Origin of the sequence: Ensifer sp. LC11 (genome assembly GCF_001695835.1) — a bacterium.
In the GTDB taxonomy this organism is placed as follows: domain Bacteria; phylum Pseudomonadota; class Alphaproteobacteria; order Rhizobiales; family Rhizobiaceae; genus Ensifer.
This window is the reverse complement of sequence record NZ_MBSO01000011.1, coordinates 54,689-112,359: the sequence shown is the minus strand read 5'-3', so window position 1 is coordinate 112,359 and position 57,671 is coordinate 54,689. Positions and strand designations below refer to the sequence as shown.

Below are 57,671 nucleotides of genomic sequence, written 5' to 3'. Positions count from 1 at the left end.
CTCGGCGCCAAGCGCGAGAACATCTGGGTGCACGACCTCGAGGGCCTCGTCTACAAGGGCCGCGAAGTGTTGATGGACGAGTGGAAATCCGTCTACGCCCAGGAGAGCGACAACCGCGTTCTCGCCGACAGCATCGGCGGCGCCGACGTCTTCCTCGGCCTGTCGGCAGCGGGCGTCCTGAAGCCCGAACTTTTGGCGCAGATGGCCGAGAAGCCGCTGATCATGGCGCTCGCCAATCCGACGCCGGAAATCATGCCGGAAGAAGCCCGCGCCGCTCGCCCGGATGCGATGATCTGCACTGGCCGCTCGGACTTCCCGAACCAGGTCAACAACGTTCTCTGCTTCCCGCACATCTTCCGCGGCGCGCTCGACTGCGGCGCAAGCACGATCAACGAAGAAATGAAGATGGCCGCCGTGCGCGCCATCGCCGGCCTTGCCCGCGAAGAGCCGTCCGACGTCGCCGCCCGCGCCTATTCCGGCGAGACCCCGGTCTTCGGCCCCGATTACCTGATCCCCTCGCCCTTCGATCAGCGCCTGATCCTGCGCATCGCGCCGGCCGTAGCGAAGGCCGCGGAGGAAAGCGGTGTCGCCACCCGCCCGATCCAGGACTATGACGCCTATCTCGACAAGCTGAACCGCTTCGTCTTCCGCTCCGGCTTCATCATGAAGCCGGTGTTTGCCGCAGCCAAGAACGCCCAGAAGAACCGCGTGATCTTTGCCGAAGGCGAAGACGAGCGCGTGCTGCGCGCGGCCCAGGTGCTGCTGGAGGAAGGCACGGCCCGGCCGATCCTGATCGGCCGTCCGCAGATCATCGAGACGCGCCTGCGCCGTTACGGCCTGCGCATCCGTCCCGATGTCGATTTCGAAGTGGTCAACCCGGAAGGCGATCCGCGCTATCGCGATTATGTCGAGGATTATTTCGCCCTCGTCGGCCGCCTCGGAGTCATTCCTGAAGCTGCCCGCACCATCGTGCGCACCAATACCACGGTTATCGGCGCGCTTGCCGTCAAGCGCGGCGAAGCCGATGCGCTGATCTGCGGCGTCGAAGGCCGCTACTCCAGGCACATGCGCGACGTTTCGCAGATCATCGGCAAGCGTGAAGGCGTACTCGACTTCTCGGCTCTCAGCCTGCTGATCTCGCAGCGCGGCGCCACCTTCTTCACCGACACCTATGTCAGCTACTGCCCGAGCGCGGAAGAAATCGCCCAGACGACGGTCATGGCGGCGCAGGAAATCCGCCGCTTCGGCATCACGCCGCGCGCTGCCCTGGTTTCGCATTCGAACTTCGGCTCGCGCGAATCGGAGAGCGCCACCAAGATGCGCAAGGCACTTCAGCTCGTGCGGGAACTTGCTCCCGACCTCGAAGTCGACGGCGAAATGCACGGCGATGCGGCGATTTCGGAAGTGTTGCGCCAACGCGTCATGCCGGACAGCAGTCTCTCGGGCGAAGCCAACCTCTTGGTCTTCCCCAATCTCGATGCCGCCAACATCACGCTCGGCGTCGTCAAGACCATGACCGACAGCCTGCACGTCGGCCCGATTCTCCTCGGTTCGGCGCTGCCGGCTCATATCCTGTCGCCGTCCGTCACCTCGCGCGGCGTCGTCAACATGGCGGCACTCGCAGTCGTCGAAGCCAGCCATCCGGGCTGAGATGAAAGCGCGAAGATCGCCACCGATCTTCGCTGCAATCGGGCGCCGCACCGGCGCCCCCGAAGCCATATCCGAGCGTCGCGCCTGCCTCAGGCGCGACGGTCCGTGGTTTGAGGATCATTTTCAGTTCCGCTGCCGCGGTGCCGTCCCGCGCGGACCTCACCCGTGGATGCAATCAGGATTTGCAGAATTGGTATTACACACCAATCGGGAAAGTTTGCGCTGGACAAAAGGTGAACCTCTAACCATGCTGAAGCCTCGGACGAGATTCGGTGTTGTGGCATGACTGAGCAGCAGGCTGTCCTCGACATGCTGGAAATCCTGGAATGCGGGGGCTGTGTCGAGCCCGCTCATTTCTTTACCTTGATGCGCCGGACCTTCCGTATTGCCCATCTGCTCTACCTGGAGGCAGAGCCCTACGCGGACGAGCTCAAGGTCTGCCGGCTGCATCACACCTTCGGCGCCTATGCCGCCGAAATCTACCGGGTCCGCAGCCTTCACCGGATCGATCCCATCCTGAAACTCGCCCTTGGCGGCGTGCGCCCGGTGGAGTGGACGATGGCGCGACATCGCTTCCCGGAATGCGAGCCCTTGTTCGAGGCCGCACAGGAGATCGGCATTTCCACCGAGGGCGTTGCCCTGCCACTGCCGTCGCCCGCCGGTCGCATGGCGCTTTTGGCAATCAACGTCAACATGCCGGCCAACGAGTGGTCGAGCTATCGCCGCCATCACCTGCGCGACTTCCAGCTGGCCGCCAACCTCTTCCATGCCGCCATGCTCGAACACGGCGCGATGGCCGGTGGCCTCTCGGCGGCACGCGACATGCGGCTGACAGGGCGGGAGACGGAAGTTCTGACCTGGGCGGCTGCCGGCAAGAGTTATTGGGAGATCGCCACGATCCTCGGCATTTCCGAGCGCACGGTGCGTTTCTTCATGACCAATGCGAGGCGCAAGCTGAATGTCGTCTCCAACACCCAGGCCGTGGCGCAGGCCGTGCGGCACGCACTGATCCCTACCGTCTGATCGACTGACAAGACGAACCCTCCATCCAAAACCCCTCGAAATCTAGTGGCAAATACATCGCATTTGAACTGTCACTACCGACAGTTACGCGACCACCGAGAGCCTGACAGCATCCGCCCATCCCCAAACAAGGATGGAGAAGACGATGATCAGGATCCTGAACGGAAAGACCCGCGCACAGCACCCTCAGGCCGTCGATGACATGTTCCGGCTGCGCAAGCGCGTCTTTCATGATTTCCTGAAGTGGGACGTGCAAACGGACGGTGAATGGGAAATCGACAACTACGACAAGGCCAACCCGCTCTACGTGCTGTCCTACGCTCCCGACGGCCGGCTGCGCGGCTCGCTGAGGCTGCTGCCGACGCTCGGCCCCAACATGCTCGACGATACATTCCCGATCCTGCTCGGCGACAACCCGGAAATCCGAAGCGCTTCCATCTGGGAATCCAGCCGCTTCTGCATCGAGCCCGAGATTTCGCAGGACCGCGCCTCTAACCAGGTGACGGTCGCGGCCGCCGAACTGATGTGCGGCGTCGGAGAACTGGGGCTGGCGTCCGGCATCAGCCATATCGTCACGGTCACCGACGTGTTTCTGGAGCGCATGTTCCGGCGCATGGGATGCCCCGGCGAACGCATCGCAGAACCGCATCGCATCGGCTCGGTCTTCGCGGTTGCCGTCGCCTGGGAAGTGACCCCGAACCTGCTTGAGCGGATGAAAGCGGTCGCCGCCATCGAAGGCACCGTGCTCGATCGCCCGATGTCGCTTGAAACGGCCCGCGCCGCTTGAGCGCCTGCGTCGTTTCGCACCGTTAACGCAAACCGTGGCTTGTCGTTGCGCGATCACCGACAAGCTCTATGATGGAGATGAAACAGGACATGCCGCTGGCAGCCGCCCGCAACAGAAGGTTGGCGCCAACCTGGCAACAGGAAGAGACTTTCGCCCGTGTTCGCGCGCTTGAAACACGTCGCTGCGGCCCTCGTGCCTCTGGCTCTGATCGGTACCGATCCGGCCATGGCATCGGCCGTATGCGACCGGCTGAACACCCGGCTGGCGCAACTGCCCGATCTCATCGCGACCAACGCCGACGCCCGTGACTATGCGAGTGCGATCTCGCGCCAAAACATCGAACTGCGCCGGGCGAAGAACGACCGGCGCCGTGCGGGTTGCAACGGCGGCGACGTCATCGTCTTCGATGGCGGCGACGCCGACAGCTGTGGCGCACTCAACAGCCTCATCGCCGAGATGGAAGACAATCTCAGCATGCTCAAGTCGCAGCGCGAGCAGATCGTTGCCGGGGGTAACGAAAGCACGCGTCGCCGGATCCTGGCTTCGCTCGAGATCAACGGCTGCTACGGCGACCGTGAAGAGTTCGCAAGCGTCGAACCGGAAGAGCCGGAAACGCACCGCAACATCGTCGCGGACCTGCCTCCTGACGACGCCTACGGCCCGATGCTTGGAGCCGGTGAAGACGGTTACATGCCGCAGGATGGCTACTACAGGGGCACGCTGCGCACCATGTGCGTGCGCACCTGCGACGGCGCGTTCTTCCCGATCTCTTCGGACGCGACGCCGGCCGACTTCCCGCGTGACGAACAGGCTTGCAGGGCGCGCTGCCCGGGTGCTGAAACGGAACTCTATTTCCACGATCTCAACACGGAAGAAAGCGACCAGATGGTATCGGCCATGACTGGGCGGCCCTATACCGAAATGCCCAATGCGTTTGCCTACCGCACCCGCGGCGTCAGCAAGCCCGGCATGTGCGGCTGCCAGATGCCGCAGACCGCCGCAACCGACCCAAAGCCAAGCGGCACGATGAAGGGTAGCGATCAGTCGTCGATCGTGGTGATCGAGACCAAGAAGCCGGAAGCTGAGACAAATGCCGTTAAGGTGCCGGCCGAAGAGCGTCCCTATGATCCGGCAAAGAGCAAGGTCCGCATCGTCGGCCCGACCTACCTGCCACAGCAGGAAACCTCGATCGACCTCAAGCACCCGAAGGGGCCGGCCTATCAACCGACCCAGAGCAACTGAGCGGCAGCAGCCAGATCCTTTCGTTGTTTCATCGCAACAATGAAATCATCTATCTCTTTGAAATGACGAAAGTCCGGACGGAATACCGTTTCACGGTTTTCCTGGGCGCGACGGCTTCTCGCAGCGGTTCCCCCACCCCTCCTCGAACACGAGATCTTCGAGCGGCAGGCGCTGGCGCCATCCCTTTACCGCCAGCTCGGGCTGCTGATAGAGCCGGTCGACGAAGCCCAGGCAGAGCCAGGCGACGATCTCGATATGGTCGGGAATACCGAGGATCGCCTTGATCTCGGCCTCGTGGAAGATGCTGACCCAGCCGACGCCGACCCCTTCGGCGCGCGCCGCAAGCCAGAGGTTTTGCACGGCGCAAACAGTGGAATAGACATCCATTTGCGGATTGTGCGTGCGTCCGAGGACGACCGTGCCACCACGGGTTCGGTCGCAGGTGACGCAGATGTTGAGTGGCGCCTTGCGAATGCCTTCGAGCTTCAGGGAGCGATACTTGGACTGTTGCTCGCCATCGAACATCAGCGCGGCCTCGTCATTGGCGCGTTGAAACGCCTGCCACACGCGCCCGCGTGTCTGCGGCGCCCGCACCAGCACGAAGTTCCAGGGTTGCATGAAGCCGACGGACGGTGCGCTGTGGGCGGCGCCAAGCAACCGTTTCACAAGATCATCAGGCAAGCGCTCAGGGAGAAACTCATCGCGCACGTCGCGGCGCGTTTCGATGGCGCGGTAGACGGCCTCCCGCTCATCCGGCGAAAAGGCACCGGCGGCCGCAAGGCCACCCTTCGGTTCAGTCAGCATCGTTCGATCCCCAACAATGCGAAACCTTCCGCCGTCCGCGCGGGTTCGGTCTATCTCGCCAGGCCGGTCTTCTGACTCCGGTTCAACTGGCCGCCCCACCTTCCCGGATCGCTTTAAGATCCAGTGGCAACGCCTTGAAAGATAATTCAAGGCGATTTCGACGCGACCATCCCCGTCACAGCGTTGGGCACGTTCCGGAATGGCACCGGATTCCCGATTCTCCCGCTTTCGCGGGCACCTGACGGCCGCCATAAGGGCACAGCCGCCAGAGAAAGACAAGCGACGATCAGAGCGGTGCCACCGGATGCGGCGAACCGTCATAGCCGCCCCAAACCGACTGGTCGAAGCAGATCACGGATCCGGTCATCAATCCGGATTCCGCCGACGAAAGGTAAGCACAGGCGCGCGCCACTTCCGCCGGATCGACCAGTCGGCCGAAAGGCTGGCTGGCGGCGGCCTTGTCGAGCCAGTCTGCCGAAGCTCCGTGAAACTCGCGCTGGATCCGGTCTTCGCCTTCGGAAGCCATCCAGCCGATGTTGAGGCCGTTGACGCGGATGCGGTTGCGCAGCAGCGCATAGGCCGTGTTTTTGGTCAGGGTTTCGAGCGCCCCCTTCGATGAGCAATAGGCCGCAATGAACGGCTGTCCGGCCATCGCCGACATCGAACCGATATTGACGATGGTGCCCTCGGTTTTCTCCCGCCGCATCACCTTTATCGTCTCCTGCATGAGGAAGAACGGCGCGCGCACGTTGATGGCGAACATGCGATCGAAGAGTTCCGGAGTGGTGTCGAGGATCGTGCCGCGGTCGGTGATGGCTGCGGCATTGACCAGCGCGTCGATGCGACCAAACTCCGCATCGCAAGCGGCAACGACCCTGCGGGCATCCTCCACCCTTTCGAGATCGGCCTCGACATAGACCACTTTCGCACCGCTCGCCTTGCCGATTTGCTCGGCCTTGGCGCGTCCCTTGGCAGCGTTGCGGCCGCAAATGACGATGCCGGCCGCCCCGCGCTCGGCGAACAGGCCGGCAATCGTTGCACCCAGTCCCTGCGTTCCGCCCGTGACGATGGCGATCTTGCCGTTCAGTTGTTCGCTCATTGGATGTCCTCCCTTGGCCTTGGATCATGCAAAAACAAAAACTGCTCCCGACCGTATTCGCCGGGAGCCCACTTCGACAGTGTCGGGCCATCAGCTCAGCTTGCGCCGTGCCTGCTCCTTAAGTGCCGCATGTAAATCCACCGCACTCATACCTTTGGCGAGAGCCTCCCGCATCAACTGCGCTTGCGTCTTCGGTGCGAGCCCGCCGAGCGGCGGATCACGGTCGAGATTGGTCGGAAAGGAGTAGCCTTCGGCGCAGGACGCGATAGCGTTGGCGGCTTCCGCAGCCGTCAGCTTGCCGTCCGCCAGCAAGGTCTTCAAGGCCGGGTAAAGCGTCGCACTCATCGTCAGCCGGTCGACGGTCTCCATTGCCCGACCGAAGGCCGAAGATACCTGCAGGAGATTGGCCACGCGCCGGATATCGGCGGAGCGATTGGTACCGGCCGCATGAAAAAGCGCCGGATTGAAGAAGACGACATCGCCTTTTGCAAGCGGAAGCTGAACGTGATGTTCGTCGAAATAGGCGCGGAACTCCGGCCGGTTGAGCGCCAGATAACCGAGCACATAGGTCTGGCTATAGGGCAAGAACAGGGTTGGGCCGCTTTCGAGCGGCATGTCGCAATGAGCGACTGCCCCCTGCAGGGTGAGAACGGGCGAGAGCCTGTGCACATGAACGGGATATTGCTCGATCACCGCAGAGGTCTGGAAGCCGAGGTGGTAATCGCGATGCGCCGATTGCGCGGCCCCACCCGGATTGACGCGGTTGACCTGCGCCGTCATCTGGTAGTTCGGCCCGAGCCACGCCTCGCTGACGAGCGCGATGATGGCGTTGCCATAATAGGCGGCAAAATTCTCCGGTGCCTTCAGGCAATGCTTTTCCAGCGAATTCCAGATGCGATCATTGGCGCCGGGCTTGGCGAAATGGTCGCCACCGCCGCTGTTCGTGCGATGCTGTTCCTCGATGATCGCATCGAAAACGCCGCTCGCGACATCGATCGCCGTTCTGTCGGCAAAGGCCCCCTTGAAGACGGCCACACCCGGGCCGGTCGCAAGGACCTCGCAGATCTCCGCCAGAACAGCGCGCCGATCCTCGGCATCGCTGGACGCGGCAATCAGATCGGCGCTGTCGTAGATCAAGACATTTTTCTCACAGCCCTTGGCATAGGGATAGTCCGAAAGGTCTGTGCGGCGTTCGACCTCCGCCCGGAATGCCTCGATGTCGCATGCATCCTGCGTCAGCCAGACGCGCTCGATCCGCCGCCCGGCGCTGTTGTCGCCCTTCATCCCGTTTCCTCCCTGGAACATCTGATGGAAACGACTATAGGCGGCGGAAAATCATGATATAGGGCAGGAACCCATCAAAAAACCATCAGGAGCCGGCCGTTGGCGCATCCGTTTCTGGTCAAGGATATCGCCTTTCAGGCTGGCCTCAGCGCGGCGACCGTCGATCGTGTGCTGAACGAACGCCCCGGCGTTCGGCGACAGACCGTTGCACGCGTTCGCGCCGCCATCAAGGAACTGGAAAAGCAGCAGGCGGGTCTCGATGTTCAGGGCCGCAAGTTCGCGATCGATATCGTGATGGAGGCGCCCGAGCGTTTTACCGATGCGGTTCGCCACGCATTCGAAAGCGAGGCCCTCACCTTCGCGCCCACGATCTTCCGCTGCCGGTTCCATTTCGCCGAGACGATGCGCCCGCAGGACATCGTCCAACTGCTCGACCGCATCAGGCTGAGGGGAACCGACGGGGTCGTGTTGAAGGCTCCCGATGTGCCCGAGATCGTCGCAGCCGTGGCCCGCTTCGAGACATCAGGCATTCCCGTGGTCACGCTGGTGACCGATCTGCCCAATTCGCCGAGAACCGCCTATGCGGGCGCCGACAACCGCGCGGCCGGCGAAACCGCCGCCTACCTGATCGGCGAGCGCTTTTCGGACACCTTGGCGACTGTGCTGGTGACCCTCTCGAGTGGTCGTTTTCGCGGCGAGGAAGAGCGTGAAATCGGCTTTCGCCGACTGCTGCGCGAGCGTTATCCGGCAATCCGCATCGTCGAGATCAGCGAGGGGCACGGCCGCGATATCGAAACCGGCGCGCTGGCGGATGCAGCACTTGCGGCCAACCCCGACATCAATGCCGCCTACTCGATCGGCGGTGGCAACCGTTCGGTTCTGGCAGCCTTCGAGCGTCTCAACCGCCACTGCGCTCTCTACGTCGCCCATGATCTCGACGAGGACAACCTGGCCCTTCTGCGCGAGCGGCGCATCCACTTCGTGCTGCACCATGACCTCAAGACGGACGCGCGCACGGCCTTTCGCGCGATCATGCTGCATCGCCAGGCTCCGGCCGCCGGCTCTCAACTTTCTGCGGTGGTGGTCATTACGCCCTGCAATGTCCCCGAATAGGCGCGTCACTTGAACCAATCGCCTCCGCGACGGTCTCAGGCGGCCGATTGATCGCCGTTCTTTCCGCTCGGCAGTATCATGGCATCTGCCGTCTCGGCGCGATTGCGGCCACGCCGCTTGGCGAGATAGAGCGCCTCGTCGGCGGCCAGAAGCAGCTGGCGCGCCGTCTGCCCGTGCCGCGGAGCGAAGGCTATGCCGGCGCTGCCGCCGACGACGAGCATCTGGCCGTCAAAGGCGATTGGCGTCTGCGCGTCAGCAATCAGCCCAGCTGTGAGGCCACGGGCTTCGCTCTCGCTGCACTCGCCGAGAATAACCGCAAACTCGTCGCCCCCGAGCCGCGCGACAGTACCTTTTGGCCCCGCGCGATGGCGGAAGCGCTCGGCGATCGCGACGAGCACCGCATCGCCCGCTGCGTGTCCATAGCGGTCGTTGACCGCCTTGAACTCGTCGAGGTCGGCATAGACGAGCGCGAACGGGTACGTCCTTGCGTTCAAGAGCGCCGCCGCCAGCATATCGTCGAAACCGCTGCGGTTGAGCAGCCCGGTCAAGCGGTCGTGCTTGGCAAGATGCCGGTTCAGCGCCTCGCTCTGCTGCAAGGCGGCAAAGAGCGTCGAAAAGCGCAGCGCCACGAATGCCATCAGCAACGCCGCGACGATCGCCATGATGATGACGCTTGGCAACAGCTCGGCACGCACGAAGCCGCCAGGTGATTTCGGCAGCCACGCGGCCACAAGACAGGAAGCATCGGAACAGCGCCCGACCGATGCATAGACGCTGCTTTCCGGCAGCTCCTTGAGGGGGATGAAGCCGAGCCCCCGGACCCCCAGCCGCGCCGCAATCTCGCGCATCATCTTTGGCGTGACAGGCCGCACCGAGACCATGAGAACGGGCGCGCGACGCTCCGCCGGCACCACCAGGCTCTCCGGGATCACGGCCTGCACGACCGCCACGCTCATGTGTCCGTCGATCTCGCGCAGATCCACCGCGTGAATACCGGGAACCGCCGGCATCACCGATTGCGGATCGGGTGTCACGACATCCAGCTGGTAGTTGCCGTGGTTGTTTCTAAGGGCATTGTCGTAGCGGCGCTTGGCTTCCTCGATCAAATCGTCGATCTCTTCGAGTGGAACACGCGCCGCCTCGATCGACAAAACAGCGCCGTCCTTCAAGACCGTGGAAACGTTGCGTTCCGCGTCCGTCAGGATCAGCCAGGAAAAGCCGTAGTCTTCCCACAACCAGCCAGACAGCTCGTCTGCGATAAAAGCGTCGCTGACGCGCCCGCGTGCCAACTCCTCGTAGGTTTTGTCCCAGAAGGAGAGCTGTGCCTGAAATTGGACGACCGCGTCCATCTGGTGGCGCAGTTCATTGGTGACCAGCCTTCGCTCCGCAGAAAGTCCGAAGCGATCGGCTTCTGTCACCGACCGATCGAGCACATAGATGAGGCTTGCGATGATCAGCACGGCGACCAAGGTGCAGGCCGCATGGATCGTCCATACCGTCTTATCCCGCTTTGCCAGCCGCAACGTCTTTTCCACCACGCCAGTCCCCCCTCGTGCGTACCGGTCGCGTCAGGCATTTTTGCACTTCGGGAAGCGCGATGCTTGACGAGGGCAGCCGGTACTAGCGGCACCCTAGCGATCAAAATCGAAGTTTGGCTTAAATAAGCTGGTGTTGAAATACTTAACGATTTCAACCGGCTGAAATGACGGACAATCAGCAGTCGCATCAGCTCGCGAGGGGAGTGCAAGCGCTCCCCTCGGCGGTCGTTTTGATCGCCTATTGCACCACTGGCGCGCCGCGCAGCAGGCCGAGGATCTCTTCGTCCCCCTTGTCGCGCGCAAGATCGCGGATGGAAGGCCCGGCCGCTCCATCACGCAAGCCGGCATTCGCCCCCCTCTCGAGAAGCATCCGCACGGCATCCGCCTGGCCATTGATCACCGCAAAGGCAAGCGGCGTCATCCAGTCGTGCTGCGGCTCAGCTCGGCCACGCCCCCGGAAGTCGCCAAACGACGTCTCAAGAAGCGTCGGTTGCTGGTCAAGGAGTTCGCCGACGCGCCCGGCCAGGCCAAAGGACGCCGCTGCAAAAATATCCAGCGGCTGCTCCTTCAGGAAGCGCACCATGTCCGCCTTGCCGTTGTATTCGGCCCAGCCGATGGGTGGAGCATGGTGGTGGGGGTCTCGCGCCGTGGCGTTGGCGCCGTGATCGAGCAGCAGCTTCGCCATCTCCAGGTGCCCATGCAGGGCCGCCTCGTGCAGCGGCGTTCGTGAGGTCATGCGGTTGACGTCGAAGCAGAGGGAGAGCATCAGCGCAACCGCTGCCCGCCGGTCCTCACCGGCCGCCTCGTGCAGCAATGCGGGGTGCGCCGCCTGCGTACGCGCAGTCAGCGTCGGATCCGCATCAACGAGCGCCGTCGCCGCGTCTCCGTCGTCTTGCGAGATCGCACGCGCCAGACGGTCGACGTCGTCGAGCGGCGCCTCGGTAGCGCCGCGCGACACGAGGTACTGCGCCAGCGCCTGGTCACCGCCGAGTTCGGCCCACTGATAGGGCGTGCGCCCTTTGATCGCGCGATTGACGTCGGCACCGTGCTCGATGAGCAGGCGCACGCGATCGCCCATGCGCTTCTCCAGCGCCCAGGCCAGCTGGTAGTCGAAGACGCGCTCCCCGTTCTCGACCAGGCCGCCATCGTTGCGCACCAGCCAGTTGTTCCGGTCGTTGGCATTGAGACCATAGTCAAGAAGCAGCTTGAGGCAGGTATTGTCGGGCTCGAACATCCGATTGTAGAGCGCCTGGCTGTCATTGGCGCGGGCGCCGGCGGATAGCAGCAGCCGTGCGAAGGTCACGCAATCCGGGTGCGGCGGCTGTCGCTCGCGACCGGCCTCGCCTTCTCCGAAGACCCCGGTCAGCACCGTGAACCGATACTGGCCGTCATCGAGCCAGTAAGCGTTCGGGTCAGCCCCGCGCGCGATCAGGCGCTGGCCGGCCGGCAGGGAAGAGCGGCCGGGAACGCGGGCATAGGCGGCGTAGAGCAAAGGCTCCCAGTCATAGGGACCTCCGCGCTTGCCTGCGAGTTTCGGATCGTGATCGAGCCACCGGTCAATTGCCTCGGCGTCACCAAGTGCTGCGGCAACGTGGATGCTGTCCCCGGCGATTTCAGGATGTGCGTGCAGAAGCGCAAGCGCCTGGGTGAAACGGTCGGGATCAGCGGCTATGTCGCCGAAATAGGAAACCGTTGCCAGCGAGAGAAGGCGGCTTGCGAGCTGCTCTGTCGCCGGCGCATGGCTCCCGGATTTTTCGAGATGCCGCTTCAGCCGCGTCCAGCTCGAAAAGCCGAACTCGCGGGCAAGTACCAGCTGCGCATCCTGCAGCCCCATCGCAGTCGGTTCGGAAAAATAGGGAAGCGCCCTCTGTTTGGCACTGGCATCGCCAGCCTTCACAGCCTTGAGAAAAGCCTTGGCCTGCTTGCGAATAGTATCGAGGGTAAGGTTCGCGGGAAGATCGCGCGTGATCATGAAAGACCTCCTTTCATTCACGTCCGGTATCCGCGCCCACAGACTGAAAAGAGGTGTGGCAACCAAGTTCAGTGAGACAGGTGGGCCTTGCCCTTCCCGCGGATCGGATGCGCCCTGCGAACGACGTGATCGCTAGCATGCAACCGGTATTCTTGTCCAGTTCTGTCAGCTTTCCCGCTGGTAGCGGACGAAGGCGAAACGATCGCCCCTCGGCGACCAGTTGGGAACGTTGATCGTTCCCTGCCCGCCGAAGAGCTCGAACAGGACCCGTGCATTGCCGCCGTCCATGTCCATCAGCCGCAAGCGAACATCGAGATCCCTGGGGTGATCGAACACCTCACCGTCATAGGAGAGCACCAACAGGTTCTTTCCATCCGGCGACGGATGGGGAAACCAGTCGCCATAGGGGCTGTCGGTGATCCGCGTCACATCGCTGCCGTCAGGACGGACACGCCAGATCTGCATGCGCCCGGTGCGGCTCGAGTTGAAATAGATCCACTGACCATCGGCCGACCAGTCGGGTCCGTCATTGCGCCCTTCTCCGTGGGTCAGTCGCGTCTCCTCGCCACCATCGACTGAGATCGTGTAGATGTCGAAGACCTGGTCGCGAATGCCGCAATAGGTAAGCGTCTGCCCATCCGGCGACCATCCGTGCCAATAGGATGGCAGGTTGCGGGTGACGAGCCTTGGCGTGCCGCCTTCGGCCGGCAACAGGTAGATCGCCGATTTGCCGAATTCGCTTTTGTCGCTGATGGCGATCGTGCCGCCATCCGGCGAGATGCCGTGGTCGTTGTTGCAAAGACGCGCAAAGCCTGTGTCGATCTCGCTCGGCTCCGAACCGTCGAGACCGAGGCGGTAAAGGCGACCGTCGCCATTGATCACCAGATGCGATCCGTCCGGCGACCAGTTCGGCGCCTCGACCAGCCGATCCGTCTGCCAGACGACGCGCGTCTCGCCGGTAACGATGTCATAGGTTTCGATGGAACTACGCATGCCGTTCTCCCGTCGCAGCCAAGCAGCTATTGCTTGCGTTCTTCGCCCGCTCCCAGCATCGCCAAGACCTTGGCGCAGACCGACTGCATCAGAATAGAATTGCGTTGGTCCCGCCAGCTTGAGACGACGCCCCAGGCGAGCAGCAGCAGGATGCAGACGAAGGCAACGCCGACGATAACGAGATTGCCGGTCGCCAAGCCATAGATGCCGAACACCGCCGGCGTCGCGAAATAGGCAATCTGCGCCGAAAGCTGCCTGGCGGCAGAAACATCGCTCACCGACCACAGCCGAAGCAGCCGGATTTCCTCGTCCGTGAACGCAGGACGGCTATCCTTGCCGTCCCGCCCTTCGCCGAAGGCGCTCACACCCTACCCCCGGTCGCGGAAGCGGTTGGTGATCGGGTAGCGCCGGTCGCGGCCAAAATTCTTCTTGGTGATCTTGACGCCCGGTGCCGACTGCCGCCGCTTGTATTCGGCGATGTAAAGCAGGTGTTCGACCCGGTGCACCGTCGCCTCGTCGTGGCCGCGGGCCACGATCTCATCGGTGCCCATCTCCTTCTCGACCAGGCATTCGAGGATATCGTCGAGCACCGGATAGGGCGGCAGCGAATCCTGGTCCGTCTGATTGGGACGAAGCTCGGCCGACGGCGCCTTGTCGATTATGTTCACTGGAATGACCACGCCCGAAGGCCCGAGCGCACCCGGCGGTACCGTGGTGTTGCGCCAGCGCGAAATCGCATAGACCTCCATCTTGTAAAGGTCCTTGATCGGGTTGAAGCCGCCGTTCATGTCGCCGTAAAGGGTCGCATAGCCGACCGACATTTCCGATTTGTTGCCGGTCGTTACCACCATCGAGCCGAACTTGTTGGAGATCGCCATCAGGATCGTGCCGCGCGTGCGGCTCTGCAGGTTCTCCTCGCTGATGCCGGATTCTGTGCCCTCGAACGTATCGGAAAGCGCGCTCAGGAAGCCTTCGACCGGCTCGGAGATCGGCACGATGTCATAGCGGCACCCAAGCGCCGCGGCGCATTCCTTGGCATCCTTCAGCGATTCCTGTGAGGTATAGCGGTAGGGCAACATGATGGTGCGCACCCGCTCTTCGCCAAGTGCATCGACGGCGAGTGCCGCGCAGATCGCCGAATCGATACCGCCGGAGAGGCCGAGAATGACGTTCTTGAAGCCGTTTTTGTTGACGTAGTCGCGAAAGCCGAGCATGCAGGCGCGATAGTCCGCCTCCTCCGGCTCCGGCAGCCGCGACTTCAGCCCGCTCTCGCAGTGCCAGCCGGACTCGCCCCTCTTCCACTCGACGATGGCGATTGCCTCTTCGAACTGGCTCATCTGGAAAGCCAGCGACTTGTCGGTGTTGAAGGCAAAACTTGCGCCGTCAAAGACCAGCTCGTCCTGGCCGCCCAGCTGGTTGGCATAGATCATCGGCAGGCCGGTCTCGATCACCTGCTTCAGGACCACCTGATGGCGCACGTCCACCTTGCCGCGATAATAGGGCGAGCCGTTCGGCGACAGCAGGATTTCCGCGCCGCTTTCGGCCAGCGTCTCGCAGACGCCGAGATCGCCCCAGATGTCCTCGCAGATCGGGATGCCGATGCGCACGCCCCGGAAATTGACGGGCCCCGGCATCTCGCCCTGATCGAAGACGCGCTTTTCGTCGAACTCGCCGTAGTTCGGCAGATCGACCTTGTCGCGGATCGCGACCACCTTGCCGCCATCGAGCACCGCCACCGCATTGTGCCGGCCGGTCTTGGCCTGGCGCGGGAAGCCGATGATGACGCCCGGCCCGCCGTCGGCGGTCTCTTCCGCCAGCTTTTCGACCGCCAGAAGACAGGCCTTGAGAAAGGCCGGCTTCAAGACGAGATCCTCCGGCGGATAGCCGGAAATGAACAGCTCCGTCAGAAGCAGGAGGTCGGCGCCCTGGCGTGCTGCGTCGGCGCGCGCCTCGCGTGCCTTGGCCAGGTTTCCGGCGATGTCGCCGACCGTCGGATTGAGCTGGCCGACTGCGATGCGGAGGTGCGAGGGAGCGTTTTTGTGAGCGGTCATGAGCGGGCCTGTCGGTCTGTTCTGAACGATTGCGTCTGACATTTCGCAATGTTCTTTAGCGCAATCCGCGGGAAAATACCCACAGCCAATCGCAGCAACGCAAAAAAAACCGAAAAATTCTGTTTTTCCCGGTTCTTATGCAGCGCCGTTAGAGCGCCCTCACGCGACGAAAGGCGGCTCCCAATCTCCGTTAAGAAACCATTCATCCCCTGTTCAAAATGACGGGCGTATGACAGTTACACGACGCATTTATGAAATTGGAGAATATGTTGGCTAGTATCGATTCCGCTGTCGCGAGAGGCTCGCGCGTCTACGTCGATAGACCCGGCTTCACCACACGGCACGCCAAGACGCTCGCGTCCACGCGCAGCGCAGTGTTCTCCCTTTTCGTCGCAGCCACACTGGTCTTCCTCGTCGAGCTCGTCGTACGTCAGTCGCTGACCGATACGCTCGCCTACATTCTCGACCCCGCCCGTCCGGCCTTGACGACCATCGGCGTGTTCTTCCTCGTTCTCCTGGCTGTCGACGGCCTTTTCGGCCGCGAGCACAAGTCCGCCGTGGTGCTCGCGCCGCTCGCGATCCTGCCGGCCGTCATCTGCCAGCAGAAACAAGTGTTCCTCTCCGATCCGCTCTACCCGACCGACTTCCTGTTCGGCCGTCAGATCATGGAGCTGATGCCCGTCCTGGTGAAGGACCGCCCCTGGACCGCTGTCGCTATCGCTGTCGGCCTCGTTGCTGCGGTCGTCGCGATCGGTCTTCTCCTGCGTTTCGCCTGGCGGACCTTCCCCAAGCTGACGACGCGCGAGCGCGTGGCACGCCTTGCCTTCGCACTGCCGCTTATCGTCGCCTTCTGGAACATCATGGACTACAACCAGTTCTCCTGGATCCGCGACCGGCTGAAGGTCATTCCCATCATGTGGGACCAGACCGAGAACTACAAACACAACGGCTTTGCCCTCGCCTTTGCCATCAATCTGCCTATGGCCAATGTCAGCGCGCCTGCCGGCTACATGGTCGATGCCATCGACCGTATTCCGGTAAAGCCGCTTCCGGCCGGCACATCGCACCGCGGTAAGCCAGACGTCATCGTGCTGATGAGCGAATCCTTCTGGGATCCGACCCGTCTGCCGAACGTCAAGCTTTCGCCCGATCCGATGCCAACGATCCGCGAAATGCAGTCGGGCAACGTCTTCTCGCCGGAGTTCGGCGGCATGACCGCGAACGTCGAGTTCGAGGCGCTGACCGGCTTCTCCAACGCCTTCCTGCCCTATGGCAGCATCCCGTACCAGCAATACATCCGCAACCCGATCCCGTCGCTCGCCACCTTCTTCCGTGGCGAAGGCTATGTCTCGCGCGCCATCCATCCGTTCCAGAGCTGGTTCTGGAACCGCACCGCCGTCTACAAGGCCTTCGGATTCGACATGTTCAAGTCGGAAGAGAACATGCCGCCGATGCAGAAGCGCGGCATCTTCGCCTCGGACGAGTCGCTGACGCATGAGATCATCCGCCAGGCCGACGCCATGGACGATCCGTTCTTCTTCTTTGCCGTCACGCTGCAGGGCCACGGCCCCTATGAGGCAAACCGTTACCCCAAGAACACCATCAAGGTTGAAGGCGACTTGCCGGAGGCGGATCGCCAGGTGCTTGCCACCTACGCGCAAGGCATCAAGGAAGCCGACGACAGCCTGAAGATGCTGATGGACTGGGCCAAGAACCGCGATCGTGAAACGATCATCGTGCTCTTTGGCGACCATCTGCCGCCGCTCAACACGGTCTATACCAGCACCGGCTTCATGAAGGGCGTCACCGCGGAGCGCAAAGGTTCGAAGGACCAGATGAAGGCGCAGCACGAAACGCCGCTTGTCGTCTGGTCGAACAAGACAGGCCCGAAGAAGAATGTCGGCAGCATCAGCCCGGCCTTCCTCTCCTATCAGATCCTCAAGCAGTCGGGCTACGAGCATCCCTACTACACCGGGTTCCTCGGCAAGGTTCACGACCAGTATCGCGTCGTCGATCGCTACATGCTGATCCGCAAGAACGGCAAGGAAGTAGCCGAGTGGTCTCGCCAGCCGAAGGTGCCGGCTCTGCTGCGTGACTATCGCTTCCTGCAACACGACATGATGTTTGGTGACCGCTTCTCGACGGACCGGTTCTTCAAGTCCCATGCCGAGCTCTTCGCGAGCGTCCAGGCCCACTGATCGCAAGGACCGGAGCGGTGACATGCCGCTCCGGTCCTCACGCATTATCCGTTAGAGCGTGATTTCATTGGGACGCTGGCGCGCGACAGCGCCGCGCGTCTTATCAGACGCGCAGAGGTCGTCGCTGTAGCACTTTGATTTGCTGCATGTTTTTGTCCTTTGATCGGCTACGATTAAGGGAAACATGAAGTAGATTATCTCCGGCCAACTCCGGAGATCGCCATGCCGCACTTCAACGACATTTCAAAACAGCTTTTCGGCAGCCGCTCAACGAACTCGGAGAGATCGAGCGCCGCATTCTCTCCCACGCCCGCGACCGGCGCACGCTTGCGACCGATTCACACGCGGCCTTTACGGCCGGCCTCTCCTTCGGCGACAGGCTTGCGGACAACAGCGCCCGCATCGGCGGCTCCTGGACTTTCATCCTCGGCTTCTGCGGCTTTCTGGTCTGCTGGATCCTGGTGAACTCCGTTCTGCTCATCACCGGCGCGTTCGATCCCTACCCTTACATCTTCCTCAACCTGGTGCTCTCCATGCTCGCCGCCCTCCAGGCGCCAGTCATCATGATGTCCCAGAACCGCCAGGCCGAACGGGACCGCTTCGCCGCCTCCAAGGACTACGAGGTCAATCTCAAGTCGGAAGTCGAATTGATCGCACTGCATCACAAGGTCGATGATGTGCTGTTGCCCGAGATTTCGGAACTGCGCGCCGACCTCGCCACGCTTAACCGACAGCTCGCCCATTATCCTTCGGAACCAGGTCAGGACTGACCGAAACCGGGATCGCCGTAAACGGCCGCCAGGCGCGATGGCCTGAAACCGGCCGTCGCACCCGGTGGGTTGCTCGCCTTCGGCACACTTGCCGTCCGGCGCAGGTGACAGGGCAAAAACCAGCTCATTTTCCTAAACACTAATTCAACTGTGCATACACATTTTGCAACATTGAGGAAAAGCATTCCAATTCAACAACTTATCAGGGTATGAAAAAATTAACATTTCAGGCTCACCTTATGGATGCAGGGACATTCGAAAAAATACAGCAACGTGGGTACGCGGAGATGCTGCAATGTCCAACTTCAAGCGCCTGTTAGGCGGCCGAGACGGGGCCGCCGCAATCGAATTTGCAATTATAGCGCCGCTCTTTTTTCTTTGCGTGCTGACCGTGATTGCCTACGGCGTCTATCTGAGCGCCGCCCATTCCATTCAGCAAATTGCCGCCGATGCCGCCCGCACAGCCATTGCCGGTCTTTCTGAAACCGAGCGTGAACGGCTCGCGACCGACTACATCCAGCGCACGACGATGGACCAGGCTTTCATCAAGTCATCGCGCATGACCGTCACCGTCAAGGACGACGCCAACAACGCAAATCAGTTCACCGTCCGGATCAAGTACGACGCCGGCGATCTGCCGATCTTCAACCTGTTCACATTTGCGATGCCGAGCGAACAGATCGAGCGCTTCGCGACCATACGCATCGGGGGGGTCTGATATGCAATGGAAACCAACGCGCCTGCGTGCCCTGTCACGATCGCGCGACGCCAATATCGGCATCTCGGCCGCACTGGCCATGCCTCTCGTCATCACGTCCATGGCGCTTGGCATCGACTACGGCTACCTCACCATGCAAAAGCGTGAAATGCAGTCGACGGTCGACCTTGCGGCGATTGCCGCCGCGGCCAACATTTCCTCCGCCGAACAAGCTGTGCTCAAGCATTTCTCCAACAACGGGATGAACTACGGCGTAGCGACGCCGACCGGATTGATGACGATCGATGGCAAGGTCCTGCCGCTCGGCGACGTTAGCACCGGCAAGGTGAATGGCGTTGCGACCGTCACGCGCGGGCGATATGTCCCCGATCCATCCGTTAATGCCGGGCAGCGCTTCGTCAAGGATGCGACGCCCACGGATGCGGTGCAGGTCATGCTGGAGAAGAAGGGAGACATCTTCCTCGCCGCTATCTTCAGCGCACCGCCGCAGCTGAACGTCTATGGCACGGCCGCCAGTTCCAAGATCGCGGCATTCTCCGTCGGCTCTCGGCTTGCCAGCCTGAACGACGGGTTGCTTAATTCCATCCTCGGGCAAATGCTCGGCTCGACGATTTCGCTGAAGGTCATGGACTACGAGGCGCTCATCGACGCGGATATCGATGTCCAGCCGTTCCTGAAGATCATAGCGACGAGGCTGAACCTGACCGCGGCCTCCTACGAGGACGTGCTGAAGGCCAACCTGACGATGCCGCAGCTGCTCGCCTCGATGCGCCTCGTTCAAGGCTTGTCTGGTACCGTGACGAGCGCGCTGAAGAGCATCGAGCTTTCGACTGCGACCAGCAACCACACATTCACGCTGGCGCAAATCCTGAACCTCGACCCCAAGAAGAGCCTTCAGATCGATGCGGGCTCCGATTGGACGATGAAGGTGAGCGCGCTCCAGCTTGTCTCGGCCGCCGCGGCGATCGCCAATGGCGACAAGCAGATTGCCCTCAACGCGGTTGCAGGTCTTCCCGGCATCGCTTCCGCCAAGGTCAAGCTCGCCATCGGCGAGCCGCCGGTCGAAACGCCCAGCCATCGTCTCGGCACACCGGGCGCGGCCGTTCGCACGGCACAAACCCGCCTCGCCGTCGAAGTCAACGTCGATGGCCTGGCGGCCCTTGCCGGAATTCGAATTCGTTTACCGCTCTATGTCGAACTGGCCTATGCGGAGGCCAAGCTTGCCGACATTCGCTGCTATGGCGGCAAGCCGGACAATGCAGAGGTCAGCGTGGATGCGGTGCCCGGAGTTGCCGAAATCGCCATCGGTGACGTCGACCCGACGGTCCTGTCCAACTTCTCATCCGACGCCCGTGTGCAAAGAGCCAGGCTCGTCGATGCCCTGGTGGTCAAGATCGACGCTCTCGCCCATGTCGAAGCGCAGAACCTCCAGGCCTCGCGCCTGAGCTTCAGCCCATCCGATGTCGCGGCCCGAACGATCAAGACCGTCTCGACAAAGGATATCCTCACCTCGACGACCCAGACGCTTCTCAACGATCTCGACGTGAACATCCAGGTCCTGTTCCTGACGCTCGGCAGTCCGACCCTCGTGCAACAGGCCCTCGCCCAGACGCTGGGCGGCGTCACCAAGCCGGTCGATGACCTGCTCTACAACTTGCTTCTCCTCGTCGGCGTTCGGGTCGGCGAGGCCGACGTTCGGGTCACCGGCGTCAAGTGCCAGCCGCCTGTGCTTGTGCAATAGCGAGCGAGGGAAACACACTCTTGGGGCGTTTGACGGAAAACCGTCAGACGCCCCAATGAACAAAATCCGGTGTTCACACGTTATGGACAAGGTTGCCCTGCTATGAGGGGCACAGCTGAGTGGCTGCTGGCCAGCCGGATACCTTGTTCATTGCATGTCTTCTCCGTAAATCCTGTTCGATCCAAGGACAAAAACATGCAGAAGTTCAAGGCGATACAGCGATCTTTGCGCGTCTGATTATGGCGCGCGCTGTAGCATCCGGTGAGCCGGGCGAGCATCGGGGGTGTGCGCAGCAGATGCGTGTCGTGGCAGAGCAAGAGGGCGTCGCGCGAGATCAATCGCTGGCCTTCACCAAGGACGATTTTCTTCAGCACCGGAGCTTCCGCGCGATCCTCCAGGCGAGTGCCCGCGATCTCATGACGGCCTACGACAGCTTCCCGCGTGTCGCCCGCCTCGTCGCCTCCCACCAGAAGTGGACCCTCAGCCAGGCGATTTACGCCCTTCATCTCGAGCGCGAGCCCGGCAATCCCGACACCGGCATTACGACGGCGCGTCTCCTGAAGTTCGTGCATGAGACCGGCGGCGCAAGCCGCAATACCGCGGCCGCCTTCATCGCCGAACTGTTGACCTACAAGTTGCTGCGCGATGCCGAAGGCGGGAGAGCGAGGAAGAAGGTCCGCCCGCTGGAACCGACCGAGATCAGCGAGGGCGCCATGCTGCGCTGGTTCATGAGCCAGATGGGAACGCTTGACCGTTTTGACGGCAAGGGCCGCGTGCAGCGGGTCGAAGCGGACCCCTCCCTTTTCCAACGCGCGCAACCGATCGCGGCGCGTCTTCTCTTGTCTGACCGGCGGTGGAGCGAACCGCCGGATGGCGTCGCAACGTTTGTCTGGACGGAATGCGGCGGCCTGCTGCTGGATGACCTGATGTCACGACCGAATGGCCTCGATCCAGTCGAGGGCAAGGTCTGGGTCGAGGCCAACCTGAGCGATCTCGCAGCCCACTACATGTTATCGAACACACATATCAGGCGCATCTTTACCCGTGCCCAGGACGCCGGCTTGCTCGGCAGACCAGCGGAAGGTCCGCGTGGCATCTTCTGGCTGAGCGAACGCCTGATCGATGAGTACTGCTATTGGCAGGCCGTCAAGCTGGCCGGCCTTGCCAATGGTTTCGAGCAAGCGCAACGGCAAGCGACGGGCGAAGCTTAGGAACGGCTATTCAGACGCGTCCGGCCGCAAACTTCGGCAAGTCGTCGTTGATCTCGTAGAAGTCGCCCTGATCTTCGCAAAAGATATGGTAACCGGATTTGAGGTCGGTTGGCTTTTCGAAGGCACCGGCCATGATCGAGGTGTAGCCCAATCCGTCCGCCTTCCAGAACAGGGCCGAGCCGCAGGTCCGGCAGAAGCCACGCGCGGCGCTGTCGCTCGCCCGATACCAGGTCACGTTCTCCATTCCCTCGACGTCAAGGCCATCATCCTCGACATTCGTCGCGGCGTAGTAGAGCCCGGTCTGTTTGCGGCATTGGCTGCAATGGCAGTAGATCAGCTCGCGCAGTTGCCCGCGCGCCTTGAAACGCACTGCCCCGCAGAGGCAGTTTCCCTTGTGAACGTCCTGCATCGCTTCCCCCAAGCATCACATCTGATGTTTCATGATGTCAGAGCGCAGTGCGCCGCGCGGGATGACCTGCGCCGATTGCTGCTCCAGACACGAAAATGCCGGGCCAGCTTCGAGCGCTGACCCGGCATTGTCAAATTCAAAACGTCCAAGCGAAGTTCAGAAAAGCTGAACGACGCCAGCGGCTTAGATCAGCCGTTGACCACCATCTTCTTCTCGTCTCGGCCGCCCTTCATGCGTTCGGCCAAGAGGAAGGCAAGTTCCAGCGCCTGGTCTGCGTTGAGGCGCGGATCGCAGTGGGTGTGGTAACGGTCGGCGAGATCGTCGCCGGAGAGCGCGCGGGCACCGCCGGTGCATTCCGTCACGTCGTTGCCGGTCATCTCGATATGGATGCCGCCCGGGTGCGAGCCTTCCGCGCGGTGGATCTGGAAGAAGCTTTCGACTTCCGACAGGATCCGCTCGAACGGACGGGTCTTGTAGTTGTTGAGCGTGATCGTGTTGCCGTGCATCGGATCGCAGGACCAGACCACCTTCTTGCCTTCGCGCTCAACGGCGCGGATGAGGCGCGGCAGATGTTCGGCCACCTTGTCATGGCCAAAGCGGCAGATCAGCGTCAGCCGGCCGGCTTCGTTTGCCGGGTTCAGAAGGTCGATCAGTTCCAGAAGGCCATCGCCGGTCAGCGACGGGCCGCACTTGAGACCGAGCGGGTTCTTGATGCCACGGCAATATTCGATGTGCGCATGGTCGGGCTGGCGCGTACGGTCGCCGATCCAGATCATGTGACCGGAGGTGGCGTACCAGTCGCCCGACGTCGAATCGACACGCGTCAGCGCCTGCTCGTAGCCGAGCAGCAGCGCCTCATGGCTGGTGAAGAAATCGGTCTCGCGCAGGCTCGGATGGTTTTCCGAGGTGATACCGATCGCCTTCATGAAATCCATGGTCTCGGAAATGCGGTCGGCGAGCTTGCGGTAGCGCTCGGCCTGGGGGCTGTCCTTGACGAAGCCGAGCATCCACTGATGCACGTTGTCGAGGTTGGCATAGCCGCCCATGGCAAAGGCGCGCAAAAGGTTCAGCGTCGCGGCCGACTGGCGGTAAGCCATGATCTGCCGTTCCGGGTTCGGAATGCGCGCCTCTTCCGTAAATTCGATGCCGTTGATGATGTCGCCACGATAGGACGGCAGCGTCACGTCGCCCTGCTTTTCCACGCCCGACGAGCGGGGCTTGGCGAACTGGCCGGCGATACGGCCGACCTTCACCACCGGCTGCTGTGCGCCGAACGTCAGGACGACGGCCATCTGCAGGAACGCGCGGAAAAAGTCACGGATCGTATCGGCGCCATGCTCGGCAAAGCTCTCGGCGCAGTCGCCGCCCTGCAGCAGGAAGCCGCGGCCTTCGGCGACGTTGGCAAGTGCACTCTTCAGGCGGCGCGCTTCACCCGCAAACACCAGCGGCGGATACTTCGCGAGGCGTGCTTCGGTCGCCTCAAGCGCTGCCAGGTCCGGATAGTCCGGCACCTGCTGGATGGGTTTTTGCCGCCAGCTGTTTGGAGTCCAAGTCTGTGCCATTTCGATCACCTGTTGTCTGCCGCGGATCTACCCGCGCGGGTCGTACCCTGACAGCCGATGCGGCCGCCCGGTATTCGGAAATTTCACTCCACATCCGCGTGCGCTGCCCTCAACGCCCGGCCCAGCCCTGGTGCCGCCCATGTCGCAAACGCCGCGGAATGCGGGCTTATAGACGTTAAGGAAACGCTTGGAAAGCCATCCTACCAGAATTCATTGCTTTCAAGGGCGCATAAGGCGCAAGGATATATCCCGCCTGCGCACGATCCCAAAACCCGAAGGCGTCGCTTCGAAAGAATAGTGCGCAGTTTCAACGGGATAAATCACGCCTCCTACAGCGCCGCGCGCGTTGTCAGACGCGCATAGATCGCTGTAGCGCTTTGAATTGCCGCATGTCTTTGTCCGTAAATCCGCGTCGATTTATGGAGATATGCAGCAGCATCCGCCCGAGGCGTTCAGACCCGCTCGCCCTTGCGAATGCGGTAGGACGGCGAATACATCGTCACCAGTTCCTCGGCCGCCGTCGGATGCACCGCCATCGTCCGGTCGAAATCGTCCTTGGTGCAGCCAGCCTTCAACGAGATGCCGAGCAGCTGGGCCATCTCGCCAGCATCATGGCCAAGGATATGGGCACCGAGTACCTTGCGGTCAGCGGCGTTGACGATCAGCTTCATGATCGTCTTTTCCTTGCGGCCGGAAAGCGTCGCCTTCATCGGGCGGAATTCGGCGCGGTAGACCTCCAACTCGTCGAAACGGCGCGCCGCCTCTTCTTCGGTCAGGCCAACCGTGCCGATCTCCGGCTGCGAGAAGACGGCGGTGGCGATCAGGTCATGATCCGGCGACACCGGATTGTTCTTGTACTCGGTTTCGATGAAGCACATGGCTTCGTGGATCGCAACTGGCGTCAGTTGCACGCGGTCGGTGACATCGCCGAGCGCGTAGACGCCGGGCGCGCTGGTACGTGAGAACGCGTCAACCACAATCGCACCGCGCTCGTCGGTCTTGACGCCCGCCGCCTCGAGGCCGAGCCCCCGGGTGTTCGGCACTCGGCCAAGCGCCAGCATCACCTGGTCGGCAACGATCTCGCCGTGTTTTTTCGTCTGCGCCACGCGTCTCCCGTCAGCGTCAAGCGCGACAGACTGGATGATGTCTTCGCACAGGATACGGATGCCCTTTTCCTCCATGGCCACATGCAGCCCGCGGCGCAGGTCTTGATCGAAGCGCGAGAGTATTTCCTTGCCGCGATAGATCAGCGTCGTCTCGACGCCGAGGCCGTGGAAGATGTTGGCGAATTCGACGGCGATATAGCCACCGCCGGCAATCAGGATCGATTTCGGCAGTTCTGCGAGATCGAAGGCCTCATTGGAGGAAATGCAGTGCTCGTGTCCAGGCAGCGCATCGTGCGGCGTCGGGTGCCCGCCAACGGCGATGACGATGCGCTCGGCCGTGACCGTCCTGCCGCTGTCGATAAGGCGCACGGTGTTCGGACCGACAAGCTCGGCGCGGGTATGCAGGATCTCCGCGCCGGCATTGTCGAGGCCCTTCTGGTAGAGCCCTTCAAGGCGGGTGATCTCCTGCTCCTTGGCGGCGACCAGCTTCCTCCAGTCAAACCGGCTCTCGCCGACCGACCAGCCGAAGCCGGCCGCGTCCTCGAAATGTTCGGAAAACTGCGACGCATAGACGTAGAGCTTCTTCGGCACGCAGCCCCGGATGACGCAGGTGCCGCCATAGCGGAACTCTTCGGCGATCGCGACCTTCTTGCCGAGGCTCGCCGCAAGGCGCCCGCTCCTGACGCCACCGGACCCACCACCAATCACGAAGAGGTCATAGTCGAAAGCGGGCATGAGCAGTCTCCTGAAAGCAATCGCGCCGAATTGGCAAATGGAACGCGGATCGACCTATCTCACGGTCAACACGCAAGCGGGCGGAACAGAGGGGCCGCACCGAAGGTGCACATATAGTGGTGCCCCCCGGCAAAAGAAAAGCCCGGATCGCTCCGGGCTCATCGAAACGTGATCGTTCGGCGGTCGTCGATTACTGCGCCGGGGCCTGGACGGCGCCTTCGGCTGCCGGCTGCTTACCAACCTTGTCGTCGAGCGACTTGGTGGCTTCCTGGGTGAGGTCACGCGAGACGCCTGCGGCCCAGATGTCGGCAGCCTTCAGCAGTTCGCGCGAAGCGATCGGGCCATCGTTCAGGAGCTTCTTGCCGGCAGAAGAGTTGTAGAAGTCGGTGATCGCGGTCAGCTCTTCGAGCGAGAAGGTCTTGGCGTAGATCGTTGCGGCTTCACGCTCGAGGTCAGCGCGGCGCGCAGCAAGGGTGAGAGCCTTCTCGTCGACCGTCGCGGTGATCAGCTCCTGATGGTTCGGTGATGCCTGGATCAGCGTGTTCTTCAGCCGCTCAGCGAGGTTCGGCAGAATATTGTCGAAGCTGTTGGTGACGCCAAGCGCCGCGATCGTCGCGCGCGCTGCCTTGATCTGGTCTTCGGAGACGTCCTGGGCCTTAACCGCCGGAACGGATGCGGAAAGCAGAACCGCGGTGGCAGCGAATGTGCGGACAAGACCTGCGAGTTTGTTCATTGTTACCCTTGCTCCTGTGTTTGTCGCATGCAGCCCGGGCGATTGCCGCCGCCAGGCCGCATGTGTGGAAACCTGTCCTTGCCGCTCCCTGCTCCTCACGGAGCATCGGGAGCCGGCTCAGGACGCGGTCAGAATGCGTGCTTCTTCCGGCCCAGCAATGATCGCCAGCGACGCGATGTTGATGAAAAGCCCGTGCTCGACGACGCCGGGAATGGCATTCAGCTCTCCTGCGAGCGCATCTGCATCAGGAATACGGCCAAAAGATGCATCGAGAATGAGGTGTCCGCCGTCGGTCATGAAAGCCCCGTCATGGGACTGACGCACCGCGATTTCCCCCGAAAGACCAAGGCGGGAGGCCACCTTCTCGATCGCGATTCGCGTTGCCACCTGGCCGAAGGGATTGACCTCGATCGGCAGCTTGAAGGCGCCGAGAACGTCGACGACCTTCGATTCGTCGGCAATCACGATCATCCGCTTCGAAGCACTGGCGACTATCTTTTCGCGCAGCAGCGCGCCGCCGCCACCCTTGATCAGTCGCAGCCGATGATCGACCTCGTCGGCACCATCGATCGTCAGATCGAGCTCCGGCAGTTCGTCCAGCGATTTGAGCGGCACCCCGAGTTCGAGGCAAAGACGCGCGGTGCGTTCCGAGGTGGGAACGCCCTCGATGCGATAGCCTGCAGCAACCTTCTCGGCCAGCAAGCGAACGAATTCCTCAGCCGTCGAACCGGTGCCGATGCCAAGACGCATGCCGTCCTCGACATATTCCAGTGCCGCGGCTGCGGCTTTGATTTTCATTTCGCGGGCGTCCATGCGCCGGTCGCTCCCTTGTACTTCCCACGATCAACGTGATTCTGCCGGCCGACATCGCTGCAACAGCGTCGGCAGCCGCTTTTCCGCTGAGACACTTACACGCCCGACGACGCAAACAAAAGTCAAAATGAAATCACTGCCGAGGATTCCGCATGCATCCTGGCCTATACTTTCCATTGCATTCTTGGGTGACTTCGCCTACCCGGACTGCAACGGTTTGCGGTGTCATGAGGTATTTCGGTGTCTTCTCCCATTGTCGTCTTCGATCTTGACGGAACACTTGTCGATACAGCCCCGGACCTCGTCGCCAGCCTCAACCACGTGGTCGCGCAAGCAGGCCTCGAACCGGTCACCTATGGGGATCTCACCCATCTTGTCGGTCACGGCGCCCGCGCCATGATCGAGCGCACCTTCGCGCTCCGCCAGAGGCCGCTCGATGACGCGCTTCTGGATCGTCAACTGAAGGATTTCGTCGATTTCTACCACGGCACGATGCCGGGCGATTCGCTGCCCTATCCGGGCCTGGTTGCCGCGCTCGACCGACTTTCGGACGCCGGTTTCACGCTGGCGGTCTGCACCAACAAGCCGGAAGGCCTGGCGAGGCGCCTGCTCGAACGCCTCGGCCTCATCGACCGATTTGCCGCCATCTCCGGCGGCGATACCTTCGAAATCCGCAAGCCGAATGCCGATCACCTGCTGCGCACGATCGCCAATGCGGGCGGCGCAGCCGAGCGCTCGGTCATGGTCGGAGACAGCCTCAACGACATGCTTGTCGCCCGCAATGCCTCCGTGCCGTCGATCGCCGTCCCCTTCGGCTACTCCGACGTTCCGGTCGAGCGCCTGGAGCCGACCGTCATCATCCAGCACTTCGACGAACTGACGCCGACGTTGGTGACCGGCTTGTTCGAACCGAAATAGCAGACAGCAAAAAGGCCGCGCGAAGCGGCCTTTTCTCATCGCTCGGATCCTATCATCGTTTCATCGAAACCCTGAAATGATCCAACGCTTTAAAACCGCTTCTTCCCGGAATTGCCTTAGCCTTCCGCCCCGCGGGCGTTTCGCGTCGCCTCGAAAGCGCGGTTCACGTACATGTCACGTTCATAGACGTCGTTGAAATACTCAACCGCGCCGTCCTTGTTCGGCCAGGCGGTGAAATAGGCGACGTAGACCGGAACCTTGACCGGAACCTGAAGCGCCTTGTTGTGGCCGCCGGCGATCTCGTTACCGACGTCGTCGATGCTCGTTCCAAGCACGGCCGCCGCCATGCGCCGCGGATCGGCAAGGCGCACGCAACCGTGGCTCAGCGCCCGGTTGTCACGATTGAAGAAGCTCTTCGACGGCGTGTCGTGCATGTAGATCGCGTGGCTATTGGGGAAGAGGATCTTCAGTTCGCCAAGCGCATTGTCGCTGCTCGGCGGCTGGCGCACCGCGACCGATGCGGTCGAGCCGTACCAGTTGACCGACGAGGACGGGACCGCGCGGCCGCCGACCTCGACCTGATAACCCATCCGGTCGAGATAGTTCGGGTCGTTCCTGAGCTTCGGCAGCATCTCGTTGACGATGATCGATTGCGGTACGCCCCAATAGGGATTGACCTCGACCGTCTGGATCTCGTCCTGGAAGAAGTAGGTCTGGTTCGCCTTCGAGCCGACCACGACGCGCATCGAGAACTGCTCGGCGCCGTTGTCGGTATAGGTCGCAGTGAAGGCCGGCTGGTTGATGAAGACATAGCGATCGCCGAGACCATCCGGCAGCCAGCGCGATTGCTCCATGGCAATCTCAAGCTTGTTGATCTTGCTCGTCACCGTGTCGCCGCCGGTCAGGATGCGCAGCGACGCCTGGCCGACGACGCCGTCCGCCTTCAGACCGTTTTCCTTCTGGAACGCCTCGACCACCATCACCAGCTCCGGCGTATAGTCCGGCGTGCCCTGGTAGGCGGCAAGCACCGCAGCGTGTTCGGCCTTCAGGGCTTCGGAGCCCTTGAGGCGGATACCGGCGACGATGTTTGCGAGCTCGGGATTGCTCTGGCCCGGCTTCAGCAGGGTGCCTGGCGCGATTTCGACGCGCTGCTCCGTGCCCTGTTCCGACCGCAGCTTCTCCAGCTCGACGGAGAGCGCCGCGAACTGCGCGCTCTTCGGGTTCTGGTCGTTGAGCAGCGTGGCCACGTCGCCGCTCGCCGACATCTTGTCGAGAAGCGGGCCGAGTTCGACCGTCTTGCGCTTGAAATCGTGATAACCGGAGATCTTGTTCGGATCGATGCGACCGCGCACCGTGTCCTGGATGTAGCTGAGCGTTGCCGCGGAAAGCGAGATCTCGAACTGCAGCAGTTCTTTCTCGCGCGCGATCATGTCGCCCCGATCGAACGTATCCGCCGGCACGGTTACGGCATAATCCTGCGGGTCGAGACCGACCTTGGCGGCATCGGCAAGAACGGCAACGGCAGCCTTCGCCTTGGCGCTGACACCTTCGGCACCAATCCAGATGAAGTCCGTCCGGCCACCGTAGTGAGCCTCGACAGCCTTGGCGACATCGGCGGAAGCGCGAACGTTGATCTCAGGCAGGAACTGCCGCGCATCGGCAAGCGGCGGGCGCAGCATCGGCGGCAGGGCATCGTTGCGCACCGAACCGGTGACGACGGGGTCAAGCAGCTTGTCGGTCGAGATGCGACGCAGCGGCTCCGCCTTGTAGGTGTAATATTTCGGGCCCGTAACCTTTGGCAGCGGCTTGGCCGCGTTTTGCTGCGGGTCGACCATCGTTCCGACGCCCGGCAGCGCCTCATAGGCTGGGGCCCGCTGCGCGTCCGGCTTCTTCCTGCCTGCCCGGATGAAATCGCCTAGCGTGAAGGCCGAAGCTGGCCGCGCATCCATGGTCGCGATCGCACAGCCGCTCATGAGCGCCACGATCGCTGCCGTCTTAATAACTCTCATATGAAACTACGTCCCCGTATCGCGTTGTCGCCGAATTCGACTGAAGCCAAATTCTCGCCACGCCCTCGTGCAGCAAAAGTTATAGAAAAGGATGGTGAATGAAAAGGAAACGCGCTGACGCCAACCGCCTTCAACTCTCTCTCCAAATGCTCGGAAACACCTCATTTAGAAGACGTTCGAGCGACGATAAAAATTTGATCCATATGGATTTTATTGTGGCGGCAGCGGTGGAACGCACCCGGGCGCCTGATCGGTGCGTGAAAAGAAGGCGACGCCTGTGACCGAAACATCACAACGGCGAAGGCGGGTCGGCAACCTTCGAATCACGGCCGCCCGGCGCGCGCTTCCTTGCGCTGCAGCCTTTCAAACGATTGTAGCATGGCAAGCCTGACCACGCCCCTTTACAAGCTCAGGCAGGCGGGGCAGAGAGAGGCCCGACACGCTGGGGAGGTGCGCCATCCCGCCCCTCGCCCAGACTTCATGAACCGCATGATCAAGGCAGGTATCACGATGACATCGACGCGCACGGAAACAGATACGTTCGGCCCCATCGAAGTGGCAAACGACCGCTATTGGGGCGCCCAGGCCCAGCGTTCGCTCGGCAACTTCAAAATCGGTTGGGAAAAACAGCCGGCCTCGATCGTCCGGGCGCTTGGCATCGTCAAGCAGGCTGCCGCCCGCACCAACCAGGCGCTTGGCCGTCTGGATTCGACGGTCGCCGATGCCATCGTGAAGGCATCGCAGGAAGTGATCGACGGCAAGCTCAACGACCACTTCCCGCTCGTCGTCTGGCAGACCGGTTCGGGCACCCAGTCGAACATGAACGCCAACGAAGTGATCTCGAACCGTGCAATTGAACTGCTCGGCGGCGTCATGGGCTCGAAGAAGCCCGTGCATCCGAACGATCACGTCAACATGAGCCAGTCGTCGAACGACACCTACCCGACGGCTATGCACATCGCCTGCGCAGAGCGCGTGATCCATGACCTGCTGCCGGCGCTCAAGCACCTGCACAAGGCGCTCGAAGCCAAGGTCAAGGCGTTCGATCACATCATCAAGATCGGCCGTACCCACACGCAGGACGCAACGCCGCTGACGCTCGGCCAGGAATTCTCCGGCTATGCCGCTCAGGTCGCCTCGTCGATCAAGCGCATCGAGATGACGCTGCCGGGCCTTTGCGAACTCGCCCAGGGCGGCACGGCCGTCGGTACTGGCCTCAATGCGCCCATCGGCTTTGCCGAGAAGGTCGCCGAAGAGATCGCCAAGATCACCGGCATCGCCTTCACCTCGGCGCCGAACAAGTTCGAGGCGCTGGCCGCCCATGATTCCATGGTCTTCAGCCACGGCGCGATCAACGCGACCGCAGCTGCCCTCTTCAAGATCGCCAACGACATCCGCTTCCTCGGCTCCGGCCCGCGCTCGGGCCTCGGCGAACTGTCGCTGCCGGAAAACGAGCCCGGCTCGTCGATCATGCCCGGCAAGGTCAATCCGACCCAGTGCGAAGCGCTCACCCAGGTCTGCGTCCAGGTCTTCGGCAACCACGCGGCGCTGACCTTCGCCGGCAGCCAGGGCCATTTCGAGCTCAACGTCTTCAATCCACTGATGGCCTACAACTTCCTGCAGTCGGTGCAGCTGCTTTCCGACGCAGCCATCTCCTTCACCGACAATTGCGTCGTCGGCATCGAAGCGCGCGAGGACAACATCAAGGCAGCGCTCGACCGCTCGCTGATGCTGGTGACCGCACTCGCACCGAAGATCGGCTACGACAACGCAGCCAAGATCGCCAAGACCGCGCACAAGAACGGAACGACGCTGCGCGAAGAAGCGGTCGGCGGCGGCTACGTGACGAACGAGGAGTTCGACGCGGTCGTCCGCCCCGAGACGATGATCAGCCCGGCCTGACCCATTTTGACACGCCACGGCGCTTGAATGGCGCCGTGGTTTCAGCTCGCAAAGGCGCACCCGGTCAGTGGAAACAGCCGCAACCGGACAATGTGCGCCACGCGGCGGCGGCAAATATTAAGACTTCGCAAATCATTTGCCCCTAAAAATCACAACCAGTAAGCAGTGATTAATATTAGGGGGTTTGCAGATGCAAACGGCAAACTCGGGCAAATCTCAGACGCCCGATATCGCAGCGCAGGTGACCCATGCCATGCGCATGATGGGTGTGGCACCCATCCCCCGCAATTACGAGCTCTATTACGAAGCCTATCTTGGGTCCAACCCGCAGCTGTCAAAGGAGCTCGCGGCACTCGGGAGCCGGGCGACTCAGGAAGAGCTGGACGCGATCGGTGCGCAGTATTTCAGCCATATTCATCGCTCAACCGGGATTGAGCGCGCCCACACCACACTTGCGGCCAAACTTGCCGAACTCGTCACGCTGCTGAAAGACGAGCAATACGCACTCGAGAACTACAACAAGGTTCTCGACGAGGCCTATGTCAACATTGTCAGCAAGAGTGCGTCCAGCGCCGACATCCTGCGCCATGCCATCGGCATTCTGACGGATGCGACGGCCGAGACGATGAACCAGGGCAAGGAACGCGTCCAGACGGTCGTTCAGAAATCCTTCGAGATGGAAGTCATCCGGCAGGAGCTCGACGAATACAAGCGCATCGCCAACACGGATTCCTTGACGCGGCTCGCCAACCGCCGGGCCTTCGACGACAATCTCGCGGCGGTCTACAACAATGAGCACCTGAAGAATTTTACCGGCCTGCTGGTTGCCGATATCGACCACTTCAAGAAGGTCAACGACACCTTCGGCCATCCGGTCGGCGACAAGATCCTTGCGACCGTCGGCGGCGTGCTGCGCGCCAATTTGCGCCGCGAAGCCTTCGTGGCGCGCACCGGCGGCGAGGAGTTCGCCATCATCCTCGGCGACAGCAGCCAGGAAGAATGCCTGCAGATTGCCGACCGCATCCGCACCGTGCTTGCGGCAACGCCGTTCCGCAACTCGAAGACGGGGGTCAATTACGGCCCGATTACGCTTTCCGTTGGTGTCTGCATGGCAACGGCGGCAGAGGATCCCGTCGATCTCTACAACAAGGCGGATATCGCGCTCTATTCGGCCAAGAATGCCGGCCGCAACAAGACTGTTCTTTTCGAAGACGGCATGCGCAAGGAATCCGGCCGAAACTGGCTGATCTACCGGCGCTGACGCACGGCTCCTGATGCTGTCCTGCAACTGACAATGGGCGCCCCTTCCGGGCGCCTTTGACGTTTGAAAGCCGCGTTCCTTTGGAAACAGCCGCTTTTCGCCACAACCGCTAGAACGGTCCTCAACGGGGAACAACCGCTTGAGGACAGGCGCGGACGGTTCCCGCAACCGAGGGGAACCACCATGAAGACCATTCTCGCAGCCCTGATTGCCACCAGCTTCTTTACCGGTGTCGCCCCGTTGGCTAAGGCCACGGACGACGCGCCGATCACGGTCGCCTCGCTCGATAGCGCCGCTGCCAAGACGAGTACGCTTCAGCTTCTTTCAAAGGATGGCGCAAAATCGAAGACCGCGCGCCGGAACATCAGCCAGTCACCGATCCCGCGCGAACTGGTTGCCTTCAACGAAGCTGTCGCCCCAGGTACGATCATCGTCGACAATTCCGAGCGCCGCCTCTACCACATCCTCGGTGGCGGCGTTGCGGTCAAATATGCGGTCAGCGTCGGCCGCAGCGGCTTCCTGTGGACCGGCACCAACACGGTCAGCCGCAAGGCCGAATGGCCGACCTGGACGCCGCCGGAAAAAATGCGCGCGCGCGAGGCGAGGAAGGGCAAGATCCTGCCGATCAGCATGAAGGGCGGCGTCGACAACCCGCTCGGCGCGCGCGCCATGTATCTCGGCTCCACCATCTACCGCATCCACGGCACCAACCAGCCGTCGTCGATCGGCAAGGCGATGTCGTCGGGCTGCATCCGTATGGCTAACGAGGACGTCGAGCACCTCTATGCCAGCGTCGAGATCGGCGCCACGGTGATCGTTCGCAATTGAGCTTGTAACGAACCACCACCGGCTAGCGGCCGCAGGCGTTGGCTCCTGCGGCCCGGGCGATCGCAACCAGCTCTGGCCGGTACTCGAAATGCATCGTGTCGAAGTGATACCAGCGGCCGCCCCAGATGAAGCCGTGCCGCTCGAAGATCGCGACAATCTCCAGCGGATAGCGATTGCGAAAGGCACCACCACCTGCCTTGCCGGCCCAGCGCCAATAGTCGGCGAAGTCCGTGTTGAGATCGATCGCCGCACCGAAGCTGTGGACAGAAAGCGTTGAAGCACCGGCAATGGGTCGCCAGTTGAACGTACCGGCGCTTGGCACGAGATAGCGCCGGAGTTCCGTCCGCCGCGAAAGATCGGCTGCGACGGCTTTGAGCGCCTGCGCCGCGCCGTGCCTCTTCGTCACCCGCAGGCGTTCTCCGAACCAGCTGACGGTGACGAGATCGCGCCGGACCGAGGCGGCGTTGCCGCCATAGAGCCTTTTCAGCAGCGCTTCGCTGCGGATACGCCCCGGATCGAAATCGACGGCCGGAGGGCGCGCGCAGGTGCCCAGCGGATAGATCTGCGACAAGCTGTCTTCGATATCCGCCTTGGCCAGTTTCTCGACGTGGCTTTTCGTCCTCCCGTCATCGATAACGAGCGGCGCCCCGCCATCCCTGAGGATCAGGGCATTGCCGTCGACACGGTCTATGATGTCAGGATAGGCAGCAACCAAGGCGGACAGTTTTTCGGCGAGCGTCGGCTCCGAAGCCCACGCCTTGCCAGCCAAGACGGCGAGCAGGCAGAACGCGGCGGACACACTCGTCAGACCTTGCCGCCTCACCCTCGCCTCCAACCGCCAGCCCATCTAGACGGGCGACCGGCCCAGTCTGCCCGGACGGCAGCTTACCACATGGTCTTGGCAGCGCGCTCCGGCCATTCGCGGTCATAGGTCTCGCGATCGAAATCCGCCTTGGCGGCTTTGAGCAGCGTGCCGGGGGTCGGCAGCGATGCCGGATCGAGGAAGCGTTCGGGGTTCCACAGCTGCGCCCGCATGACGGCGCGGGCGCATTGGAAATAGACCTCGACGATCGTGACGACGATCACACTGCGCGGATGTTTGCCGTCAACCTCGAAGCTCCCGGTCAAGTCTGGATCGACGCTGAGGACCGCCGTGCCGTTGATGCGCATCGTCGTGTTCGAGCCGGGGATCAGGAACATCAGCGCCACACGCGGGTCACGCACGATGTTGGCCAGCGAATCAACGCGGTTGTTGCCGCGCCAGTCGGGCAGCAGTACCGTCCTGTCGTCGGCGATCCGGACAACGCAGGCGTCGTCGCCGCGCGGGGAACAGTCGAGCCCTTCCGGCCCGACGGTGGCAAGCGCGCAGAATGGCGAGGCTTCGATCATCTGCCGATACTCGGCCGTCAGCGCCTTGGTCACCTTGGCCACCGACGCTTCGCTGGCGCCGCCATAGAGCGCACTCAGTTCCTCGACCGAGGTGATCACCGACATGCCGTCCTCCAATGCTGCCTGGCTCCCCACGTGCCGCGCTCTCGCAGCCACGGGTTTCAATCGTCCCATCGACCGATAGCATGACAGCCTGATGACGACAGCAACGAAAAATGGTCAGGCGGCGGCTTTTTGATCTTCCGCGTGTATGAAGGCGTTGATCCGCGCGATCACCGGTGCAGCCGAAACAATCCGGCGGTGGCCGAGGCCGTTTGCCCAATGCATCTCGACATTCGGTCCGGCCGCTGCATAACGACGCGCATGATCGGCCGCGACCTCTTTGTCGTCCTCGGCATGAATGATCAGTGTCGGCACGGCCAGGACGCTGATCACCCTTGCGGCGTCGAAGTCCTCGAGACGACGGCCGGAGAGCCGTTCGACCACGGCTTCGAAGGCAGCCTGCGTTTTCGGAGCCAGGCGAAGAACCTTTCCGAACCCCTTGAATAGCCACGTCATCTCGCTGGGGGCACCGATCAGGACCAGCTTCCTTGCAACATGGCTGCGCACATCACAGACGATGCCGCCGGCCGAGCATGCAAGACTTGCGCCGCCGAAGGAATGGCCGACGCAGACGTCGAAATTGCCGAAATGCCGCCAGGCGGCGTCGATGGCGCGCACCGCGTCCGGCATGGTCAGCGTTCGTCCAGGCGAGCCGCCGTGACCTGGCCAGTCGAGCGTCACCACCTCCGCGCCGCCGTTGACAAGACCGTCGATCATTGCGGCCAGATAATCGCTGCGCGATCCCCAGCCATGGACCAGCAGGATGCGCTTGGCATTCGCCGCACCGCGCGGCGCCGCGAACTGCCGTGCCAGCACCCAGCCGCCGGCATAGGAAAGCGTCACCGGCTGGCCCTTGGCGATCACGGGCTCTGCGGCGACAAGCGCCGCCTTTTCCTTGGCGTTCTTCGGCTTTCGGCCGGGCGTGACGCTGAAGAGACGGAAGGCGAGCTGGCCTGCCGCCTCGGGTGAAAACACGGCGACGCCTTTCAGCGCGTTGCGGATGACCTTGATCGCAAAGGATGCCATAGTGAGAATCTCTTTATATGTTCAATGCTGAACATAATTGTACAACGATGAACAAAAATCAAGTGACGACAGAACATCATTTTCCCTGGGACCATCCCCGCTTCCGCAGCTGGATCGCCGTTGCGCGTGCCTGCCAGCTCATGCAGCAGACGGTGACGCGTGAGATCGCTCATCTCGACATCAAGCCGCCTCACCTCGATATCCTGATCAACCTCTACCGCTTCGAGGGCATTTCGCAGCAGGAACTGGCACGCAAACTGCTGGTTGGCCGCTCCAATATGAGCATGCTTCTACCGCAGCTCGAAAAGCGCGGCCTGATCCTGCGCCGCGGCGACGAGAAGGACAAACGCGTGCTGCGGTTGTCGCTGACCCAGGAGGGGCGCAACCTTACCGAGGCAGCCATGGAGATCCACACGGCGCTGATCGAGAAATTGCTGGACGACGAGCCGTTGGAGGACTGCGTGGTGGTCACGCGATCCATGGAGCGGCTGATCGGCATGCTGCTGAAGGAAGAGGACGAACTGGCCTGACGAAAGGCGCAGCCAACGTCAGCGCGGCTTTTCCGCCCTGTCGCGCGACATGCCCTTGTCGGCAAGTTCCTGCTCGTAGCCGGCGAACAGGTCTCCACCTTTTTCGCCGAGTTCGCGCAGATAGGTCCAGGTGAAGATGCCGGTGTCGTGAAAATCGTCAAAACCGATACGCACCGCATAGTTGCCGGTTGGCTGCACCGAAATGATCTGCACGTTACGCTTGCCAGGCACAGTCACCCGCTGTCCGGGACCATGGCCCTGCACCTCGGCAGACGGCGATAGTACGCGCAGCATCTCGGCTGAAAGATCGAAGGAGGCGCCGTCGTTGAAGGTGATGACAAGTCTATGGCGATCCTTCGACACCCGAAGTTCCGTCGGCCAGATTTCGCTCATATCGACTGCTCCCGTTCGCATACGGCAAACACGTTGCCGCTCATTCGCCGTGATCCGCCGGCTGTTTCATGACATATCGTCCACTGAAACCTCCCGCCCCCGATGCGGCGCCAAGCGTGGGGACGGATATCCACTAGCGCAGAAATCGGCTTGCGAGAATTACCCTGCTCTTCCGATCAACACTTTGCGACAGTATGCGCCTTGACGCGACCATCTTCGGCGACGACATTGAAAGCGCTGGGAGAAAGACATTTTGAACACAGCCACGATAGATAGACTAGGCGCCCTGCCGCTTCAGCAGAAGTCGGCTCCGATGATCGACCCCTTCGGCAGGGCGATCACCTATCTGCGCGTGTCCGTCACCGACCGATGCGATTTCCGCTGCACCTATTGCATGGCCGAGCACATGACCTTCCTGCCGAAGAAGGATCTGCTGACGCTCGAAGAACTGCACCGGCTCTGTTCCGCCTTCATCGCCAAGGGCGTGCGCAAGCTGAGGCTCACCGGCGGCGAACCGCTGGTGCGCAAGAACATCATGTTCCTGGTGCGCGAACTCGGCAAGGAGATCGAAGCTGGCCGGCTCGACGAGCTGACGCTGACCACCAACGGCTCGCAGCTTGCCAAGCATGCGGCTGAACTTTCCGATTGCGGCGTCAAGCGCATCAATGTCTCGCTCGACACGCTCGACCCGGCAAAATTTCATCAGATCACCCGCTGGGGCGACCTTGCCAAGGTGATGGAGGGCATTGATGCGGCCCAGGCGGCCGGCCTCAAGATCAAGATCAACGCGGTTGCGCTGAAAGGCTTCAACGACGCGGAGATCCCTGACCTGATGCGCTGGGCCCACGGCCGCGGCATGGACCTGACCCTCATCGAAACCATGCCGATGGGCGAGATCGAGGAAGACCGCACCGACCACTATATGCCGCTCTCCGAGATGCGCCGGCAGCTGGAAAAGAGCTTCACATTCTCGGACATTCCCTACCGCACCGGCGGTCCCGCTCGCTATCTCGAAGTCGCCGAGACTGGCGGCCGGCTCGGCCTCATCACTCCGATGACGCATAATTTCTGCGAGAGCTGCAACCGCGTCCGCCTCACCTGCACCGGCACGCTCTATATGTGCCTAGGCCAGAACGACGCCGCCGACCTGCGCACCGCGCTCCGTGCGTCGGAAGACGATGCCTATTTGAGCCAGGTGATCGACGAGGCGATCGGCCGCAAGCCGAAGGGCCACGACTTCATCATCGACCGGGACCATAACCGCCCGGCCGTCGCCCGCCACATGAGCGTCACCGGCGGCTGATCGTCCCGCACAATACCAACTTAGAAGAACAACCGGCAGGCGGCCCCTCAACCGCCTGCCGGCACCTTCTCCACGCAGTTGGGGAGAAGGGATGTGGGGCACACGTTCGTGTCCCCACGTATGCCGTATAGGTGTTTCAACGGTTGGCGCTCGGCTGCCTACCGTGGGCCGCGCCACAGGGCACGTCCCCTCGCCCCGCCTGCGGGGAGAGGGTTAGGGTAAGGGGCAAGTCCGCACCGACAATGCCAAAATCGACACTCGCAACGAGACCTAAGCCGCGTAGGTGCGACGCCCCTGCGCCTGCGCACCAATACCTTCCGTCCCGGTCCGGAAGCGCTCGATCTTTTCGTTGAGCGCCTCCACCTGTCGGCGCAGGCCATGGATTTCGGCGGTGTTCTCCTCGACCATGGCGGCGTTCTGCTGAGTGATCAGCTCGACCTCGTGCACGGCCGAGTTCACCTCATTGAGGCCGGTATATTGGTCGGCGGCCGAGGCCTCGATGTTGCTGACGAGGTCATGGATCGTGGTGATGTGGCTGTTGATGACGGTCAGCGCATCCCCGGTCTCCTGCACCAGCGCGACGCCGCTCCTGACCTGCGCCGAGCTCTCCGAGATCAGCCCCTTGATCTCGCGGGCAGCCCCGGCGCAACGCTGGGCGAGTTCGCGCACTTCCTGCGCCACCACAGCAAAACCACGGCCGGCCTCGCCTGCCCGCGCCGCCTCGACACCGGCGTTCAGAGCCAAAAGGTTGGTCTGGAAGGCGATCTCGTCGATGACGCCGATGATCGTGCTGATCTTCTCCGACGAACGGTTGATCTCCGCCATGGCGTCGATCGCCTTGGAGACCACCTGACCGGAATGCTTGGCATAGGAGTTGGTTTCGCTGACCGATACGGTCGTCTTGCGGGCGCTCTCCGCGGTCGCACGGACGATGTCCGTCAACTGTCGAAGGGCGCGCGAGCTTTCTTCGAGCGCGGCTGCCTGCTGCTCGGTGCGGCGCGCAAGATCGTCCGCCGAAGAGGCAAGATTGCCGGTACCGCCGGTGATCTCGCCGGTGACAAGACGGACATCGGCGAGCGTCGCGCGCAATGCCTCGACCGCGTTGTTGTAGGTGCGGGCCATGATCACATAGTCGGCCGGCAGGTCTTCGGCCATGCCTTCCTCGAGGTTGCCGTCGGCGAGCGCTGCAAGAACGTCCGACAGGGCGTTCAGCGCCTGCATCTGCTCGGCCTCGATCCGGGCCCGCTCCGCAGCCCGGCGTGCGTCTTCTTCTGCGGACAGCGCACGAGCGGCCTCCGCCTCGCGTCCGAGCCGCACGTTTTCCACCGCGTTGTCACGGAACACGGCAACCGAGCGCACCATGTCGCCGATCTCGTCGCCGCGGTTGCGGCCCTCGATCGCGACGTCAAGGTCGCCATTGGCAAGGCGCGTCATCGTTTCCGTCACGCGCCTCAGCGGCCCGCGCAGCGTCTCGACCAGCATCAGCCCGCCGATGATGGCGAGCAATGTGCCGGCGACCATCGCCACGATCGAGACATCGGCCGAGCGCTGGCTGTCGACCTTGCCGGCCTCCTGCGCGCTGCTGACGAAACTTTCGAGCGTCGTGCTGGCGGTAGCGACGAGCGCCGAGGCTTCCGCCTTCGCCGCCTGCCAGCGCCCGCCGACGTCGATCAGCGCCGCCGTATCCTTGTCGATGTTTTCAAGCGAGGGTCCGAGCTTGGCCGGCAGATCGCGAAGGGCCGCATTCTTGCCGCCGAGCTCGGCGAGCTTGCCCGCCGTTTCGCGAACGGCCTTGATATCCGCCATCACCAGGTCGCGGCTTGAGCCATCGAGCTTGCGATGCAGCTCGCTGATATGCAGCCGCGTGCTGTCGAGACCCTTGAAGGTCTCGCCCATCAGTGCGATCAGCGTCTTCAGCTGCGAGATCTCGGCATCCATGCCAACAAAGCGCTTGGCGGCCGTGTCCGAATTCTTCGCGGCCTCCTTGGCGAAGTCAGCCTCATATTTCGAGAACTTGCTGAGGATCGGCACGAGCGCGTTCTTCTTCGCCTCGTTGTCTTCTGAACCGGCGAGAATCGCCTGAACCTTCAGCGCCTGCCCCTTCAACTCTGCGATCGGCGCCTGCACCTTTTTCGAAGCGATTTTTTCGGCCTCGTCAATCTGTTTCAGGAGATGCGGCAAAAGCTTGCCCGCCTGGTCGATCTTGGCCTCGGGATTGACGGCCATGGTCACCGGCAGGCGGAACTTCTTGATCCGCTCGGCCAGCCCCTGATAGGCGGCGGCATCGAAAAGCAGCGCCTTGGCGAAGGCTTCCTTCTCGCCGGATTCCTTGCGGATGATGTCGATCTGCTTGTAGGCGCCGTTGCCCTGCTCGGTCATGTCGGCGAGAGCCGCCTCGAGCGAAGCCGTCACCTGATCTCGTTCGAGCTTGGTCGTCCAGAGCTTTTCCGTCTGGCTGCGCATCGCCTCGCCAAGCGCCAGCACCGAGGCGATCTCCGCCTTGTCCTCGCCGCGGCTCAACAGCCCGTCGAGCGCCTTGACGCCGCTTTCCTGCTCGTCGATCTCGCTTGCAAGTGCAGCGCGCGTTTCCTCGCTCGGCGCATCCGAGAAGGCCTGCAGCGCGCTGCGGAGCGCCTGGAAGTCCGAGAGATTATTGATGGTTTCCCGCGTCACGGTCATATGACCGTTGAGCGTGCGGGCGGTGAAAAAGCCGATAAGGCCGATACCGGCGATCAGCGCGACGAGCGGAACCACGAAGAGCAGAACCTTCGTGACGATTCGCAAGCGTTGCAGCAGGCGATCGATGACAGACATTGCGCACCCCTGATTATTCTTATGGGAACAGGCCCGCGCGGCGGCTTCTTCTTGATCGAAGCAATGTCTGGATATTTGCCGAAACCTCTCCCGGGTTTCGACGAACACCCCTGGAATGGCCACCCTGCAAAGGTCTACCCTCGGGCCACCCCGCCGATCGCGTCATGCGAATGGATGCGGAATTGTGGCGACGATAGGCAGCGAAACTTAAGATTCCACGAATAAACGCATGAACGAGGGGTACGTTTTACCGCCGCGCCACAGTCTTTCGGGCAAAGGATCTTGGCCGAACCGAACGCTTCTACTTGCACCGAAAGAAAATCCGGCGCTGCCGATGATCCCATTTGCACAAGACGGCGGCCAGTGCTTAAACATTGGGCGATCCACGCCCATGGATTCGCCTCCCCATCCGTCGGCAGGCAATCGCCCCCTCCCGGCGCCGCAGGACAGCCAGCATGCAAGCCTCCACCAATTTCCGCGGCATTCTTTTTATGTGCCTGGCAATGGTTACGTTCTCCTGCAACGACGCGCTGGTCAAATCCGTCACTGGCGCGATGAATGTCGGCCAGATCATCTTCGTGCGGGGGCTCTTGACGACGCTGATGGTGGTGATTGCGGCCCGGCACTTTCGTGCCTTTCGCCCGCTTGGCACTCTCATGCGCCCGGTGATCCTGCTGCGTATCGCCATGGAGGCGCTGGCCTCGGTCACCTATATTTCCGCCCTTGGCCAGATCCCGCTCGCCAATGCGTCTGCGATCATGCAGGCGCTGCCGCTCGCCGTGACGCTCGGCGCCGCCCTCTTCCTCGGTGAACCGGTCGGATGGCGCCGCTGGACGGCCATCATCGTTGGTTTCATCGGTGTGTTGATCGTGCTCCGGCCCGGGCCCGAAGGCTTCACCCCGGCGGCACTGACGGTCGTCGGTTGCGTTTTCGTCACCGCGACCCGCGATCTCTGTACCCGCCGCATCGGCCATGACGTCCCGTCGCTCTACATCACCGTGTCCACCTCGCTTGTGACCACGATCGTCGGCGCGGCCCTCGTCGTGCCGATGGGCGGCTGGCAGCCGATGTCGACGACGACATTTGGCCACATCGCCGCTGCGAGCGTTCTTCTGATGCTCGGCTATCAGACGATCGTGCTGGCGATGCGCGCCGGTGACATTTCGGTCATCGCCCCCTTCCGCTACACCAGCCTGATCTGGTCGATCCTGATCGGTATTTTCTTCTTTGCCGAAGTGCCTGATGCGTGGATGCTGGCGGGTGTCGCGGTCATCATCGGCTCTGGCCTCTATACATTCTACCGCGAGACCCGGCGCGGCAGGAAGGCGGTCGCCCAGCGCTCGCTGACAGGCCCGCTGGAATAGGAGCCGTCGGATGTCCAAGACCTCTCCAATCAGTCCCCGCCTGCCCGCCGTCATCCTCGCCGGTGGACTGTCGCGCCGCATGGGTAGCCCGAAGTCGGCCCTCCTCCTTGGCAGCCGGCCGATGCTCACGCGGATCGTCGCGCGGCTTCGGCCGCAGGTCGAAAGCATCGCCCTCAACCTGAACAGTGAGCCCACGGACGCCGTCTCCCTAGGCCTGCCGGTCGTTGCCGACACGGTTCCGGGCTTTCTCGGGCCGCTCGCCGGTGTGCTTGCGGCCATGCGCCATGCGGCGACGGCCTCCTCCCAGGCATCCCACGTTCTGGTGGTGCCGACCGACACGCCGTTCTTTCCGACCGATCTCGTCGCTCGGCTCGCCGAAGCAATGACGGTACGTCAGCAGATTGCCGTTGCGGCATCCGCCGGCCAAATGCATCCGCTGTTTGCGCTTTGGCCAGTGGCACTGGCGGACGCACTGGAGATCTGGCTGTCCAGCGACCCGAAGCGGCGTGTCCGCGCCTTCATCGAGCGCCACCCGTCGGTGACCGTCGACTTTCCGCTTGTCGCGACGGCAAAGGGCGCGTTCGATCCGTTTTTCAACGTCAACACGCCGGGTGATCTCAACGAAGCAGAAGAATGGTTGAGCCTTTTCGAGGACAGAAACGCATGACCGCCATGAAGATCTTCGGCATTGCCGGCTGGAAAAACTCCGGAAAGACCGGACTGATGGTACGCCTTGTCAGCGAGCTGACGCGGCGCGGCTACGTGGTCTCGACCGTCAAGCATGCGCACCACGATTTCGACATCGACAAGGTTGGCGCCGACAGTTACCGCCACCGCGAGGCCGGCGCCCACGAGGTGACGATCGTTTCCAACAATCGCTTCGCAATCATGCACGAATTGCGTGGTGCTCCGGAACCAAGCTTCGAGGAGATCCTGGCGCGGCTTGCTCCTTGCGATCTCGTGCTCATCGAAGGCTACAAGCGCGAGCCGATCCCGAAGATCGAGGCGCGGCGCCTGGAATCGGCAAACCGCGAGCCGCTGGCGCCCACCGATCCGCACATCTGCGCGATCGCCGCCGATCACCCGGTCGCCGACAGCGACCTGCCCGTCTTCGACCTGGACGACACCACTGTCATCGCCGATTTCGTCGAAAAGGTCACCGGCCTGCAGCGCAAGGGCGACACTGTCTGACGACTGCGTGTTTCCTTTGCGCGGGCGCTGCGGGGCTTCAAGGCTGCGTGGCGTCGCGATACCCTTTCGGCAACCCTGCGAGCGCCTGTCGTGCCTTCTGCATCCCTTGCGCGGCTGCCTTGGCATACCATTCGGCGGCCGCCGAAAGGTCCTTCTCCACACCGTCGCCTCTGGCATAGGCGATGCCGAGATTGAATTGCGCGTCGGCATTTCCTTGTTCGGCGGCTTTGCGGAACCATGTGACGGCAGCCGTAGGGTCGATTTCCACGCCGATGCCATTGAGATGGGCCATGGCGAGATTGTACTGCGCCAGGGCATAGCCCTGTTCGGCGGAGAGCTTGTAGAGCCGCACCGCCTCTTTCGCGTTCCGTTCGAGACCCTGGCCATTTGCGTACATCACAGCCAGATTGAATTGGCCGCGGGGATCTCCGCGATCAGCGAGCGTCAGAAACCAGTGGTGAGCTTCCGCGTAGTTCTCGGCCACGCCAGTACCATTCAGGTACATGACGCCGACATTCATCTGGGCTTTGGAATCCCCCTGCTTTGCCGCCTTCAAGAACAGTTCGAACGCCGCCGCCTCGTCCTTCTCGACGCCGCGCCCCAGCATGTAGAACGTCGCTAGATCCACCTGCGCCGAAACCATGCCCTGGTCGGCCGCCTTGCGGCACCAAGTCACTGCCTCCCGATCATCGCGCCCGACGCCGAAGGCGCGCACATAAACGCCGCAGAGCAGGTTTTGCGCGTCTTTGTTGCCGGCGTCCGCAGCAGGGCGGAGCCAGCGAACACCCTCCTTGGCATTGATCCGCCCGGCCTCGCTGTTGAAATAGAGCCGTCCGGCATCCGCTTGCGCCTCGACGTTTCCCTGTTCGGCGGCACGCAGGTACCAGCGCTGCGCTTCGGCTACATTGCGTTCTACACCAGCACCTTTCTCGTACATGAATCCGAGATTGTACTGAGCGCGGGCCTCGCCGGCGATCGCGGCTCGCGACGTCCATCGGTAAGCCTCCGCGTCATTCCTCAGCGTGCCATTGCCCTGAAAATAGGCGATGGCCAGATTGTGCATGGCCGCAACCAGCCCTTGCTCTGCCGCCTTCCGATACCATTCGAAGGCCGCGGCCTGGTCGCGCTTCGTGCCGCGCCCCTCCTGATACAGATAGGCGAGGTTGTATTGGGCCGGGGCATAGCCCTGTTCGGCTGCCAGCCGGTAGTAGGCGACCGCCTGCGTCTCGTCCTTGGCGACACCCAACCCGCGTTCGTAGATCACCCCGAGATCATACTGGGCAGCCGGCGTATTCTGCTCGGCGGAGAGCCGAAACCATCGTCCGGCCTCGGCATAGTTCTGTTTCACACCTTCCACGCCATTGAAGTAAATGGTGCCGAGATGGAACTGCGCCTTCGCATTGCCCATCTCGGCCGCCTTCCGGTACCAGCCGATGGCCTTCATGAAGTTGCGCGCAACGCCCTCGCCGGTTTGGTAGCGCATGCCGAGATCGACCTGCGCCTCGACATCGCCTTCCTCGGCCCGCTCCAGCACCTGCTCGAATGGTGGCAAGGCCGTGCCTGCACCACCCGCGCGTGCAGGCAACGAGAGCACCGGCGACAACAGTGCGACAATGAGCCCGAAGACGACACGTTTCATCCATCCCTCCGGAGTCAGTCGCATAGTGCGACAAGGCTACGGGGAGCCGCCAGTAACGAAAAACGGATTTCGACAGACCGCTACTTTGCATCGAGCAGCGGCTTCAGGCCGACAAGGCGAGAACTGCTTTGGACAGCGGGCAATCTTTCACAGCCCACACCTGTGCCTTGCACCGGGTGCCTGCGGCACCTCGGGCTTCTTTCAACGCTGCGGACATTTTCCGGTTTCAGCCGCCGACGGCCGTCAGTTCGTCGCGCCGACGGTCATTTCATCCGGAATATCGTTGAGGCGGACGAAGTTATAGCCCTTGGCCTTGAGGTCGAGGATGCCGCGGGCAACACCCGCACCGGCCGCATGGGTCGGCTGATTGATATGGGCAATGATGACGTCACCGTCCCTGGCATTGCGAATGCGCTTTTCGGCCACAGCAGCGCCGAGCAGCGAGCCGCCGTCGCCGTTCACCGAATAGCCGGCGATGCGGTAGCCCTTGGCGCGGATCTGGCTCATCGACGAATGGGTGTATTTGGCGGTCGCGCCGCGGAACCAGCGCGGCGCCGGAAGGCCATGCTGGGTGATTGCCTTCGCTCCGCCGTCGATTTCGGCCGAAACCGCGGCCTCCGAGCCGGCTGCGGCAAGGCCGTAGACGGAGATCTTCACATCGATCGGCGGCACATGCATGGCGCCGTGGTCTTCGATCTCGAAAAGATCGGGATGCGCCTTCATGACTTCGACGACGAGGCCGTTGCGCTTCAGCCAGCGTGCCGTGACGAAGATCGTAGCCGGAATGCGGTTTTCGATCAGCGTGCCGAGAATGCGCATGTCGGTTGCACCGCTGCAGGCATCGAGCGTCAGCGCGACGCGCGGCGCATCCGTTTTGCCCGCGGGATTGGCGGGAAGCCGCAGGTCCGGCTCGACCAGCCCCGGCGCAGCATTGGCTGACTGGGCAAGCATGGCAAGAGCAATAAGCGGCAGGGCAAAGGCTTTCATGGCAATCCGGGGGAATGAAATGATGTGAGGCGATCTCAAAACGATAGAAACCCGCCTTTTGCGAGGCGGGTTTCCGGGATTTAGGCGGGCAGTCCTGCCCGAAGCTGGATCAACGCTAGGTGCTAGCGCCGAGCGGCTTTGTCAGCGCTGCGCGACCGGGCGAACCAGCGGGGTAACGCGGCGAACGGTGACGCGGCGGTTCTGCTGCTCGGCATCCTGCGTGCGCACCTTGAGGAATCGCTCGCCGTAGCCCTGCGTCACCAGGTTTTCCGGCGGAATGCCATAGGCCTCGGTCAAGAGCGACGCGACCGATTCGGCGCGCTTGTCGGAGAGCACGAGGTTCGAGCGATCCGAGCCGACGGCATCGGTGTGGCCTTCGATGAAGAAGGTTTCACCCGGATCCTTGGCGAGGATCTTCTCCATCGCGGCAGCAACCTTGCGCATGGTTTTCGCCTGCGACATCGACACCTCGGCGCTGCCCGTCGGGAAGGTGATCGTGTCGAGATCGACGCGGCGAACCTTGTCGCGCAGGCGAGCGGAATGACGGACTTCATCGATCGTATAGACGCGCTCGACGCGCTCCACCGGCGGCTCGGCCAGGAACTCGTAATAATCACGGTCCGGGTCGTCGGAGACGTCGGCGATGTAGTCACGCACCGGAATGCGCAGGCGCATCGGCGGCAGTTCGTAGCCGACGTCGATGATCGCCGGACGCGGACCTTCGTCGCGCTCAGGCGCGTAGATCATCAGGTACTCGTTGCCGTCGCGATCGACGCGTGAACGCTGCAGGATGTCGCCATAACGGTTGTAGACGGTGACGATCCGGTAGCCGCCGGGGCGCACGATGGTTTCGCGGGTGCGGCCGCGCGGAAGCTGGTCGTAGAAGGTTTCCTCCGCATCGTAGCGCAGGCGCGGACGGTCGTCGCCGCGTACGAAGATCTGGTCGCCGACGCCGAGGATGACCCGGTTGTCGACCTGCTCGACGATCTTCACCTCGGTCATGTTGTTGGTGATGTTGTTGACCGTCGTGTTGTTGTTGATCACCGTATTGTTGATCACGGTGTTGTTGATGATATTGGTCGTTTCCGGAACCACGAAGACCGGCGCCTCGTCGACGCGCGTACCCTTTTCCGTCAGGTTCGCCTCGATCTTCTGCGGCAGGTCAGCCTGGAGCTCGGCGGAGATTGCGGCCTGGGCGGCAGCATCGTCTACCGGTGCCGGCGCGTCTTCTTCGTTGGCGCGCAGTTCCTCGCGCAGCTTCTGGCGCTGTTCGCGTGCCTGGTTGCCGCCGGCATTGTCGGCGTCCTTGTCGCTGTCGAGAACGGCTGCACCGTTTTCAACCGGCAGAACCACGGTCTCGTCGGTTGCCGCCGGGTCTTCGGCGATCTTCACCTTCTCTTCCTCCGTGCGGGTATCGACCACTTCCGGAACCGGCTGCTGCACCTGCGGCTGCTGCTCGGCGGTTGCCGGCTGGCCGTCGGCGCCAGGCACAGGTTGCCCCTCGCCGGTTTGCGGCTGCTCGGTACCTGGCACTGGCTGGCCCTCGCCCGTCTGCGGCTGCTCGGTACCGGGCACTGGCTGGCCCTCGCCCGTCTGCGGCTGCTCGGTACCGGGCACTGGCTGGCCTTCGCCGGTCTGCGGCTGAGGCTCTACGGCCGGTGCGACTTCGCCGCCAGCCTTCTGCTCGTCGGTCACGACAGGCTGTTCGCCAGCCTTCTGCTCTTGCGTCGCGGGGGCTTCCTCACCGGCCTTCTGCTCTTCCGTCACGACCGGTTGCTCGGCAGCCTTCTCGCCTTCAGGTGCCGGCTGCTGAGCGGCATCAGGTTGAGCCTGCTCAGTGGCCTTCTGCTCCTCTGCCGCCTTGCGGGCGGCTTCTTCTTCAGCGGCCCTCTGCTGTTCTGCGGCCTGGCGGGCAGCTTCGTCTTCGGCTGCCTTCTGCTGCTCGGCTGCCTTGCGGGCGGCTTCCTCATCGGCTGCCTTCTGGTCTTCTGCAGCCTTCTGCTGTTCGGCGGCCTGGCGCGCAGCTTCCTCTTCAGCAGCCTTCTGCTGTTCAGCGGCCTGGCGCGCGGCTTCCTCTTCGGCAGCCTTCTGCTGTTCAGCCGCCTGGCGAGCGGCTTCCTCTTCGGCAGCCTTCTGCTGTTCAGCCGCCTGGCGGGCGGCTTCCTCTTCGGCAGCCTTCTGCTGCTCGGCTGCCTGGCGCGCAGCTTCTTCCTCGGCAGCCTTCTGTTGCTCGGCCGCCTGGCGTGCGGCTTCTTCCTCTGCGGCTCTCTGCTGCTCGGCCTGCTGACGGGCGGCCTCTTCTTCGGCAGCCCTCTGTTGTTCTTCCGCTGCTCTCTGCTGCTCTTCTGCCTGGCGGGCAGCTTCCTCTTCAGCCTGGCGCTGCTTCAGCAACAGCAGCTCTTCCTCAGACTGACCACCGCTTTCCTGTGCAACCTCGAATGGCTTCATCAGACTGTCGGCCACGGCGGGTGGAACCGCGACGGAGACCGACAGCACCGGCAGCGCTACGGTTGCGAAAAGCTTGGATCGAATCGACATTTTGTCTTCCTTCCTCTTCCTGGGAGGTCCTGGCCCGCATCCTCACTCCTATCCATGACACGCGGAAGAAGCGAATGCGAACGCGAATACTTACGGGGCCTTGACCCAAGGTTCCGGCTTTTTTGTGTTGTCCTCGGCAACAGCCATCAGGCGCAACGTCCGAACCACGCGCCGGTTCCAGCATAAGGGCTAGCGGAGGCAAGATTAACCGCGCCTGAACGCACCGTTCATCTTCATTCCGCCACTGCCTTCGCAATCTCCGGTCGAAATCCATTTCCCGTTGAGGGCTTTCGCTTTCCTGTTGATTTTTACAGGAAAAGAGTACGAATATCGCCGCAACCGGCGGCAGACGCCCCGGCTGAAATTGGCATCCGTGAAAAACAAAAAACCGGATGTCGGCCAACAGAGAGGACTATCATGCGTATTTCCAAGCGGCTGGCAGCCGCCGCATCGGCTGCCGTTTTCGTGCTCATGGCAGGCTCGGCCATGGCCGACGGCGAAAAGGTCGTTATCGGCACGGAAGGCGCCTATCCGCCCTTCAACAACCTCGAAGCGGACGGCACGCTGACGGGCTTCGACATCGACATCGCCAAGGCGCTGTGCGTGGAAATGAAGGCCGAGTGCACGTTCGTCACGCAGGACTGGGATGGCATCATTCCGGCGCTCATCGCCAAGAAGTTCGACGCAATCATCGCCTCCATGTCGATCACCGCCGAGCGCAAGGAAAAGGTCGACTTCACCAACAAGTACTACAACACGCCGCCGGCGATCGTCGTGCCGAAGGATTCGCCGATCACCGAAGCGACGGCAGCGGCACTTGAAGGCAAGGCGCTCGGCGCTCAAGGCTCCACCACCCACTCCAACTATGCCGAAGCGCATATGAAGGGTGCAGACATCAAGCTCTATCCGACGGCTGACGAGTACAAGCTCGACATCGCCAACGGCCGCATCGACGCCGTCATCGACGATGTCGTCGTGCTCTCCGAATGGTTGAAGACAACCGACGGCGCCTGCTGCAAGCTGCTCGGCACCCTGCCGATCGATCCTGTTATCAACGGTGATGGCGCCGGTATTGCCGTTCGCAAGGGCGACGACGCGCTGCGCGAGAAGTTCAACAAGGCGATCGAAGCGATCCGCGCCAACGGCAAGTACAAGGAAATCAACGAAAAGTACTTCCCGTTTGACGTTTATGGAAGCTGATTGACGGGTTCCGGTGCGATTTCCTAGTGAATCATGCCGGAAAAACGTCGGTTGATGCGAAAATTGCAACGGCGGACGGCTTGCCCTTCCGCCGTTTTTGTTTGACAAGAACCTAAAACAAAGCGCGATCGATACGGATAAGAACAGCGCAAAGGGGAAATCTCTGACATGAGCGGGTTATTTGCCGGCTTCTATTCCATCCTATCCTGGATCGGATCGATCATCGATCCATTCTGCGGCCCGGTCGGGGTCTTTCGGTGGTTCGCGTCCGGCACCTTGCTTGCCTGCGGCGACACCGGTTGGGGCGACGACATCGCCTACGGCTTCGTCGTTACCGCGAGCCTTGCGATCGCCACGCTGCCAGTCGGCCTGCTGATCGGCTTCTTCATTGCGCTCGGCAAGCAATCGGAGGAGCGTACCGTCCGGCTCGCCGCCAACATCTACACGACGATCTTCCGCGGCCTGCCTGAACTGCTGACGCTCTTCATCGTCTATTACGGCCTGCAGATCCTCGTGCAGCAGTTGCTGGCAACGCTCGGCTATGAAGGCCCGGTGGAGATCAATGCCTTCTTCGCCGGCATGATCGCTCTCGGCGTCGTCTTCTCCGCCTATTGCTCGGAAGTTCTGCTCTCCGCCTTCAGGGCCATTCCACATGGACAATACGAGGCTGGCGATGCCCTTGGTCTCCATCGCGGCAGGACCATGCGCCTCATCATCCTGCCGCAGCTCGTGCGCATCGCCCTGCCCGGTCTCGGCAATCTCTGGATGGCCTTGCTCAAGGACACCGCCCTCGTCTCGGTCGTTGGCCTGACGGACATCCTGCGCCAGACCGGCGTGGCGGCCCGTGTCACCAAGCAGGCCTTCGAATTCTATGGCGTCGCCTGCGTGCTCTTCCTGATCCTCGCGATGATTTCCTCGATCGTCTTCTCGTATCTCGAACGGCGAACCAAACGTGCGGAGATGGGCCGATGAGCGCTGTAGCAACGATGATCCCGCCGCAGGCTCCGCCGCCGGTTCCGCCGAAACCCTATACGCTGACCCGCTTCGTCGGCAGTGTCGCGCTCGGCATCTGGCTGGCGCTCGGCGTCGGCATCTTCCTGACCGTCGTCGGCGGCTGGGATCCGGAGAAATTCGCCAGATACGGCCCTCGCTTCATCAACGGGCTCGGCGTGACGCTGACACTGGTGGGCCTCTCGATCGTCATGGGCGCCATCCTGTCGCTGCCGATCGCCTTTGCCCGCATGTCAAAAAACAGGTTCCTGTCCTGGTTCGCCTATGCCTATGTCTACTTCTTCCGCGGCACGCCGCTGCTGGCGCAATTGTTCCTGATCTATTACGGCCTCGGCAGTTTCCGCCCGCAGCTCGAAGCGGTCGGCCTGTGGTGGTTCTTCCGCGAGGCTTGGAACTGCGCGATCTTCGCCTTCACGCTCAACACGGCAGCCTATCAGGCGGAAATCCTGCGCGGCGCCATCGAGAGCGTGCCGCGCGGCCAGCGCGAGGGTGCGGCCGCGCTTGGCCTGCCCGCGCGTGTCGCCTTCTCGAAGATCATCCTGCCGCAGGCGATGATCGTGGCGCTGCGTCCCTACGGCAATGAAATCATCCTGATGATCAAGGGGTCGGCGATCGTCGCGATCGTCACCGTCTTCGACCTGATGGGCGAAACCCGCTACGCCTTCTCCCGCACCTTCGACTTCCAGATGTATATCTGGGCAGCCATTCTCTACCTGATCATGGTCGAGATCCTGCGCAACATCTGGAGCGTGCTGGAAACAAGGCTGACCCGCCACCTGAAGCGCTAACGATCGAAAACCTTCGAGCGAGCTTGGCAGCACTCCGCAAGGGATGCTGCCAAGCTTTTGATATTTATGGCGAAAGTATCAATTCGAAGCAAATATTAGGTCTTGATTAATAAATCAAGCGTTTCATCATAGGGACCAACCTTTGCGAGAAGTGAGGTCCTGATGACAAACGAAATGGAACTGCAACTGAAGGGCTACGGCCTGACCACGGCCCAGATCCTCTACCATCTGCCCGACCATCCCGCCTTCCTGCAGACCTATATCTGGCAGCACTACGACCTGGCGCCGGAGTTCCCGGAGATGCGCAGCTTCCTGAAGTTCTGGGAAGAAAAATTGGATGGGCCCCTGCATTCGGTGCGCTACGTGCACCGCAAGCTGATTTCGGCCACCGAATGGCGCGCCCTGAAGGGCGAGTTCATTCTGCACTGAGCCTGAAAGAGCGAGACCGGCTTCCACCAGCAGACGGGCCTCGCGTGGTAATTGCTTGCCGCAATCACGAACGGCGACGCGGCCTATATAGCGCCTGGCATCTCATGAGACGCGCAAAGGCCGCTGTAGTACTTTGAATTGCCGCTTGTTTTATCCTTTGATCGACCGCGATAAAGGGAAACATGCCGAAGGGCCGCTGGTTCTGCTAATCCCTCTCCTCAGACATGCACCTCCCCGTGCGCGAGTTCTCCTTCGCGCGGCTCCCTGTGCACCGAGCCGTAGAGCACCAGTCCATAAATCAGGGCAACACCAATGATGACCGGCCAGCCGGGCAAGGGGCCGAGCGCGGCATTCTGAGCGACGTCCGTCCACGAACGCACGTGACCGAAGGGTTCGCCATTGGTCGAGACCTTCGGAGAGGAGATTTTCAGCGCCCAGGCCAGCAGCAGGATGAGGTACATCCAGCAATAATTGCGCTGGAGCCGTCGGCAGACCGCCTCGCGGTAACTCATCAGGAATGCGGGCCTGCGCAGGCTCTTGGCAATCGACGCCGCCCAATTGAGGTTCGCCGCTCCATCCGGTGCCAGGATCTGGGCGAAGTAGCCGCGTTCCAACTGACGCACGCGGGCGCGATAGACATCGAAGAAGCGGTAGCGCCTTGCCTCGATCAAAAGCAGCAGGGTGATCAGAAGCATGGCGAAAAGCAGAACGCCGTGGTGCGACGACGGTGTCGACAGCGACACGGACAGCAGAGCCGCGACGACGGTGATCGCCCAGTTCGAGGTTCGGTCGATGCGGTCGCGCCAGCCGGCCATGCGCCCCATTTCACCGCGATAGTAATGCACCACCGCGTTGATCTGCTCCTGTGACGTCTGCGGCAACGGCGGTCCCTTCGGCTCCTTGATCTCGGCGGTTAGGATCAGCGGACCAAGCTCGGCGGACATCGGCATTCCTCCCGTCTTTTCTTATGTTTGCGATGATGACTCCTTTCTTTCGGCCGATAAATCCCGACGGCGTCGCACGGCGACGTTTTTCGTCTAAAAGGCCAATGAAATCCTATCTCTCGCCCGAATACCGGTTGATCCGCCACGGCAAACGATCGCCGACGGCGATTGCCAAAGCCCGGCTTCGGACGTAAGAAGCGCGAATGACCCAGAAGAGCACCAAAATCGACGAGGAAGCGCTGGCGGAAGCCTATAACCGCGCCCTCTCCCTGGAAAAGTCCGGCAAGTTCGATGCCGCCGCACAGGCCTATGCCGAGGTGCTGGCGCTCGACCCCGAGGACCACGGCGGCGCTGCCGTGCGGCTCGCTTCGATGGGACGCGGCGAGACACCGGTGAAGGCACCCGACGCCTATGTCGCGACCCTTTTCGACCAGCACGCCGAAGTCTTCGACAATGTGCTCGTCGACCAGCTCGGCTATTGCGTTCCGCTTCTGGTGCGCCAGCGCCTGCAGGCGCTCGAACTCGGCCCCTTCGACCGCGTTCTCGATCTCGGATGCGGCACGGGGCTGACCGGCGGCGCGCTCCGCGACATGGCGGAAGACATTACCGGTATCGACCTCTCCGAAAACATGGTCGAGATCGCCCATGAAAAGGACCTCTACGAGACGCTCTATGTCGCCGAAGCGGTCGACTATCTCGACGACAACGACGACGAGCCCTTCGACCTGATCGTCGCGACCGACGTGCTTCCCTATATGGGCGCGCTCGAGGCACTGTTCTTCGGCGCGGTCGACAATCTGGTTCCCGGCGGCCTTTTGATCTTCTCCAGCGAAACATTGCCGGCTGAAACCTTCGCAGGCCGCAATTTCATGGTCGGCCCGCACCAGCGCTTCGCCCACGCCGAAAGCTATCTGCGCGACCGCCTGGCGGCCACCGGCTTCGAGATCGTCGAAGTCGGCGACATCACGGTGCGCATGGAAGAAGGCGTGCCGATCGCCGGCCATCTGGTGGTCGCCCGCTTCAAGCCCTGATCGCCTGCATGTTTCCTTAAGTCGTCTGCGGCGTAAGAATGAAACAGAGTGCCGCGGCGCTGAAGGCGGCGCGGCATGGCCGCATGCGAAGGGAGCATCGCAAATGCACCCTTCCCTTTTTCGAACGCTCTGTCACAGGTCCCGCCAGTGACTACCTTTGGCCCATAGCGGCTCGGCGTCGACAATGTTCGGAAACCGCGCGCTTACTGGTGCGCCAGCGCGGTCTTGCCCATTGAAACCTGCCTTTCGTAGAAGATGCGAACCGACAGAACGACCCCGCCGATGAGGATTGCGACCCCTGCCGCTTCCATCGCGGTCGGCCATCGAGCGTGAACGATCAAACCGCCGATGACCCCAAATGCGGTTTCCGAAACGATCAACTGCGCGGCCAGTGCAACGGGCAAGCTTCTTGAGGCGACATTCCACGCCCACACTCCGCAAACCGTTGCCAGCAGCGCAAAGGATGTACCCCAAATATAGAGTGAACCGGCGGCATGCCACCCGAAGCCGAGCTTTGGAAGCTGGAAGAGCCCCATCGCCGCTCCGGCCGGGTAAAAGGCCAGCATCAGGATACCTCCGCCGACGAGTATAAGTGCGGACCACACACCAGAGGGCATTTCACGACGGGCGGCCAGCGCGGCCTGGTTGGCGATCGCGAACCAGACCCACAATCCCACCGCCGCGAGCGCCAGCGGAACACCGATCCAGAAGGAACGGACAGAGGCCAGTCCCTCGGTTGTGAACGCTGTGCCGTTGACGAAAACAAGACCGATCAGCACCAGCATGAGAGGCATCATCAGGGATTGCCATGGCACCGAACCCTGCCGCTGATTGCCGATCACCATCAGAACGATCGGCACCAGGCCGAGAAACGCGGGAGCGATCACCGGTCCGGCAAAGATGGCAGCACCCGTCACCGTCAGGAAGTAGCCGACATAGCCGATGAAGGCGAGCCAGATCGCTGAAAGCCAGTTTCGGAGCGTCAGGTGTCTTCTCACCCCTCTATCCGAAAACAGAATGACGACGCCGACCAGAGCCGAGACCACATGGCGGACAAGAGCGAAATCAAAGGTAGAGTAGTCACCGATGATGAAAGGCACAACGAAGTTGAGCGAAAAGGCAAAGGCCGCAAAGAGTGCGGCAAGAACGCCTATGTAGAAACCCTTGTTCATGGTCCTGCCTCATTGGTTTTTCGGACGCTCGTGCTTCCTTTCACGACCCGCCATGCACGCGGTTTGACAAACACCTTTTCCAATTTGGAATTCGGCGCATGAACGACCTGGCAATTGCGAGATGCGTGCCTGGAAAGGCGCGTTGGACTTCAACTTCAGCGCCAACGTCACTGGATTAGACCGGCTGCATGTATACGGCGTGTGTTTGGCGACTGCCGATGTGTACCAGAATGTACAGCGAGCTTGGTGACGCTCGCCGTGCGTAACGGCCAACGCAACGCCGTCACCGATTTGCTGACCTCTGCCGCACAACAGCGCTCTTTTCCGCTCCCGCTCCATCGGCTACACCAAAGCGAAAGCAATGGGAGTTTTCAGAAAATGGCTAAGGTCGCATTCATCGGTCTCGGCGTCATGGGTTATCCCATGGCCGGCCACCTCAAGGTCCGCGGCGGACATGAACTGACAGTCTATAACCGCACCTTCGCCAAGGCTGAGAAATGGGCAGCTGAATTTGGCGGGCGTGCGGCGCGCACGCCGGCGGAAGCCGCCGATGGCGCCGAGTTCGTCTTTTCCTGCGTTGGCAACGACGACGACCTGCGCTCGGTAACGACAGGCAAGGACGGCGCCTTTGAAACCCTGAAGGCCGATGCGGTCTTCGTCGACAACACCACGGCTTCGGCCGAAGTCGCGCGCGAACTCTATGAAGCAGCAAAGGCCCGCAACGCCCACTTCATCGATGCGCCGGTTTCCGGTGGCCAGGCGGGCGCCGAAAACGGCGTCTTGACCGTGATGTGCGGCGGCGACGAAGCCGCCTTCGACCGGGCAAAACCGGTCATTGAAGCCTTCGCACGCATGGTCGGGCTCATGGGGCCGGCCGGCGCCGGCCAGATCACCAAGATGATCAACCAGATCTGCATCGCCGGTCTGGTCCAGGGGCTCGCCGAAGGCATTCACTTTGGCAAGAAGGCCGGGCTCGATATCGAAAAGGTGGTCGATGTCATCTCCAAGGGGGCTGCCGGTTCCTGGCAGATGGAGAACCGCCACAAGACGATGAATGCCGGCAAATATGACTTCGGTTTTGCCGTCGACTGGATGCGCAAGGATCTCGACATCGTCCTCGCCGAAGCCCGCCGCAACGGCGCCAAGCTGCCGGTGACGGCTCTGGTCGATCAGTTCTATGGCGACGTACAGGAGATGGGCGGCAATCGTTGGGACACGTCCTCCCTGCTCGCCCGCCTCGAAAAATGAGCCTCAGCCCGGCATCCACGGCCGACGAAATCATAGGCCACCTGCGGTCGCTTGGGTCGCAGGACAATCTCGCCGGCATGGCGCGTTTCGGTATCGTCACCG

The 57,671-nt window shown here is 62.2% G+C and carries 49 protein-coding genes, 1 pseudogene and 1 riboswitch (2 of these 51 running past the window's edge); of the genes and pseudogenes, 26 read left to right on the top strand and 24 right to left on the bottom strand.

Features of this window, described 5'->3' with window-relative positions; translation table 11 throughout:
* From BBX50_RS08570 to BBX50_RS08555, 4 genes are all read left to right on the top strand, one after another.
* Positions 1–1,650, top strand: the 3' portion of a protein-coding gene (locus tag BBX50_RS08570) for an NADP-dependent malic enzyme (RefSeq protein ID WP_065774897.1). Its footprint begins 663 nt before the window's first position; the window shows 1,650 of its 2,313 coding nt (coding positions 664–2,313); the start codon falls outside the window, past its left edge; the stop codon is at positions 1,648–1,650.
* Positions 1,651–1,932: 282 nt separating this feature from the next.
* On the top strand, positions 1,933–2,673 hold the full coding sequence (locus BBX50_RS08565) for a LuxR family transcriptional regulator (RefSeq protein WP_065774896.1): 741 nt from the start codon (positions 1,933–1,935) through the stop codon (positions 2,671–2,673).
* 145 nt (positions 2,674–2,818) lie between these two features.
* Complete coding sequence (locus BBX50_RS08560; RefSeq protein ID WP_065774895.1) at positions 2,819–3,460, top strand: acyl-homoserine-lactone synthase; 642 nt, start codon at positions 2,819–2,821, stop codon at positions 3,458–3,460.
* Between the two features lie 156 nt (positions 3,461–3,616).
* Positions 3,617–4,702: a DUF2865 domain-containing protein gene (locus tag BBX50_RS08555; RefSeq protein ID WP_065774894.1), complete on the top strand. Its 1,086-nt coding sequence runs from the start codon at positions 3,617–3,619 to the stop codon at positions 4,700–4,702.
* Positions 4,703–4,792: 90 nt separating this feature from the next.
* Here BBX50_RS08555 and bluB read toward each other — a convergent pair whose 3' ends face one another.
* The 3 genes from bluB to BBX50_RS08540 all read right to left on the bottom strand — a co-directional run bounded on the left by bluB (position 4,793) and on the right by BBX50_RS08540 (position 7,889).
* Positions 4,793–5,506 carry a 5,6-dimethylbenzimidazole synthase gene (bluB, locus tag BBX50_RS08550; protein ID WP_065774893.1) on the bottom strand — a complete coding sequence of 238 codons (714 nt, stop codon included), beginning with the start codon at positions 5,504–5,506 and terminating at the stop codon, positions 4,793–4,795.
* 43 nt (positions 5,507–5,549) lie between these two features.
* A riboswitch (cobalamin riboswitch) is annotated at positions 5,550–5,763 on the bottom strand.
* Between the two features lie 29 nt (positions 5,764–5,792).
* Positions 5,793–6,605 (bottom strand): SDR family oxidoreductase, encoded by an 813-nt coding sequence (locus tag BBX50_RS08545; protein WP_065774892.1) that lies wholly within the window; start codon positions 6,603–6,605, stop codon positions 5,793–5,795.
* A gap of 90 nt (positions 6,606–6,695) precedes the next feature.
* Positions 6,696–7,889 carry a phytanoyl-CoA dioxygenase family protein gene (locus BBX50_RS08540; RefSeq protein ID WP_065774891.1) on the bottom strand — a complete coding sequence of 398 codons (1,194 nt, stop codon included), beginning with the start codon at positions 7,887–7,889 and terminating at the stop codon, positions 6,696–6,698.
* Between the two features lie 99 nt (positions 7,890–7,988).
* Between BBX50_RS08540 and BBX50_RS08535 the strand changes: the two genes are divergently transcribed.
* Positions 7,989–9,002: a LacI family DNA-binding transcriptional regulator gene (locus BBX50_RS08535; RefSeq protein ID WP_065774890.1), complete on the top strand. Its 1,014-nt coding sequence runs from the start codon at positions 7,989–7,991 to the stop codon at positions 9,000–9,002.
* Between the two features lie 35 nt (positions 9,003–9,037).
* Here BBX50_RS08535 and BBX50_RS08530 read toward each other — a convergent pair whose 3' ends face one another.
* The 5 genes from BBX50_RS08530 to BBX50_RS08510 form a co-directional block, all read right to left on the bottom strand.
* Positions 9,038–10,540, bottom strand: coding sequence for a diguanylate cyclase (locus BBX50_RS08530; RefSeq protein ID WP_065791999.1), 1,503 nt, complete (start codon positions 10,538–10,540; stop codon positions 9,038–9,040).
* A 238-nt stretch (positions 10,541–10,778) separates the two neighbouring features.
* Positions 10,779–12,512: an ankyrin repeat domain-containing protein gene (locus BBX50_RS08525; RefSeq protein ID WP_065774888.1), complete on the bottom strand. Its 1,734-nt coding sequence runs from the start codon at positions 12,510–12,512 to the stop codon at positions 10,779–10,781.
* A gap of 165 nt (positions 12,513–12,677) precedes the next feature.
* Positions 12,678–13,505 (bottom strand): TolB family protein, encoded by an 828-nt coding sequence (locus tag BBX50_RS08520; protein WP_065774887.1) that lies wholly within the window; start codon positions 13,503–13,505, stop codon positions 12,678–12,680.
* A 26-nt stretch (positions 13,506–13,531) separates the two neighbouring features.
* On the bottom strand, positions 13,532–13,870 hold the full coding sequence (locus BBX50_RS08515; protein ID WP_065774886.1) for a hypothetical protein: 339 nt from the start codon (positions 13,868–13,870) through the stop codon (positions 13,532–13,534).
* Positions 13,871–13,873: 3 nt separating this feature from the next.
* Positions 13,874–15,556 (bottom strand): NAD+ synthase, encoded by a 1,683-nt coding sequence (locus BBX50_RS08510; RefSeq protein WP_065774929.1) that lies wholly within the window; start codon positions 15,554–15,556, stop codon positions 13,874–13,876.
* A 269-nt stretch (positions 15,557–15,825) separates the two neighbouring features.
* Here BBX50_RS08510 and BBX50_RS08505 point away from each other — a divergent pair, with 269 nt between their 5' ends.
* The 5 genes and pseudogenes from BBX50_RS08505 (at position 15,826) to BBX50_RS08485 (ending at position 22,194) form a co-directional block, all read left to right on the top strand.
* The gene (locus BBX50_RS08505) at positions 15,826–17,754 is read left to right on the top strand and encodes an LTA synthase family protein (RefSeq protein WP_083213590.1); all 1,929 of its coding nucleotides are present in this window, start codon (positions 15,826–15,828) and stop codon (positions 17,752–17,754) included.
* 254 nt (positions 17,755–18,008) lie between these two features.
* A pseudogene (locus BBX50_RS08500) lies at positions 18,009–18,524 on the top strand (DUF1003 domain-containing protein); the annotation flags it as partial.
* 295 nt (positions 18,525–18,819) lie between these two features.
* On the top strand, positions 18,820–19,242 hold the full coding sequence (locus BBX50_RS08495; protein ID WP_065774884.1) for a TadE/TadG family type IV pilus assembly protein: 423 nt from the start codon (positions 18,820–18,822) through the stop codon (positions 19,240–19,242).
* A 1-nt stretch (position 19,243) separates the two neighbouring features.
* Positions 19,244–20,983 carry a TadG family pilus assembly protein gene (locus tag BBX50_RS08490; protein WP_065774883.1) on the top strand — a complete coding sequence of 580 codons (1,740 nt, stop codon included), beginning with the start codon at positions 19,244–19,246 and terminating at the stop codon, positions 20,981–20,983.
* 296 nt (positions 20,984–21,279) lie between these two features.
* A complete protein-coding gene (locus tag BBX50_RS08485) occupies positions 21,280–22,194 on the top strand; it encodes a hypothetical protein (protein WP_065774882.1) in 915 nt (304 codons plus the stop codon).
* A gap of 10 nt (positions 22,195–22,204) precedes the next feature.
* On the opposite strand, the gene BBX50_RS08480 is transcribed toward BBX50_RS08485, so the two are convergent.
* From BBX50_RS08480 to rpiA, 5 genes are all read right to left on the bottom strand, one after another.
* A complete protein-coding gene (locus tag BBX50_RS08480) occupies positions 22,205–22,603 on the bottom strand; it encodes a GFA family protein (protein ID WP_065774881.1) in 399 nt (132 codons plus the stop codon).
* A 188-nt stretch (positions 22,604–22,791) separates the two neighbouring features.
* Positions 22,792–24,165, bottom strand: coding sequence for a 3-deoxy-7-phosphoheptulonate synthase class II (locus tag BBX50_RS08475; RefSeq protein WP_065774880.1), 1,374 nt, complete (start codon positions 24,163–24,165; stop codon positions 22,792–22,794).
* 452 nt (positions 24,166–24,617) lie between these two features.
* Positions 24,618–26,006 (bottom strand): glutathione-disulfide reductase, encoded by a 1,389-nt coding sequence (gene gor / locus BBX50_RS08470; protein WP_065774879.1) that lies wholly within the window; start codon positions 26,004–26,006, stop codon positions 24,618–24,620.
* Positions 26,007–26,196: 190 nt separating this feature from the next.
* Positions 26,197–26,739: a DUF2059 domain-containing protein gene (locus BBX50_RS08465; RefSeq protein WP_065774878.1), complete on the bottom strand. Its 543-nt coding sequence runs from the start codon at positions 26,737–26,739 to the stop codon at positions 26,197–26,199.
* A 117-nt stretch (positions 26,740–26,856) separates the two neighbouring features.
* Entirely contained in the window at positions 26,857–27,552 is a 696-nt protein-coding gene (gene rpiA, locus BBX50_RS08460; protein WP_065774877.1) for a ribose-5-phosphate isomerase RpiA, read from the bottom strand.
* A gap of 240 nt (positions 27,553–27,792) precedes the next feature.
* On the opposite strand from rpiA, the gene BBX50_RS08455 reads away from it, so the two are divergent.
* Positions 27,793–28,470 (top strand): HAD family hydrolase, encoded by a 678-nt coding sequence (locus BBX50_RS08455; protein WP_065774876.1) that lies wholly within the window; start codon positions 27,793–27,795, stop codon positions 28,468–28,470.
* Positions 28,471–28,586: 116 nt separating this feature from the next.
* On the opposite strand, the gene BBX50_RS08450 is transcribed toward BBX50_RS08455, so the two are convergent.
* Positions 28,587–30,479, bottom strand: a complete 1,893-nt coding sequence (locus BBX50_RS08450) for a murein L,D-transpeptidase (protein WP_065774875.1) — start codon at positions 30,477–30,479, stop codon at positions 28,587–28,589.
* Between the two features lie 480 nt (positions 30,480–30,959).
* Between BBX50_RS08450 and fumC the strand changes: the two genes are divergently transcribed.
* The 3 genes from fumC to BBX50_RS08435 all read left to right on the top strand — a co-directional run bounded on the left by fumC (position 30,960) and on the right by BBX50_RS08435 (position 34,470).
* Positions 30,960–32,381 carry a class II fumarate hydratase gene (gene fumC / locus BBX50_RS08445; protein WP_139108222.1) on the top strand — a complete coding sequence of 474 codons (1,422 nt, stop codon included), beginning with the start codon at positions 30,960–30,962 and terminating at the stop codon, positions 32,379–32,381.
* Between the two features lie 190 nt (positions 32,382–32,571).
* Positions 32,572–33,642 carry a GGDEF domain-containing protein gene (locus tag BBX50_RS08440; RefSeq protein WP_065774874.1) on the top strand — a complete coding sequence of 357 codons (1,071 nt, stop codon included), beginning with the start codon at positions 32,572–32,574 and terminating at the stop codon, positions 33,640–33,642.
* 183 nt (positions 33,643–33,825) lie between these two features.
* On the top strand, positions 33,826–34,470 hold the full coding sequence (locus BBX50_RS08435) for a L,D-transpeptidase (protein ID WP_065774873.1): 645 nt from the start codon (positions 33,826–33,828) through the stop codon (positions 34,468–34,470).
* Positions 34,471–34,492: 22 nt separating this feature from the next.
* Here BBX50_RS08435 and BBX50_RS08430 read toward each other — a convergent pair whose 3' ends face one another.
* The 3 genes from BBX50_RS08430 to BBX50_RS08420 form a co-directional block, all read right to left on the bottom strand.
* Positions 34,493–35,293 (bottom strand): M15 family metallopeptidase, encoded by an 801-nt coding sequence (locus BBX50_RS08430; RefSeq protein WP_244513116.1) that lies wholly within the window; start codon positions 35,291–35,293, stop codon positions 34,493–34,495.
* A gap of 62 nt (positions 35,294–35,355) precedes the next feature.
* Positions 35,356–35,964, bottom strand: coding sequence for a pyridoxamine 5'-phosphate oxidase family protein (locus BBX50_RS08425; protein WP_065774871.1), 609 nt, complete (start codon positions 35,962–35,964; stop codon positions 35,356–35,358).
* A gap of 114 nt (positions 35,965–36,078) precedes the next feature.
* Positions 36,079–36,987, bottom strand: a complete 909-nt coding sequence (locus tag BBX50_RS08420) for an alpha/beta hydrolase (RefSeq protein WP_065774870.1) — start codon at positions 36,985–36,987, stop codon at positions 36,079–36,081.
* A 47-nt stretch (positions 36,988–37,034) separates the two neighbouring features.
* Between BBX50_RS08420 and BBX50_RS08415 the strand changes: the two genes are divergently transcribed.
* A complete protein-coding gene (locus BBX50_RS08415; RefSeq protein ID WP_065774869.1) occupies positions 37,035–37,517 on the top strand; it encodes a MarR family transcriptional regulator in 483 nt (160 codons plus the stop codon).
* An 18-nt stretch (positions 37,518–37,535) separates the two neighbouring features.
* On the opposite strand, the gene BBX50_RS08410 is transcribed toward BBX50_RS08415, so the two are convergent.
* Positions 37,536–37,910: a DUF971 domain-containing protein gene (locus tag BBX50_RS08410; protein WP_065774868.1), complete on the bottom strand. Its 375-nt coding sequence runs from the start codon at positions 37,908–37,910 to the stop codon at positions 37,536–37,538.
* Between the two features lie 253 nt (positions 37,911–38,163).
* Here BBX50_RS08410 and moaA point away from each other — a divergent pair, with 253 nt between their 5' ends.
* Positions 38,164–39,213, top strand: coding sequence for a GTP 3',8-cyclase MoaA (moaA, locus tag BBX50_RS08405; protein ID WP_083213587.1), 1,050 nt, complete (start codon positions 38,164–38,166; stop codon positions 39,211–39,213).
* Between the two features lie 270 nt (positions 39,214–39,483).
* Here moaA and BBX50_RS08400 read toward each other — a convergent pair whose 3' ends face one another.
* Positions 39,484–42,027, bottom strand: coding sequence for a methyl-accepting chemotaxis protein (locus BBX50_RS08400; RefSeq protein ID WP_065774866.1), 2,544 nt, complete (start codon positions 42,025–42,027; stop codon positions 39,484–39,486).
* A gap of 455 nt (positions 42,028–42,482) precedes the next feature.
* Here BBX50_RS08400 and BBX50_RS08395 point away from each other — a divergent pair, with 455 nt between their 5' ends.
* From BBX50_RS08395 to mobB, 3 genes are read left to right on the top strand one after another with little or no spacing between them, the layout of a single operon-like run.
* Positions 42,483–43,391, top strand: a complete 909-nt coding sequence (locus BBX50_RS08395; protein ID WP_065774865.1) for a DMT family transporter — start codon at positions 42,483–42,485, stop codon at positions 43,389–43,391.
* Between the two features lie 10 nt (positions 43,392–43,401).
* Positions 43,402–44,058, top strand: coding sequence for a molybdenum cofactor guanylyltransferase MobA (mobA, locus tag BBX50_RS08390; protein ID WP_065774864.1), 657 nt, complete (start codon positions 43,402–43,404; stop codon positions 44,056–44,058).
* On the top strand, positions 44,055–44,582 hold the full coding sequence (gene mobB / locus BBX50_RS08385) for a molybdopterin-guanine dinucleotide biosynthesis protein B (RefSeq protein ID WP_139108221.1): 528 nt from the start codon (positions 44,055–44,057) through the stop codon (positions 44,580–44,582). Before mobA ends, mobB begins: the two co-directional genes overlap by 4 nt.
* A 37-nt stretch (positions 44,583–44,619) precedes the next feature.
* Here the strand turns inward: mobB and BBX50_RS08380 are convergent, their stop codons facing one another.
* From BBX50_RS08380 to BBX50_RS08370, 3 genes are all read right to left on the bottom strand, one after another.
* A complete protein-coding gene (locus BBX50_RS08380) occupies positions 44,620–46,221 on the bottom strand; it encodes a tetratricopeptide repeat protein (protein ID WP_065774862.1) in 1,602 nt (533 codons plus the stop codon).
* 243 nt (positions 46,222–46,464) lie between these two features.
* Positions 46,465–47,208 (bottom strand): polysaccharide deacetylase family protein, encoded by a 744-nt coding sequence (locus BBX50_RS08375; protein ID WP_065774861.1) that lies wholly within the window; start codon positions 47,206–47,208, stop codon positions 46,465–46,467.
* Between the two features lie 141 nt (positions 47,209–47,349).
* Positions 47,350–49,746, bottom strand: coding sequence for an OmpA family protein (locus tag BBX50_RS08370; protein WP_065774860.1), 2,397 nt, complete (start codon positions 49,744–49,746; stop codon positions 47,350–47,352).
* A 417-nt stretch (positions 49,747–50,163) separates the two neighbouring features.
* Between BBX50_RS08370 and BBX50_RS08365 the strand changes: the two genes are divergently transcribed.
* From BBX50_RS08365 to BBX50_RS08350, 4 genes are all read left to right on the top strand, one after another.
* Positions 50,164–50,946, top strand: coding sequence for an ABC transporter substrate-binding protein (locus BBX50_RS08365; protein WP_065774859.1), 783 nt, complete (start codon positions 50,164–50,166; stop codon positions 50,944–50,946).
* Between the two features lie 168 nt (positions 50,947–51,114).
* Positions 51,115–51,918, top strand: coding sequence for an ABC transporter permease (locus tag BBX50_RS08360; protein WP_065774858.1), 804 nt, complete (start codon positions 51,115–51,117; stop codon positions 51,916–51,918).
* Complete coding sequence (locus tag BBX50_RS08355; protein ID WP_065774857.1) at positions 51,915–52,745, top strand: ABC transporter permease; 831 nt, start codon at positions 51,915–51,917, stop codon at positions 52,743–52,745. Before BBX50_RS08360 ends, BBX50_RS08355 begins: the two co-directional genes overlap by 4 nt.
* A 162-nt stretch (positions 52,746–52,907) precedes the next feature.
* Entirely contained in the window at positions 52,908–53,174 is a 267-nt protein-coding gene (locus BBX50_RS08350) for an usg protein (protein ID WP_043625476.1), read from the top strand.
* A gap of 218 nt (positions 53,175–53,392) precedes the next feature.
* Here BBX50_RS08350 and BBX50_RS08345 read toward each other — a convergent pair whose 3' ends face one another.
* Complete coding sequence (locus BBX50_RS08345) at positions 53,393–54,118, bottom strand: DUF2270 domain-containing protein (RefSeq protein WP_065774927.1); 726 nt, start codon at positions 54,116–54,118, stop codon at positions 53,393–53,395.
* Positions 54,119–54,321: 203 nt separating this feature from the next.
* On the opposite strand from BBX50_RS08345, the gene BBX50_RS08340 reads away from it, so the two are divergent.
* Positions 54,322–55,149 (top strand): class I SAM-dependent methyltransferase, encoded by an 828-nt coding sequence (locus tag BBX50_RS08340; RefSeq protein ID WP_065774856.1) that lies wholly within the window; start codon positions 54,322–54,324, stop codon positions 55,147–55,149.
* A 203-nt stretch (positions 55,150–55,352) separates the two neighbouring features.
* On the opposite strand, the gene BBX50_RS08335 is transcribed toward BBX50_RS08340, so the two are convergent.
* Positions 55,353–56,321 (bottom strand): DMT family transporter, encoded by a 969-nt coding sequence (locus BBX50_RS08335; RefSeq protein WP_065774855.1) that lies wholly within the window; start codon positions 56,319–56,321, stop codon positions 55,353–55,355.
* Between the two features lie 378 nt (positions 56,322–56,699).
* On the opposite strand from BBX50_RS08335, the gene BBX50_RS08330 reads away from it, so the two are divergent.
* Positions 56,700–57,569: an NAD(P)-dependent oxidoreductase gene (locus BBX50_RS08330; RefSeq protein WP_065774854.1), complete on the top strand. Its 870-nt coding sequence runs from the start codon at positions 56,700–56,702 to the stop codon at positions 57,567–57,569.
* A protein-coding gene (locus tag BBX50_RS08325; RefSeq protein ID WP_065774853.1) for a DNA alkylation repair protein crosses the window boundary here: on the top strand, positions 57,566–57,671 show its 5' portion. The gene runs 596 nt beyond the window's last position; 106 of the gene's 702 nt are visible here — the first part of the coding sequence; it begins with the start codon at positions 57,566–57,568; its stop codon lies off the right edge, out of view. Before BBX50_RS08330 ends, BBX50_RS08325 begins: the two co-directional genes overlap by 4 nt.

Excerpts from the sequence above, each read along its gene's own strand:
- gor (WP_065774879.1), bottom strand. The coding sequence starts at position 26,006 with ATGCCCGCTTTCGACTATGACCTCTTCGTGATTGGTGGTGGGTCCGGT.
- BBX50_RS08545 (WP_065774892.1), bottom strand. The coding sequence starts at position 6,605 with ATGAGCGAACAACTGAACGGCAAGATCGCCATCGTCACGGGCGGAACG.
- BBX50_RS08525 (WP_065774888.1), bottom strand. The coding sequence starts at position 12,512 with ATGATCACGCGCGATCTTCCCGCGAACCTTACCCTCGATACTATTCGC.
- bluB (WP_065774893.1), bottom strand. The coding sequence starts at position 5,506 with ATGCTGACTGAACCGAAGGGTGGCCTTGCGGCCGCCGGTGCCTTTTCG.
- BBX50_RS08440 (WP_065774874.1), top strand. The coding sequence starts at position 32,572 with ATGCAAACGGCAAACTCGGGCAAATCTCAGACGCCCGATATCGCAGCG.
- BBX50_RS08435 (WP_065774873.1), top strand. The coding sequence starts at position 33,826 with ATGAAGACCATTCTCGCAGCCCTGATTGCCACCAGCTTCTTTACCGGT.
- fumC (WP_139108222.1), top strand. The coding sequence starts at position 30,960 with ATGAACCGCATGATCAAGGCAGGTATCACGATGACATCGACGCGCACG.
- BBX50_RS08465 (WP_065774878.1), bottom strand. The coding sequence starts at position 26,739 with ATGAACAAACTCGCAGGTCTTGTCCGCACATTCGCTGCCACCGCGGTT.
- BBX50_RS08450 (WP_065774875.1), bottom strand. The coding sequence starts at position 30,479 with ATGAGAGTTATTAAGACGGCAGCGATCGTGGCGCTCATGAGCGGCTGT.
- BBX50_RS08420 (WP_065774870.1), bottom strand. The coding sequence starts at position 36,987 with ATGGCATCCTTTGCGATCAAGGTCATCCGCAACGCGCTGAAAGGCGTC.
- BBX50_RS08425 (WP_065774871.1), bottom strand. The coding sequence starts at position 35,964 with ATGTCGGTGATCACCTCGGTCGAGGAACTGAGTGCGCTCTATGGCGGC.
- BBX50_RS08565 (WP_065774896.1), top strand. The coding sequence starts at position 1,933 with ATGACTGAGCAGCAGGCTGTCCTCGACATGCTGGAAATCCTGGAATGC.
- BBX50_RS08475 (WP_065774880.1), bottom strand. The coding sequence starts at position 24,165 with ATGGCACAGACTTGGACTCCAAACAGCTGGCGGCAAAAACCCATCCAG.
- BBX50_RS08510 (WP_065774929.1), bottom strand. The coding sequence starts at position 15,556 with ATGACCGCTCACAAAAACGCTCCCTCGCACCTCCGCATCGCAGTCGGC.
- BBX50_RS08370 (WP_065774860.1), bottom strand. The coding sequence starts at position 49,746 with ATGTCGATTCGATCCAAGCTTTTCGCAACCGTAGCGCTGCCGGTGCTG.
- BBX50_RS08345 (WP_065774927.1), bottom strand. The coding sequence starts at position 54,118 with ATGTCCGCCGAGCTTGGTCCGCTGATCCTAACCGCCGAGATCAAGGAG.
- BBX50_RS08520 (WP_065774887.1), bottom strand. The coding sequence starts at position 13,505 with ATGCGTAGTTCCATCGAAACCTATGACATCGTTACCGGCGAGACGCGC.
- BBX50_RS08400 (WP_065774866.1), bottom strand. The coding sequence starts at position 42,027 with ATGTCTGTCATCGATCGCCTGCTGCAACGCTTGCGAATCGTCACGAAG.
- BBX50_RS08380 (WP_065774862.1), bottom strand. The coding sequence starts at position 46,221 with ATGAAACGTGTCGTCTTCGGGCTCATTGTCGCACTGTTGTCGCCGGTG.
- BBX50_RS08360 (WP_065774858.1), top strand. The coding sequence starts at position 51,115 with ATGAGCGGGTTATTTGCCGGCTTCTATTCCATCCTATCCTGGATCGGA.
- BBX50_RS08365 (WP_065774859.1), top strand. The coding sequence starts at position 50,164 with ATGCGTATTTCCAAGCGGCTGGCAGCCGCCGCATCGGCTGCCGTTTTC.
- BBX50_RS08495 (WP_065774884.1), top strand. The coding sequence starts at position 18,820 with ATGTCCAACTTCAAGCGCCTGTTAGGCGGCCGAGACGGGGCCGCCGCA.
- BBX50_RS08490 (WP_065774883.1), top strand. The coding sequence starts at position 19,244 with ATGCAATGGAAACCAACGCGCCTGCGTGCCCTGTCACGATCGCGCGAC.
- BBX50_RS08415 (WP_065774869.1), top strand. The coding sequence starts at position 37,035 with ATGAACAAAAATCAAGTGACGACAGAACATCATTTTCCCTGGGACCAT.
- BBX50_RS08355 (WP_065774857.1), top strand. The coding sequence starts at position 51,915 with ATGAGCGCTGTAGCAACGATGATCCCGCCGCAGGCTCCGCCGCCGGTT.
- BBX50_RS08480 (WP_065774881.1), bottom strand. The coding sequence starts at position 22,603 with ATGCAGGACGTTCACAAGGGAAACTGCCTCTGCGGGGCAGTGCGTTTC.
- mobB (WP_139108221.1), top strand. The coding sequence starts at position 44,055 with ATGACCGCCATGAAGATCTTCGGCATTGCCGGCTGGAAAAACTCCGGA.
- rpiA (WP_065774877.1), bottom strand. The coding sequence starts at position 27,552 with ATGGACGCCCGCGAAATGAAAATCAAAGCCGCAGCCGCGGCACTGGAA.
- BBX50_RS08410 (WP_065774868.1), bottom strand. The coding sequence starts at position 37,910 with ATGAGCGAAATCTGGCCGACGGAACTTCGGGTGTCGAAGGATCGCCAT.
- BBX50_RS08330 (WP_065774854.1), top strand. The coding sequence starts at position 56,700 with ATGGCTAAGGTCGCATTCATCGGTCTCGGCGTCATGGGTTATCCCATG.
- BBX50_RS08375 (WP_065774861.1), bottom strand. The coding sequence starts at position 47,208 with ATGAAAGCCTTTGCCCTGCCGCTTATTGCTCTTGCCATGCTTGCCCAG.
- BBX50_RS08335 (WP_065774855.1), bottom strand. The coding sequence starts at position 56,321 with ATGAACAAGGGTTTCTACATAGGCGTTCTTGCCGCACTCTTTGCGGCC.
- BBX50_RS08395 (WP_065774865.1), top strand. The coding sequence starts at position 42,483 with ATGCAAGCCTCCACCAATTTCCGCGGCATTCTTTTTATGTGCCTGGCA.
- BBX50_RS08340 (WP_065774856.1), top strand. The coding sequence starts at position 54,322 with ATGACCCAGAAGAGCACCAAAATCGACGAGGAAGCGCTGGCGGAAGCC.
- BBX50_RS08540 (WP_065774891.1), bottom strand. The coding sequence starts at position 7,889 with ATGAAGGGCGACAACAGCGCCGGGCGGCGGATCGAGCGCGTCTGGCTG.
- BBX50_RS08560 (WP_065774895.1), top strand. The coding sequence starts at position 2,819 with ATGATCAGGATCCTGAACGGAAAGACCCGCGCACAGCACCCTCAGGCC.
- BBX50_RS08485 (WP_065774882.1), top strand. The coding sequence starts at position 21,280 with ATGCGTGTCGTGGCAGAGCAAGAGGGCGTCGCGCGAGATCAATCGCTG.
- mobA (WP_065774864.1), top strand. The coding sequence starts at position 43,402 with ATGTCCAAGACCTCTCCAATCAGTCCCCGCCTGCCCGCCGTCATCCTC.
- BBX50_RS08350 (WP_043625476.1), top strand. The coding sequence starts at position 52,908 with ATGACAAACGAAATGGAACTGCAACTGAAGGGCTACGGCCTGACCACG.